Annotated in this window: 52 protein-coding genes, 2 tRNA genes and 2 pseudogenes; 20 read left to right on the top strand and 36 right to left on the bottom strand. The window is 62.6% G+C overall.

Translation table 11 applies throughout. The annotated features are described in order from the left end of the window. On the bottom strand, positions 1-935 hold a 935-nt coding region (locus Q0025_RS07790; protein ID WP_297297689.1), incomplete at its 3' end, for an IMP dehydrogenase. A 281-nt stretch (positions 936-1,216) separates the two neighbouring features. Here Q0025_RS07790 and Q0025_RS07785 point away from each other — a divergent pair. Beyond that, positions 1,217-2,644: an MFS transporter gene (locus Q0025_RS07785; protein ID WP_297297688.1), complete on the top strand. Its 1,428-nt coding sequence runs from the start codon at positions 1,217-1,219 to the stop codon at positions 2,642-2,644. Here the strand turns inward: Q0025_RS07785 and Q0025_RS07780 are convergent. Together Q0025_RS07780 and Q0025_RS07775 are read right to left on the bottom strand one after the other, a co-directional pair. Beyond that, entirely contained in the window at positions 2,641-3,336 is a 696-nt protein-coding gene (locus tag Q0025_RS07780) for an RlmE family RNA methyltransferase (RefSeq protein WP_297297687.1), read from the bottom strand. The two genes, Q0025_RS07785 and Q0025_RS07780, sit on opposite strands and share 4 nt — an antisense overlap. Then, positions 3,333-4,472 carry a Ppx/GppA phosphatase family protein gene (locus Q0025_RS07775; protein WP_297297686.1) on the bottom strand — a complete coding sequence of 380 codons (1,140 nt, stop codon included), beginning with the start codon at positions 4,470-4,472 and terminating at the stop codon, positions 3,333-3,335. The genes Q0025_RS07780 and Q0025_RS07775 overlap by 4 nt, the downstream gene beginning before the upstream one ends. Before the next feature lie 322 nt (positions 4,473-4,794). Here Q0025_RS07775 and Q0025_RS07770 point away from each other — a divergent pair, with 322 nt between their 5' ends. Further along, positions 4,795-5,256 carry a hypothetical protein gene (locus tag Q0025_RS07770; RefSeq protein WP_297297685.1) on the top strand — a complete coding sequence of 154 codons (462 nt, stop codon included), beginning with the start codon at positions 4,795-4,797 and terminating at the stop codon, positions 5,254-5,256. A 67-nt stretch (positions 5,257-5,323) separates the two neighbouring features. On the opposite strand, the gene Q0025_RS07765 is transcribed toward Q0025_RS07770, so the two are convergent. The 5 genes from Q0025_RS07765 to Q0025_RS07745 all read right to left on the bottom strand — a co-directional run bounded on the left by Q0025_RS07765 (position 5,324) and on the right by Q0025_RS07745 (position 11,367). Further along, a complete protein-coding gene (locus Q0025_RS07765; RefSeq protein WP_297297683.1) occupies positions 5,324-6,724 on the bottom strand; it encodes a cytochrome c peroxidase in 1,401 nt (466 codons plus the stop codon). Between the two features lie 103 nt (positions 6,725-6,827). Next, on the bottom strand, positions 6,828-8,549 hold the full coding sequence (locus Q0025_RS07760) for an alkaline phosphatase family protein (protein WP_297297681.1): 1,722 nt from the start codon (positions 8,547-8,549) through the stop codon (positions 6,828-6,830). A gap of 311 nt (positions 8,550-8,860) precedes the next feature. Further along, positions 8,861-9,412, bottom strand: coding sequence for a type II secretion system protein GspM (gene gspM / locus Q0025_RS07755; protein WP_297297679.1), 552 nt, complete (start codon positions 9,410-9,412; stop codon positions 8,861-8,863). Then, positions 9,409-10,449 carry a PilN domain-containing protein gene (locus Q0025_RS07750; RefSeq protein ID WP_297297677.1) on the bottom strand — a complete coding sequence of 347 codons (1,041 nt, stop codon included), beginning with the start codon at positions 10,447-10,449 and terminating at the stop codon, positions 9,409-9,411. Before Q0025_RS07750 ends, gspM begins: the two co-directional genes overlap by 4 nt. Positions 10,450-10,458: 9 nt before the next feature. Beyond that, positions 10,459-11,367 (bottom strand): type II secretion system protein GspK, encoded by a 909-nt coding sequence (locus Q0025_RS07745; protein WP_297297675.1) that lies wholly within the window; start codon positions 11,365-11,367, stop codon positions 10,459-10,461. A gap of 69 nt (positions 11,368-11,436) precedes the next feature. Here Q0025_RS07745 and Q0025_RS07740 point away from each other — a divergent pair. Next, positions 11,437-11,567 (top strand) — tRNA-OTHER (locus tag Q0025_RS07740). Positions 11,568-12,002: 435 nt separating this feature from the next. Here Q0025_RS07740 and Q0025_RS14935 read toward each other — a convergent pair. The 6 genes and pseudogenes from Q0025_RS14935 to Q0025_RS07715 all read right to left on the bottom strand — a co-directional run. After that, positions 12,003-12,083: pseudogene (locus Q0025_RS14935) on the bottom strand (prepilin-type N-terminal cleavage/methylation domain-containing protein); the annotation flags it as partial. Position 12,084: 1 nt separating this feature from the next. Further along, positions 12,085-12,495: a type II secretion system protein gene (locus Q0025_RS07735; protein WP_297297672.1), complete on the bottom strand. Its 411-nt coding sequence runs from the start codon at positions 12,493-12,495 to the stop codon at positions 12,085-12,087. Continuing rightward, a complete protein-coding gene (locus tag Q0025_RS07730; RefSeq protein ID WP_297297670.1) occupies positions 12,482-12,925 on the bottom strand; it encodes a prepilin-type N-terminal cleavage/methylation domain-containing protein in 444 nt (147 codons plus the stop codon). Before Q0025_RS07730 ends, Q0025_RS07735 begins: the two co-directional genes overlap by 14 nt. Then, positions 12,912-13,382, bottom strand: a complete 471-nt coding sequence (gspG, locus tag Q0025_RS07725) for a type II secretion system major pseudopilin GspG (RefSeq protein ID WP_297297668.1) — start codon at positions 13,380-13,382, stop codon at positions 12,912-12,914. Before gspG ends, Q0025_RS07730 begins: the two co-directional genes overlap by 14 nt. After that, positions 13,379-14,590, bottom strand: coding sequence for a type II secretion system F family protein (locus Q0025_RS07720; protein ID WP_297297666.1), 1,212 nt, complete (start codon positions 14,588-14,590; stop codon positions 13,379-13,381). Before Q0025_RS07720 ends, gspG begins: the two co-directional genes overlap by 4 nt. A 2-nt stretch (positions 14,591-14,592) precedes the next feature. Next, positions 14,593-16,287, bottom strand: coding sequence for a GspE/PulE family protein (locus Q0025_RS07715; protein WP_297297664.1), 1,695 nt, complete (start codon positions 16,285-16,287; stop codon positions 14,593-14,595). A 329-nt stretch (positions 16,288-16,616) separates the two neighbouring features. On the opposite strand from Q0025_RS07715, the gene gspD reads away from it, so the two are divergent. Together gspD and Q0025_RS07705 are read left to right on the top strand one after the other, a co-directional pair. After that, entirely contained in the window at positions 16,617-18,977 is a 2,361-nt protein-coding gene (gene gspD / locus Q0025_RS07710; protein WP_297297662.1) for a type II secretion system secretin GspD, read from the top strand. After that, positions 18,964-19,563 (top strand): A24 family peptidase, encoded by a 600-nt coding sequence (locus Q0025_RS07705; RefSeq protein WP_297297660.1) that lies wholly within the window; start codon positions 18,964-18,966, stop codon positions 19,561-19,563. The genes gspD and Q0025_RS07705 overlap by 14 nt, the downstream gene beginning before the upstream one ends. 13 nt (positions 19,564-19,576) lie before the next feature. Here Q0025_RS07705 and Q0025_RS07700 read toward each other — a convergent pair whose 3' ends face one another. Further along, complete coding sequence (locus Q0025_RS07700) at positions 19,577-21,205, bottom strand: caspase family protein (RefSeq protein WP_297297658.1); 1,629 nt, start codon at positions 21,203-21,205, stop codon at positions 19,577-19,579. Positions 21,206-21,377: 172 nt separating this feature from the next. On the opposite strand from Q0025_RS07700, the gene Q0025_RS07695 reads away from it, so the two are divergent. Both Q0025_RS07695 and Q0025_RS07690 read left to right on the top strand, forming a co-directional pair. Continuing rightward, entirely contained in the window at positions 21,378-23,111 is a 1,734-nt protein-coding gene (locus Q0025_RS07695; protein ID WP_297297656.1) for an ABC transporter permease subunit, read from the top strand. A gap of 7 nt (positions 23,112-23,118) precedes the next feature. Continuing rightward, positions 23,119-24,432: a nitrate/sulfonate/bicarbonate ABC transporter ATP-binding protein gene (locus tag Q0025_RS07690; protein WP_297297654.1), complete on the top strand. Its 1,314-nt coding sequence runs from the start codon at positions 23,119-23,121 to the stop codon at positions 24,430-24,432. Positions 24,433-24,477: 45 nt separating this feature from the next. Here Q0025_RS07690 and Q0025_RS07685 read toward each other — a convergent pair whose 3' ends face one another. From Q0025_RS07685 to Q0025_RS07675, 3 genes are read right to left on the bottom strand one after another with little or no spacing between them, the layout of a single operon-like run. Further along, a complete protein-coding gene (locus Q0025_RS07685; RefSeq protein WP_297297652.1) occupies positions 24,478-25,203 on the bottom strand; it encodes an Imm52 family immunity protein in 726 nt (241 codons plus the stop codon). Positions 25,204-25,238: 35 nt separating this feature from the next. Beyond that, positions 25,239-25,982 carry an Imm52 family immunity protein gene (locus tag Q0025_RS07680; protein ID WP_366939418.1) on the bottom strand — a complete coding sequence of 248 codons (744 nt, stop codon included), beginning with the start codon at positions 25,980-25,982 and terminating at the stop codon, positions 25,239-25,241. A gap of 2 nt (positions 25,983-25,984) precedes the next feature. After that, entirely contained in the window at positions 25,985-27,127 is a 1,143-nt protein-coding gene (locus Q0025_RS07675; protein ID WP_297297649.1) for a hypothetical protein, read from the bottom strand. A 138-nt stretch (positions 27,128-27,265) separates the two neighbouring features. Here Q0025_RS07675 and Q0025_RS07670 point away from each other — a divergent pair. Next, positions 27,266-27,520, top strand: a pseudogene (locus Q0025_RS07670) (transposase); the annotation flags it as partial. Between the two features lie 4 nt (positions 27,521-27,524). Here Q0025_RS07670 and Q0025_RS07665 read toward each other — a convergent pair. From Q0025_RS07665 to Q0025_RS07655, 3 genes are all read right to left on the bottom strand, one after another. Then, positions 27,525-28,184, bottom strand: a complete 660-nt coding sequence (locus Q0025_RS07665; RefSeq protein WP_297297647.1) for a hypothetical protein — start codon at positions 28,182-28,184, stop codon at positions 27,525-27,527. Beyond that, positions 28,177-28,545 (bottom strand): hypothetical protein, encoded by a 369-nt coding sequence (locus Q0025_RS07660; protein WP_297297645.1) that lies wholly within the window; start codon positions 28,543-28,545, stop codon positions 28,177-28,179. Before Q0025_RS07660 ends, Q0025_RS07665 begins: the two co-directional genes overlap by 8 nt. Positions 28,546-28,658: 113 nt before the next feature. After that, positions 28,659-29,102, bottom strand: coding sequence for a hypothetical protein (locus Q0025_RS07655; RefSeq protein ID WP_297297643.1), 444 nt, complete (start codon positions 29,100-29,102; stop codon positions 28,659-28,661). Between Q0025_RS07655 and Q0025_RS14930 the strand changes: the two genes are divergently transcribed. Further along, entirely contained in the window at positions 29,020-29,460 is a 441-nt protein-coding gene (locus Q0025_RS14930) for a DUF3892 domain-containing protein (RefSeq protein WP_366939416.1), read from the top strand. The genes Q0025_RS07655 and Q0025_RS14930 overlap by 83 nt on opposite strands. Here Q0025_RS14930 and Q0025_RS07645 read toward each other — a convergent pair. Next, on the bottom strand, positions 29,399-29,614 hold the full coding sequence (locus tag Q0025_RS07645; RefSeq protein ID WP_297297691.1) for a hypothetical protein: 216 nt from the start codon (positions 29,612-29,614) through the stop codon (positions 29,399-29,401). The two genes, Q0025_RS14930 and Q0025_RS07645, sit on opposite strands and share 62 nt — an antisense overlap. A 565-nt stretch (positions 29,615-30,179) precedes the next feature. On the opposite strand from Q0025_RS07645, the gene Q0025_RS07640 reads away from it, so the two are divergent. From Q0025_RS07640 to Q0025_RS07630, 3 genes are all read left to right on the top strand, one after another. After that, a complete protein-coding gene (locus Q0025_RS07640; RefSeq protein ID WP_297297639.1) occupies positions 30,180-31,106 on the top strand; it encodes a polysaccharide deacetylase family protein in 927 nt (308 codons plus the stop codon). A 173-nt stretch (positions 31,107-31,279) separates the two neighbouring features. Next, positions 31,280-32,509 (top strand): chromate efflux transporter, encoded by a 1,230-nt coding sequence (chrA, locus tag Q0025_RS07635; RefSeq protein WP_297297637.1) that lies wholly within the window; start codon positions 31,280-31,282, stop codon positions 32,507-32,509. 14 nt (positions 32,510-32,523) lie between these two features. After that, positions 32,524-33,729, top strand: coding sequence for an MFS transporter (locus Q0025_RS07630; RefSeq protein WP_297297636.1), 1,206 nt, complete (start codon positions 32,524-32,526; stop codon positions 33,727-33,729). Between the two features lie 82 nt (positions 33,730-33,811). On the opposite strand, the gene Q0025_RS07625 is transcribed toward Q0025_RS07630, so the two are convergent. Further along, positions 33,812-33,896 (bottom strand) — tRNA-Leu (locus tag Q0025_RS07625). A 136-nt stretch (positions 33,897-34,032) separates the two neighbouring features. Between Q0025_RS07625 and lipB the strand changes: the two genes are divergently transcribed. Next, positions 34,033-34,749 carry a lipoyl(octanoyl) transferase LipB gene (gene lipB, locus Q0025_RS07620; protein WP_297297634.1) on the top strand — a complete coding sequence of 239 codons (717 nt, stop codon included), beginning with the start codon at positions 34,033-34,035 and terminating at the stop codon, positions 34,747-34,749. A gap of 2 nt (positions 34,750-34,751) precedes the next feature. Here lipB and Q0025_RS07615 read toward each other — a convergent pair whose 3' ends face one another. Further along, entirely contained in the window at positions 34,752-35,372 is a 621-nt protein-coding gene (locus Q0025_RS07615) for an NAD(P)H-dependent oxidoreductase (protein WP_297297632.1), read from the bottom strand. Positions 35,373-35,461: 89 nt separating this feature from the next. Here Q0025_RS07615 and Q0025_RS07610 point away from each other — a divergent pair, with 89 nt between their 5' ends. Further along, positions 35,462-35,842 carry a helix-turn-helix domain-containing protein gene (locus Q0025_RS07610; RefSeq protein ID WP_297297629.1) on the top strand — a complete coding sequence of 127 codons (381 nt, stop codon included), beginning with the start codon at positions 35,462-35,464 and terminating at the stop codon, positions 35,840-35,842. Between the two features lie 3 nt (positions 35,843-35,845). On the opposite strand, the gene Q0025_RS07605 is transcribed toward Q0025_RS07610, so the two are convergent. The 5 genes from Q0025_RS07605 to Q0025_RS07585 form a co-directional block, all read right to left on the bottom strand. Further along, the gene (locus tag Q0025_RS07605) at positions 35,846-36,148 is read right to left on the bottom strand and encodes an acylphosphatase (protein WP_297297627.1); all 303 of its coding nucleotides are present in this window, start codon (positions 36,146-36,148) and stop codon (positions 35,846-35,848) included. A gap of 303 nt (positions 36,149-36,451) precedes the next feature. Then, positions 36,452-37,300, bottom strand: coding sequence for a tetratricopeptide repeat protein (locus tag Q0025_RS07600; RefSeq protein ID WP_297297625.1), 849 nt, complete (start codon positions 37,298-37,300; stop codon positions 36,452-36,454). Then, positions 37,287-39,017: a dihydroxy-acid dehydratase gene (gene ilvD, locus Q0025_RS07595; protein ID WP_297297690.1), complete on the bottom strand. Its 1,731-nt coding sequence runs from the start codon at positions 39,015-39,017 to the stop codon at positions 37,287-37,289. The genes Q0025_RS07600 and ilvD overlap by 14 nt, the downstream gene beginning before the upstream one ends. Positions 39,018-39,353: 336 nt before the next feature. Continuing rightward, positions 39,354-39,833 carry a manganese-binding transcriptional regulator MntR gene (gene mntR / locus Q0025_RS07590; protein ID WP_297297622.1) on the bottom strand — a complete coding sequence of 160 codons (480 nt, stop codon included), beginning with the start codon at positions 39,831-39,833 and terminating at the stop codon, positions 39,354-39,356. A 133-nt stretch (positions 39,834-39,966) separates the two neighbouring features. Beyond that, positions 39,967-40,107 carry a hypothetical protein gene (locus tag Q0025_RS07585; protein WP_297297620.1) on the bottom strand — a complete coding sequence of 47 codons (141 nt, stop codon included), beginning with the start codon at positions 40,105-40,107 and terminating at the stop codon, positions 39,967-39,969. A 171-nt stretch (positions 40,108-40,278) separates the two neighbouring features. On the opposite strand from Q0025_RS07585, the gene Q0025_RS07580 reads away from it, so the two are divergent. Further along, positions 40,279-40,683, top strand: coding sequence for a PilZ domain-containing protein (locus tag Q0025_RS07580; RefSeq protein ID WP_297297618.1), 405 nt, complete (start codon positions 40,279-40,281; stop codon positions 40,681-40,683). 9 nt (positions 40,684-40,692) lie between these two features. Here Q0025_RS07580 and Q0025_RS07575 read toward each other — a convergent pair whose 3' ends face one another. Genes Q0025_RS07575 through proS form a run of 3 tightly spaced genes read right to left on the bottom strand, consistent with a single transcriptional unit; the run spans position 40,693 to position 43,972 of the window. Further along, positions 40,693-41,376: an ABC transporter ATP-binding protein gene (locus Q0025_RS07575; RefSeq protein ID WP_297297616.1), complete on the bottom strand. Its 684-nt coding sequence runs from the start codon at positions 41,374-41,376 to the stop codon at positions 40,693-40,695. A gap of 1 nt (position 41,377) precedes the next feature. After that, the gene (locus Q0025_RS07570) at positions 41,378-42,634 is read right to left on the bottom strand and encodes a lipoprotein-releasing ABC transporter permease subunit (protein WP_297297614.1); all 1,257 of its coding nucleotides are present in this window, start codon (positions 42,632-42,634) and stop codon (positions 41,378-41,380) included. 18 nt (positions 42,635-42,652) lie between these two features. After that, positions 42,653-43,972 carry a proline--tRNA ligase gene (proS, locus tag Q0025_RS07565; RefSeq protein WP_297297612.1) on the bottom strand — a complete coding sequence of 440 codons (1,320 nt, stop codon included), beginning with the start codon at positions 43,970-43,972 and terminating at the stop codon, positions 42,653-42,655. Between the two features lie 215 nt (positions 43,973-44,187). Here proS and Q0025_RS07560 point away from each other — a divergent pair, with 215 nt between their 5' ends. Beyond that, positions 44,188-45,585 (top strand): FAD-dependent oxidoreductase, encoded by a 1,398-nt coding sequence (locus Q0025_RS07560; protein ID WP_297297610.1) that lies wholly within the window; start codon positions 44,188-44,190, stop codon positions 45,583-45,585. After that, entirely contained in the window at positions 45,582-46,109 is a 528-nt protein-coding gene (locus Q0025_RS07555; protein ID WP_297297608.1) for a putative molybdenum carrier protein, read from the top strand. Before Q0025_RS07560 ends, Q0025_RS07555 begins: the two co-directional genes overlap by 4 nt. Here Q0025_RS07555 and Q0025_RS07550 read toward each other — a convergent pair. Continuing rightward, positions 46,087-46,995, bottom strand: a complete 909-nt coding sequence (locus Q0025_RS07550) for a LysR substrate-binding domain-containing protein (protein WP_297297606.1) — start codon at positions 46,993-46,995, stop codon at positions 46,087-46,089. The genes Q0025_RS07555 and Q0025_RS07550 overlap by 23 nt on opposite strands. Positions 46,996-47,129: 134 nt before the next feature. On the opposite strand from Q0025_RS07550, the gene Q0025_RS07545 reads away from it, so the two are divergent. After that, positions 47,130-47,537: a hypothetical protein gene (locus Q0025_RS07545; RefSeq protein ID WP_297297604.1), complete on the top strand. Its 408-nt coding sequence runs from the start codon at positions 47,130-47,132 to the stop codon at positions 47,535-47,537. A 16-nt stretch (positions 47,538-47,553) separates the two neighbouring features. On the opposite strand, the gene shc is transcribed toward Q0025_RS07545, so the two are convergent. The 3 genes from shc to glmU form a co-directional block, all read right to left on the bottom strand. Beyond that, complete coding sequence (gene shc / locus Q0025_RS07540; protein WP_297297602.1) at positions 47,554-49,602, bottom strand: squalene--hopene cyclase; 2,049 nt, start codon at positions 49,600-49,602, stop codon at positions 47,554-47,556. Between the two features lie 182 nt (positions 49,603-49,784). Continuing rightward, positions 49,785-51,620, bottom strand: coding sequence for a glutamine--fructose-6-phosphate transaminase (isomerizing) (gene glmS / locus Q0025_RS07535; protein WP_297297600.1), 1,836 nt, complete (start codon positions 51,618-51,620; stop codon positions 49,785-49,787). A gap of 50 nt (positions 51,621-51,670) precedes the next feature. Further along, positions 51,671-53,020 carry a bifunctional UDP-N-acetylglucosamine diphosphorylase/glucosamine-1-phosphate N-acetyltransferase GlmU gene (gene glmU / locus Q0025_RS07530; protein WP_297297598.1) on the bottom strand — a complete coding sequence of 450 codons (1,350 nt, stop codon included), beginning with the start codon at positions 53,018-53,020 and terminating at the stop codon, positions 51,671-51,673. A gap of 296 nt (positions 53,021-53,316) precedes the next feature. On the opposite strand from glmU, the gene Q0025_RS07525 reads away from it, so the two are divergent. Together Q0025_RS07525 and Q0025_RS07520 are read left to right on the top strand one after the other, a co-directional pair. Then, positions 53,317-54,153 (top strand): FTR1 family protein, encoded by an 837-nt coding sequence (locus Q0025_RS07525; RefSeq protein WP_297297596.1) that lies wholly within the window; start codon positions 53,317-53,319, stop codon positions 54,151-54,153. A gap of 261 nt (positions 54,154-54,414) precedes the next feature. After that, on the top strand, positions 54,415-55,670 hold a 1,256-nt coding region (locus Q0025_RS07520), incomplete at its 3' end, for a DEAD/DEAH box helicase (protein ID WP_297297594.1).

Genomic DNA, 55,670 nt, shown 5'->3' with positions numbered 1-55,670 from the left:
GTGCAGATCGAGCCCGGACCGATGCCGACCTTCACCGCGTCGGCGCCGGCGTCGATCAGCGCCTTGGTGCCGTCGCTTGTCGCCACATTGCCGGCGATGATCGCCACTTTGTTCGAGACGCGCTTGATCCGTGCCACTTGGTCGAGCACCGATTGCGAATGGCCATGCGCAGTATCGACGACGACGGCGTCCGCTCCGGCATCGATGAGAGCCAAAGCGCGCTCATAGCCTTTGTCGCCGACGGTCGAAGCCGCCGCGACGCGCAGCCGGCCTTCGCTGTCCTTGCTGGCATTCGGATGCAGCGTCGCCTTCTCCATGTCCTTGACGGTGAGCAGGCCGACGCAGCGGCCTTCTTCGTCGACGACGACGAGCTTTTCGAGCCTGTGCTGATGCAACAGCCGCCGCGCCTCGTCCTGGCTGACGCCTTCGGTGACGGTGATGACCTTCTTGGTCATCAGTTCCGAGACCGGCTGGTGGGGATTGTCGGCAAAGCGCACGTCGCGATTGGTCAGGATACCGACGAGCCGCGCCGGCTTGCCCCGCGGCCCGTGCTCGACCACCGGGATGCCGGAGATGCCATGCTGGCGCATGACGGCGAGCGCATCGGCGAGCGTCGCGTCAGGCACGATGGTGATCGGATTGACCACCATGCCGCTTTCATAGCGCTTGACCTTGCGCACCTCCTCGGCCTGCGCCTCCGGATCCATATTGCGGTGGATGACGCCAATGCCGCCCGCCTGGGCAAGCGCGATGGCGAGCCGCGCCTCGGTCACCGTATCCATGGCGGCGGAGATGATAGGCAGGCTCAGGGTGATTTCGGGGGTGAGCCGCGTCCGCAGATCGGCGGCGCTCGGCAGAATTTCGGAATGCCCCGGCAAGAGCAGGACGTCGTCGAACGTCAGGGCTTCCTTGAATGCTGCGCGTTGTACCGCCATAGCCAACTCCCGACGGCGCCACAGGCGCCAGATGTAAAAATGGCCGCGACTCGGTTGAGCGATGCGCGGCAGACCCAAAGTTGGCAGCGGCTCTTAGCACGCCTGTGCCGCGGCGCAAAGAAAAGTGCAGCGCATAAGCCGCCGGCCCATTGCGCCGAGGCCTTGAGATAGGGGCAAGCTGTGGAAAACCCAAGCTTTCCCGGCCAAACCGGCTGTCCCGCGGGCCTATTAAATCGGTTCGGCAGCGTTTAGATGACGGGAACCCCGATTGCTATCCTTGGATGCCTGCCTTGCCGCGCTATGGCCTGACCGCGCTCATTGTCGCTTGCGCCCTGTTTATGGAGAGCCTTGACGGCACGGTGATCGCGACCTCCCTGCCGGCGATTGCCGCGGATCTGCATCAAGATCCGATCTCGCTGAAGCTGGCCCTGACCTCTTATTTGCTGTCGCTCGCGATCTTCATCCCGGCGAGCGGCTGGGCGGCAGATAAGTTCGGGGCGCGGACCATCTTCCGGTCGGCGATCGTCGTCTTCACGCTCGGTTCGATCCTGTGCGGTTTCTCCAGCACGCTCTGGCAATTTGTCATGGCGCGGATCGTCCAGGGCGCCGGCGGCGCGATGATGGTGCCGGTCGGCCGGCTCGTCCTGCTGAGAACCGTGCCCAAATCCGAGGTCGTCAGCGCCCTCGCCTATCTGACCATTCCCGCCTTGCTCGGGCCTCTGTTCGGACCGCTCGTCGGCGGCTTCATTACGACTTATTTCCACTGGCGCTGGATCTTCTTCGTCAATGTGCCGATCGGGCTTCTCGGCATCGTCCTCGTCAGCCTGCACATCCAGAACGTTCACGGCGAAGCCTGGCCGCTCGACGTGCCGGGCTTCCTGCTCTCCGGGGCGGGGCTCGCGGCGCTGATTTTCGGCATGACGCTGGCTGGGCGCGGCATCGTCGGCCTCGATGTCGTCCTTGCCCTGACGGGGATCGGCACGCTGCTGCTCGGCGCCTATTATCTGCACGCGCGCCAAGCGAAATTCCCGATCCTCGATCTGAACCTGATGAAAGTGCCGACGTTTCGCGCGGCGGTCATCGGCGGCTCCTTGTTTCGCGTCGGAGTCGGCGCGACGCCGCTGCTCTTGCCGCTGATGCTGCAAGTCGGCTTCGGCCTCAACGCTTTCCAGTCGGGCAGCATCACGTTCATCTCGTCGCTCGGCGCCATGGCCATGAAAACCACCGCTGCGCCGATCCTGCGCCTCGTCGGTTTTCGCCGCGTGCTCGTTTTCAATTCGCTGCTGAGCACGGCCATCCTGGCGAGCTATGGCTTCTTCACGCCGACAACGCCGCATCTCCTCATGATGGCGCTTCTGCTTTTCGGCGGTTTTTTCCGGTCGCTCGAATTCACCAGCATCAATGCCATCACTTATGCCGACATCGACCATGCTACGATGAGCCGGGCGACGAGTTTTTCGTCCGTCGCGCAGCAATTGTCGCTCAGTCTCGGCATTACCATCGGCGCCCTGCTCTTGCAGACGGCGCAAGCAATCCACGGCACGGCGCATATCACGACCGCGGATTTTCCCTGGGCTTTTGCCGGCGTGGCGCTGGTCTCGGCCTGCGCAGTCCTGCTCTTTTACGGCTTGCCGGACGATGCCGGCATTCATCTCGCCGGCGGCACGCCGCGCAAGAAAGCCGCGCAGGCTGAGCAGACCGAAGGCTAGTCTTGGCGGCCGCGAAAGCCTGCCGCCAGCACATAAAGCTCGGAGGAATCCGCCCGGCTCGCCCTGGGCTTCACATGTTTGACGTCGGCGAATTGGCGCTTGAGCGTCGCAAGCAGGCTCGTCTCCGTGCCGCCTTGCAGGACCTTGGCGAGGAACGTCCCGCCCGGCGCCAGAATCTCGGCAGCGAACTGCGCGGCAAGTTCGACGAGGCCGACGATGCGCAGATGATCCGTCTTGCGATGGCCGGTCGTATTTCCCGCCATGTCGGAGAGCACGACATCGGCCGGCCCGCCGAGCCATTCGGTGAGGATTTGCGGCGCCTCCGGCGCGAGGAAATCGAGCTGGCGGAAATCGACGCCGGGGATCGTCTCGACCGGCAGAAGATCGATGCCGAAGACTTTACCCGCCGCCTCCGTCGCGCCGACCTTTTGGGCGGCGACTTGCGACCAGCCGCCCGGTGCCGCGCCGAGATCGACGACCTTCTGGCCACGCTTCAGGATGTGATAGCGGGCATCGATTTCGAGGAGCTTAAAGGCGGCGCGGGATCGAAAACCTTCGGCTTTGGCACGCGCCACATAGGGATCGTTGAGCTGGCGTTCGAGCCAAAGCGTCGAAGCCAGAGAGCGCTTGCGCGCGGTCTTGACCCGCGCCTTCAGCGCGCGGCCGGTGCCGGACGATTCCTTGGCGCTCATCGCCCTGCCCGGGCGTGTTCGGCGTCCATCATTTGCAGCAGAATGCCTTCACGCAAGCCGCGGTCGGCAATGCGCACGCGCTTGGCCGGAAAGGCGCGGCGGATGGCTTCCAATATGGCGCAGCCCGCCAGCACCAGATCGGCGCGTTCGGTGCCGATGCAACCGTTGGCGACACGTTCCGGATAAGGCATGGACCGCAGTCGCGAGACAGTCGTGTCAATCTCCATGTCCGACATCCAAAGACCGTCGACGCGGCGGCGATCGTAGCGCGCGAGATTGAGGAATATGCCGCCGATCGTCGTGACTGTTCCGGATGTGCCGAGCAGATGAAAGCGCTCGCAGCGCGGCTGGTGCGCCGCCTTGGCAATGAATTCGTCGAGTTCGGCTGCCACATGCGCCACCATTGCCTCGAACAATTCGTCGGAGACGTCGACGCCACCGAATTTCTCCGCCAGCGTCACCACGCCGAGTTTCAGCGAGACCCAAAAGCGAATGCGCTCGCGCCCGGCCCCGAGTCCGCCACGGTCCGTCTGCGGTCCGAGCCAGATGACTTCCGAAGAGCCGCCGCCGATATCAAAGAGGATGACCGATTCCGCGGTCGGGTCCGCCAAGGCAGCACAGCCGGCCGCGGCGAGATGCGCCTCGGTCTGGCGGTCGATAATCTCAAGCTCGAGACCAAGCGCGTCGCGCGCGCGGGCGATGAACTCGGCGCCGTTTGCTGCCATCCGGCAGGCCTCGGTGGCGATGAGACGCGCATGCGTTACATGCCTTGCGCGCATTTTGGTGCGGCAGATTTCGAGCGCCTCGAGCGTCCGCTTGATGGCCGATTCAGCCAACCGTCCCGTCTGCGACACGCGCTCGCCGAGCCGGACGATGCGAGAAAACGAGTCAACAATCTTGAAGCCGGAGAAATCGCCCCCGGAATAGGCCGGCCGGGCGATCAGCAGGCGGCAATTGTTGGTGCCGAGATCGAGCGCCGCGAACGTCGGCGGGGCCGTGGGCCCGCGATCGATCCGGGGCTGCGGGGCCGCCGCCGGGTCGAGCGAAACGCCGCTGACGGCGCCGTTGAGGAAGCCGCCCGGTTCGGCTTGCCGCGTCGCCAGGGCGGTATCTTGTGCGTCGTTCAGACTCGACATCTCGCCCCAAACCGATTTGGCGCGGCAACGAGGAAGCGGATACGGCCCTCAGCCGCGCCATCTCCATCCCGGTCATTGGCCCCTTGGTCAATGACCGAAACCGCCTCTGCTCAAGCAGTTATATGCCAACCCCAATCTAGCATAAGAAAAGCGAGGCGACGGGTCTATGTCAATTGTGTTAGGAAAATTTACAGCTATTATAAGTAAAATAGTTCTCCGCATTCAGAGCTTGCCCCATGGCCTGTCATGGCCGTGTCGCCAAGCGGCGGTTATAAAATCCTGCCTGGCGCGTGCGGATCTTGGGCGTGATCGGAGTGATAAGATGGGTTTAGCTCGGGCGGCGCAGATGCTCGCGCTCGCGCCGGTTTTGGCGGCGCCGGCGGCGCACGCCGGCAATACCGTTCCGCCCGCCAGATTAGAAAATCCTTTGGCGGCGATTCCGCTCAGCCAGCTTGCGACGACGCGGGACCGGCCGCTTTTCGTGCCCGATCGCCGGCCGCCCCCGCCCGTCGCCGTGGCCCGTGATACATCGCCCCCGCCGCCCGCCGAACCGCCGAGCCTGTCGCTGCTCGCCATCATCCTCGACGGCCATCAACGCGCGATCGTCCGCGCCGAGGACACCGGGAAAATCTTACGACTGCAGATCGGCGACAATATCGACGGCTGGCGCATCGCGCGGATCGAGAAACAGCGCATCGAAATCGTGCATGATAGCCGCGCGATCGACATCACCATGTTCAAGAACGATCAACCGAAGCAGAAGCTGGCCGGCGGCGCGGACTAACGAATAAAAAAAGCGCAGATGCGGGTGATCGCATCTGCGCCTTTAACATCCGGCTCTCTTGTCGCCGTTATTTCTTGGCCGTTTGCGCTTCTTGCGGCCGGTAGCCATCGGTCAGCGTCTGAAGAAAAGCGATGACGTCGTCGATTTCGGCATCGTTCAGCGCCGGCTTGTCGCCGAATTTGCGATCGAACGGCGCGTCGATCACATCGAGATTCTTCTTATATTGCGGCGGGAAGTCATTATAGACGTCGATCTTGCCGTTCGGCAGCTTCGGATACCATTTGCCTGGATTGGTTTCGCGCTCGACATAGAAATGCAAAACATCCTTGAGCGAATGGAAATAACCATTGTGAAAGAACACATGGCGGGTCGCGACATTGCGCAAGGTCGGCGTCTTGAACAGGCCGCAATAAGCGCCGGCTTTGGCGTAATCCTTACGTAGCGGGCCGCATAACCCGAGATCGTAGTAATTCTGATCGTGGTTCGCCGGAATAGCCATGTTGCGCGGCGCGCCGAGTGCTTCGTACTGATAATCCGTGAACGCAGGTTTGATCAGGCCGTCGCGCGACGGCTTGTCGAGATGGCACGATGCGCAATCGCCCTTCTTCGGATCTTCGAACAGTTTAAGGCCGCGCATCTCGGCGGCGCTCAGTTTCGTCTTTCCAGAGAGATAGGCGTCATACTTGCTGTCGTAGCGATGGAAGCTCGAGTCTTCGAGCTGAAAGCGCACCAGTGCGTAGAGCGCTTCGTCCAAGGCGAGGCCGGGCTGTCCAAAAATATTGTCGCCGAACAACTTTTTGATGTCGTTGGCATAATAAGCCCTGCGCAGATGATCGACGATCTGCATTGGGCTGTGATTGTCCATTTCGTTTTCATTGAGCAAAGGAAACAGCGCCTGAGATTGAAACGTGTCGGCGCGGCCGTCCCAGTCGAGGCCGCCCTGCGGGACATTGGCTTCCGCGGCGACAGCAGCCGCACTCGTTTTGTCGGCTTTTTTTACGGAGGCGACTTTGACGCCTTCCGCTGGCTGCTGCGGCGCCGGCGGCGGTGCGTCATTATCCGGCGTTAACGGATCCGGCCCGATCGTAAAATGCGGCGTGTGCTCTTTGTAGGCCAATGACGGCACCGCGCGTAGGCCCGCCCGGGCGCGATTGGGGCCGCCGAGCTGCACCGGGAGGCTGTCTCCGGGCGCATAGGCGTGTTGCGGATCGTGGCACGAAGCGCAGGCAAGCTTGCCGGACCCGGATAGGCTCGGATCGAAAAACATATCGCGGCCGATCTGGGCAAGCGCGGAAATTTGGGAGCGGCCGGCCGATGTCGCACTGTCGGCGGCGGGGCTGAGCGTCGCGGCAGGCGCCAAATGCCGGGACGCGTCAAAGAGCAGAAACGAATACGTCGCCGGGACGAGCAGCGCCGTGATCAGCATCGCCGGCTGGAGGGCGGACCACACGAGACGGAAAGTGTGCATGGGCTTCTGTTTTTGCAGCATCGATCATCACAAGAGCAAACGGAAAAGAGAAAGACTTGGGGCGGTTGAACCGCCCCAAGTCTGTGTACGAAACAGGCGCGCTTTAGAAGCTGCGCTCGCCGGTCGTCGGGTCGAGGAACAATCTCGGATTGGACGGACCGAAGGCGAAGTTGAACATGTTGGCCAGCGATCCGGCGACGGCATCAGAACTGCCTTCTCCGACGCGCTGACCACGCAGCCAATTGTCTTCGACGAAGCGGATGACCGAGGATTGATCGGTCACGGTGTGATCGACGAAGTTATGCTTCGCCCAGGGCGAGATGAGGAGCAGAGGCTGACGCGTACCATAACCGCAACGGCCATTGACCGGCTTGCCGTTGAGACCGGGCAACGCATTTGTCGGGACAACGCCCGGCGTCAAGGTTTGGCCGCCGGTGAGCGGGCCGCATTCGCCAGGGGCAATGAGGACGTCGGCCGTGCTCGTCGAAGGATTGAACACATGGGTCGTATGATCATACCAGCCGTCGGAGTCGTCATAAGCGATGACGACGGCCGTGCTGTTCCAGAACGGGCTCTGCTCCAGCGTATTGATGACATTGGTCACGAATGTCTGCTCGTCGATCGGATCGGAATTGCCGGGGTGCGCATCCTGGAAGGCAGGCGCCTTGAGGAAACTGACCGCGGGAAGATTACCGACCTTGAGGGCATCGAAGAAGTCGTGCGTATCATATTGATGATTGGCGCCATCTTTCGATGTGCCGATCAGCGCGACTTTGCTCGGACGCGTGTGCGCAAGGTTTTGCGTCGATTTATAGTATTGGAACGGCTCGTGGTGCGGGACATAGTCCTTCTGGAAATTGGTCAGCCCGAGCGTGGCTGAACTTGTGGCGCGATTGCAGCCGCTCATGTTGTTGCCGTTCGGGCCCGAATTTGTGATTGTCAGGTCGAAGCCGCCTTCGAACCAACCCCAAGAGATGTTCTTGGCGTTCAAAAGATCGCCGATGTTCTTGCCGGTCATGGCAACGTTAGACGTTTTATTCGAGCAGACATCGCCGGTCGGATCGCTGTCGCTGATCAAGGTGAAGCCGCCTTGGCCGTCGGCGATGATCGGCCCGGTATTGCCGGGAGAGGCGATAACGCCGTTGGTCTGGCCGGCAACGAGGTTGATCGCACCGGGCGTCGAAGGACCAAACTGCGTGCTGTAGGAATTATCGTTCAGCGCGAAATTCTGAGCGTAGTTCCATATCGCGGTGACCGTGTTGCCGTCATAATAGCCCATGACAAGGCCGGTCGTATTGAACGCACCCGTACCGCCGGTTCCAGCGGTGCCGGTGTTCGCCGGGAAAAGATCGGCTTTCCCATCGTCATAGGCGGCCTGTTCCGCCTTATAGCCGTGATTCTGATCGGCCGTGTGCGCCTGCAGGCGATCGAGGCGGAACGGATTCGTCGCGCCGGCGCCATTGGCTGGATTCAGATTCGGGTTGTTCGTAAGCAGTTGGGGATTAACGTTGTAGGCATTCACGAGTGGCGTGAAGGGCGACGCATGGAACACCGGCTCGCCCGACGGATTCGTCGCCTTCGGATAGGTGCCGAAATAGTGATCGAACGAAATGTTCTCGCCGAAGATGACAACGAGATGCTTGATCGGCGTCGCCGTATCGCGGTCGTGACCAGGGAACGGGAAATTGATCGGTGTCGGGAAACCGATCGGATGACCGCCGGCCGGCGGAAAGAAGCCGAAGTCCTGGGCCGCTACCGGACTATTGGCGGCGATCAGCGTCGACAAGAATAAGGCGGATGCCGCCTTGGACGAATGCACTGGCATGGAAGTCTCTTGGGAAATGTTGAGGAGGGACGGAGCATCGCTTCCGTTTATGAAAGCGACTTCCGCGACGCGCGGCTGTTTAGAAGCGCGGCGTGACAAGCGAATGACGTAAGTCATGTCAGGTACAAGTATCCTCGACGATCGTGCGCGCGAGCGCTGCGTGTTTAATTTTCTTCACAGCGCATAGACGCATTGTCAGAAATGCGACGCACGAAAGAATGATCGATGACATCATGATGTCGATTCCGTTGAGATGCGCGACTTCGCTTCTTGGTCACTTGCACGGAAAGGAAAATGGTTCGCGGGCGCGATCACATATGATCGTGGCGCCAGAGCGCGCGCAGGCCAAAAGTGACTTGCATCGTCGCCGTATACGTCACCGGCTGCGTCTCGCCCGCCGGTTGCAAAGCGATCGATTCGACAAACACATAGGGCGTAGCCGTTTCGATTCGATAGAGAAGCGCCTGAAGCTTCTCGTAAGGAACGTTCAAAGTCGCTTGAATGCGGACCGCGTCTACGGGACCGGGCCGGTCATCCGGTTCGATACCGGAAGAGATCAGATTGGCGTTCTGCTGCGCCGCCAATTGCGCGATATAGCTTTCGAGTTGTGCGCCGGCGAGGCCGGACGTCGGGGCGCTCAGATAGGCCGCGGCCGGCGCAGCGATATCTTGTTTACGGATGCCGCTTCGCGCCTGATGCCGGCGTATGCGCTCGCGCCGATGCAAGCTATCGGTTGCATCGGCGAGCGCCGCCGCGGCGCCGGCACGCGCGTTCAGCGCCAGGAGCGGCGCGGTGAGGCAGGCGATTATGACGGCGGCGAGTGCCGCGATTGCGATCGCCTGGTCGCGCGTAAGTTTCATCATGGCGCGATGTCCGTGCGCGGAACGACATGGGCGGCGATGGAAAATTCGTAGAGATTGCCGTCTTCGCTGCGGACGGTCGGTGCAAAAAAGCGAACCTCGGAAAAGTCCCGGGATTTCGTCAAAGCGGCAATGAGCGACGGCGGATCGGCGGCGCGGCCGACGATATGCAGATCGGTCTTTTCGAGGCTCAATTGAGTCACATAGGCGTTATCGGGAATGGCGCGGGTCAGCGACTCGAGGATGAAGATCGTCGCTGGGGATTGCGCTTTCAGCGCCCAAGCGCGTTCGGCCGGATTGAGCGTGGCGAAATTTCGCGGCCGCCGCAAAAAGGCCTCCTCCTGGCGCAAAGCGTCCGTGCGCGCCGAGATATCGTCGGCCGCCGCCTGCAGGCCGTTGGCTGAATAGAGGCCCCAGAGCGTCATGACGGCGCTGAGACAGAGCGCCGCCGCAAGACCGGCGCCGATCACTTTCGCAAGGCTTTGGCTGCCCTGCTCCGCCGCGGCTGCGGGTGTCCATAGCACAATGCTCGACGATAAGTTTTTGCCTGAACTCACGCTGATTTGACCAGGCTCGAGGCCGCATGCCGCCAGCGCATGGCGGGCCGCATCGAGCTTCGCCCGCGACGTGATGAAGATTGTCACGTCCAATGCGGTGGCATCGTCCGGTTTCGGAGCGGCTTCGAAACCGTAGATCGTCTGCGCCGGCGGCCAGGGTGACAGGCGCTCGATCTGATTGCCGACAATGCCGGCGGCGAATTCGCGTGCCTGCGCCGGCACGTTGAGGTGTCGTATGACAACGTTGTCAGGTGCAAGTTCGAAGATCAGGAATAGATTGCGCAGCGTCGCGGCAGCCGCGGCCGGCGTGCCGATCCCTACCGTCGCGATCACCTCACCCGGCGCGCCGGAGCGACGGACCACGAAACATTCGCCCTCACGCGTGACGATGGCGGAGCGCCGCAAGCGCCAGGCGCGATGCAGGCCGAGGGCCAAAGATGCCAGAATGTCCAGCCAGCGGGAGAGGATGGCGTCGATCTGCATGGTTGCGGCCTAAATACGTGGTGAAGGCGAAACGGGTGTCCATTCCAAAACGCGATAGGGTTCTGTATCGCGCGGGAGAACGACGATGATGGCGCGCACTTGCTTGACGTAGCCGTCGGGGAGCCGAGCCGTCAGCAGAGCCCGGCCGATCGGGCGGCTCTTCGATTTCAGATAAGTCCCGGCCCCGCCGGTTATCTGGTGCAATTGCGCATCGGCAAGCGCGGGATGCGCGCGCATAGCGAGGACGGCCTGCACCAATGACGCATTCATGCCGGGCAGTGCGGCAAGCACGTCCGGCGGCGCCGTCAAGGCATTGACTTTATCGTCGCCAAACACCGTCGCGAGCGGTGCCAGTGCATGGATTTCGCCTTCAGTGATCCCCACGATCTGGGCCAACTGGCGGAGATCGGTGAAGGCTTGAACGCTTTCTGCCTTGCCGGCTGCCGCAGCGGGCGTCGCCGTAGAGGCAGGCTGGCTTGCGGGGATTGATTGCGCCAGGGCCGGCGCCGCATCCTTTGGCTTGCGTAACGCGTCGATTTCGCCCGCCGCAAGGTTTGCCGTCGCGCGTGACAGACCGACGGATCGAAAGAGCGACGTCAAAACCTCGCGGGGGGCCATATTGATGTCGATGCGGCCGCCTTCATCGCTGAGTTCGATGCGCAGCATGCCCTGCCCGATCACAGCCACGCGCGTCTGCGCGATGAGCGGCAGATTGCCCTGTTGGCGGATGATGTCGGCGGAAAGATCGAGTCCCGCCTGCAGGAGGGCATCGGCTTTGCCGGCGTCATGGTTCAGCGCGGTCATCGTCGCCAAAGCGCGAAAGCTCAGCGAGGTTGCGATCGCCAGCGCCGCAAGCAGAGCTATCGTCCAGAGAACCGCGACGAGAATAAAGCCGTGACTGGCGCCGGTCGGCTTCATGGATGAGCGCCCTGCGCGGCGGGATTTGCAGTGTCGGCATCTTTGGCGGCGAGGGAAAGGCATTTCGCCGCGGCGGTGGCGCAATTGGCCGGCGCATCGGCATAGAGCGGAAATTCCGGCGGCGCCGTCAGATCAGCGCCCGATTCCGCGTCACGGAGATTGAGCCGCACCGAATGCGGCAGCCCGGTTTCGCCGTTCCAATGTGTAACCCAAGCGAGCCGTCCATCCGGCATGCGCTGCGAGAAGCTGAAGGAAATTGCGAGCGTTCCCTTAAGCAGAACGACCGGGTCTTGCGGGCTCGCCTCGGCCAAGCGCAGCCGGGGCCCCGGCCAGGCCGCGCGCCGCCGGACGAGTTCAGTCGACCCGCCCTCGCCATTTTCGACCGTCAGCCTCACCACTTCACCGCCGGGAGACCGCGCCGCCCGCCCCCCGCCGCTGATGAAGAGGATGTCCGTTGGCGTCCCGGCGAAAGCGGCGCGGCGGCCCTGCCCGAGCTTTTCCGTCACAAAGCGCGCGGCCGCGAAATCGCCCGCCAAAGCGTCGATGCCGCGCGCGAGAGCGTCCGTCTGATCGACCGTGCGCATTCCGTGATCGAAGAAAAACACGCTTTGATGCACGAGCCCGGCGAGGGCAAGCATGATCGTCGAGGCGACGGCGAGCGCCGCAAGCGTCTCGACCAGGCTGAATCCGGCACGACGGGTCTTGACCTTGCTCATTCTATTCGACACGGCCAAGGCGCAAAGTTTCTGCGGCCATCGTGCGGCCGTTGCCGAGAGAGACGCTGGCCGTGACCTTGAAAAGCGCCCAGGCAGGCTCGCGCTGTTTTAGAGTTTCGGAAGGCAGCGCATGCGGCGTCCCATAGGGCTCGACGTCGACGCTCCAGGCCAGCGCACCGCGCTCTCCCGCATGCACGCCGGGCTCCGGCTTCTGGCGATCGAACGGTTCGGCCAATAGACTGCGCAGCAGGACTTGCGCGCCGATATCGTCGCCGCTTTGTGTGAGTATATGACGCGCTTGAAACAGGAGCGGGCTGACAGCTGTCACGAAGGCGAGCAGCAGCGACAGGGCGACAAGCGTTTCGATAAGAGTAAACCCCGCCTTACGGCGCGAAGCATCATTCCGCGTCAAGGGAGACCTTCCCAGAATACCAATTGACACGAACATCATACCCGGCCCCTTGCCGCGACAATCGAAGCACCGCACCCGACGATCCGCCATCCGGATGGAAAGCAACCACCAATACATGCCCATAGAGCGTTGCGGCCGCGCCAAGAACATCGATCGCGACATCGCGCGGAATTGCGACGGTGTTGCCGTTGTCGCCAATTAACCTTCGGTTTGCGCTGTCGAGAACGACACTGCGGTCGCTGCGCGTCAGGATGGCGGCAAGGCGCTCCTGGCGCAGTAGTGCTTCGGTTTCCATGACGACTGCTTTCAATCGGCTGCGCCCCGTTCCCGGGATAGCGGCGACAACGAGCGAGGCGACGAGTGCAATGATCGCCATCACCACCGTCATCTCGATCAGCGTGAATCCGGCGCTCGCCTCACTCTGACGCATTCTGCTCGCTGACCGATTTGATCATGCCGGCGCCGTGACCATCGGGGCCGAGCGAGATAATCTCATACGGCGGCAGATGATCGCTGAGCGTGTGATATTGGTAAGGATGACCCCAGGGGTCGAGCGGGATGCGGCCGTCCTTGATATAAGGGCCGTTCCAAATATCGGCGTTGGACGGCCGCGCGACGAGCACCGTGAGCCCCTCGCTATCGCTCGGATAGCGGCCGGCATCCATGTAGAACAGGTCGAGCGCCGAATTGAAGTTCTCGATCTGCAGCTTCGCCGTCTTCACCCGCGATTCAGCGAGGTAGCCGAGGACGCGCGGCCCGACCAGGCCGATGATGAGGCTGATGATCGTCAGCACCACCAGCATTTCGATTAAGGTGAAGCCTGCGCTCGCACGGCGCAGGATTTTGCCCTTCGAAGGAGCAGCGCATCGAGAAAGACTGATCATCATGTCGCGAGGTCCGTAATGCTGAGGAGAGCGCTCATGATCGAGACGATCAGGGCGCCGATGAGAAGACTTACGACGATGATCGTCGCCGGTCCGATCAGGCCCATGAGCCTGTTGAGGCCGATGCCGAGCTTGTGTTCGTAGAATTGCGCCGCATGGCGCGCGATCGAGGCGAGATCGCCGGTCTCGTCGCCGACCCGCAGCATGCGCGTCGCCAGCGGCGGCAAGAGATCGGATTGTGACAAAGCGTCGGAGAAGCGGCGGCCATTGCGGACCTGTTCATGCACCTGGTCGAGCGCCGCCACATAGCGCGGCTCGCGGATAACGCCGCGGAGAATCTTCAGTGTCGTCGGCAAGCCGACGCCGTTTTCGATCAGCAAGGCGAGCGTGCCGACAATGCGCGCCGTGCGCTGATCGCTCATCGTTCCGGAAATCCCCGGCACGACAGCCAAAGCGGCGAGAACGCGCGCGCGGGCAGCACGGCGCCCGAGCGCAAACCAGGCCAACAACGCCGCTGCAAGGCAGCCGCCCAGAAAGGCGCCGAGATTGGCGCGCAACCAGGCCGACGCCGTGATGACGAAGGCCGCGCCGCCATTGAGGCGGTTGCCAAGATCGCTGAAGACGGGTCCGAACTGCGGCACGACGAACAGCAGAAAGAAGAAAAGGATGAGCACGGCAGCGGCGATGAGAAACAGCGGATAGGCGATCGCCGAATTGAGCCGGTCGACGAACAATTCGCTTCGGGTCCGATCTTCGACGATAGCCAGCAGCACCGCTTCAAGCTTTCCCGATGCTTCACCGGCCCGCACCGTCGCCACATAAGCCGGAGTGATGATATTTGGATGACGCTCGAGCGCCTCGGCAAAGCCCTCGCCGGAGCCGATCGACGACCGCAGGCTCTCGGCAAACCAGGCTACGGCCTTGTTGGCGTCCTCGGCCAGCGTCTGCAATGCCGCTTCGAGGGTCAGACCGGCAGCGACGAGGAGCCCGAGCTGACGCAGGAACAGCGTGACATCGCGCGGCCGCGGCTTCTTTCGCGAGCCGGTAAGGTCTTTCACGGAGAATCCGGCGCCTGTCGCGGCCTCGGCCTCGATGACCAAATGGCCCAAATGCTCGATGCGATGCACGACCTCGGCGCGCGACGGCGCGTCAAGTTCTCCGACGACGATTTGTCCCGCCGATGTGATCGCGCGATAGCGAAACTGCGGCATATTCACAGGCTCATCGTCACGCGGAACACTTCATCGATCGTCGTCTGGCCAGCGCGGCATTTTGCGATACCGTCTTCGGCCATGGTCGTCATGCCTTCGCCGCGCGCGATCGCTTCGAGATCGGCGGCGTCGATCTTCGGCCCGATCGCGTGGCGCACCGCCGGCGAGATCTCGAGCACTTCAAAGACGCCTTTACGGCCGCGGTAGCCGCTATAGCTGCACCATTCGCAGCCTTTCGGCTGATGCACGACATCGCCTGCGCGGAAGCCGAGCGTTTCATAACGCTCGTCTTGCGCCATATCCTCGGCGCTCAACGCATGCGGCCGCTTGCAATCTTCGCAAAGGATCCGCACGAGGCGCTGCCCGACGATCACCTTGACGCAGGATGCGAGCAAAAAGCTCTCGATGCCCATATCGATCAGTCGCGTGACGGCGCCGGCGGCGGTGTTTGTGTGCAGCGTCGTAAGAACGAGATGGCCGGTCAGCGCCGCGTGGACGCCCATATGCGCGGTCTCGGCATCGCGCATTTCGCCGACCATGATCACGTCGGGGTCCTGGCGCAAAAAGGATCGCAGCGCTGCCGCGAAGGTCAAGCCGATTGCCGGATGCACTTGTGTCTGATTGACGCCGGAGATCTGATATTCCACCGGATCTTCGACAGTCAAAATCTTGCGGCTGGACTCGTTGAGCTCAGCGAGGGAGGCGGCCAACGTCGTGGTCTTGCCGGAGCCGGTCGGCCCGGTGACGATAAGCATGCCGAACGGCAGTTTGAGCGCGCCCCGCAATGTCCGATCGTCGCGCGGCAGAAGTCCGATCTGGTTGAGCGAAACGAGCCCGGCGCCCTTGCGCAGCAGGCGCACCACGGCGCTTTCGCCATGCGCGGTCGGCATGGTCGCGATACGCAAATCGATTTCGGCACCCCCGACCATGATGCGGGTGCGCCCATCCTGGGGGATGCGGCGCTCGGTGATGTTCAGCCCCGCCATAATCTTAAGCCGCGACAGAAGCCCCTTCGCCATGCTTGTCGGCGGCGGCGGCACCGGCTTCAAAAGCCCGTCAATGCGCAGCCGCACCTGCAAAGCCGCGGCAAACGGCTCGATGTGCAAATCCGTCGCCCGTTGCTCGACCGCCAAGCGCAGCAGATCGTCCAGGGCGCGCACAACCGGCGCGCCGCGCGCCAGATCGCGCAGATCGTCGAGATCATCGGACGTCGGCGCGGCGGTATCGGACGTGAGATCGACGCGATCCGCGGCGGCGGCACCCTGCGTTAATGCGAGGGCTGCATCGAGATCGTCGCCGGTCGTAACGGCAAGCGCCAGTTTGGTGCCGAGCGCGGTCTCGACGGCCTGCAGCATTTCCGTATCGATCGGCGCGGCAATCGCGAGCGTCAATTCGCCATGCGGGTCGATATAAGGGAAAAGCCGACCCTCTTTCAGAAAGCGTGGCGAGAGGTCGCCGCCGGCAAATCGGTCGCCGACCAGATCGCCTCGCTGAATCCGGCGGCAGGCATAAAAGGCCGCCAATTCATCGGCAAAGGCCGGCGCCGTCAGCTTGGTGAGGCTTGCCCAGTCAAACTCGCCGCTCATGCCGGGACGGCGGGCGCTGCGGCCATTTTCCAAGACTTGCGGATCGCGCAGAACGCCGCGGCGGGCAAGATGGTCGATGAAGTCGCTGTGCAACACAATAAAACCTGACACGCTGCGAAACCGAGCCCGGCATCGCGCCTCGCATCGCTGCGAGTGCATAAACGTGAGCATCTATTTGCGCGACATGTCAGCTTGATTACAGCGCGATGATACATTTCGGCGCGCGGGACATCGATCGCTTCGCGTCGTGCGCGCATCGCATCGCCGCGACATGCGAATGACGATGCAATCTCAATGATGTCGCCAAACTGTCATTTGAGCATGGCATAGCCGCCATGAAGGGGCGGTCCGGGCATCATCTTCAAAGTGTTCGCGGCGCGCGAGATGCGAATTGGCCGACAGGCCGATCGTGCCTGCGTTGGAGTGTGGGTGTGCATCGGATGGCGTTCGAACGTCTGCGTCAGCGTATCGTCGTTGCCGGCATCATATCCGCCCTCGTCGTTTCCGTTGCCGGATGCGCCTCGCGCTTTGAAATGGGCAACGTCGGCCCGCATGATGCTGTCGATCCCGTTCGCACCGCCGATTTTTCGGCGCGCTATCCGGTCGATGCCGGCGGCGGGTCGAGCGGCGGCCACGCCGCCGGCCGGCCTTGGCTCTTTCCCGGCCTTGGGGGCACGCCCGCGCCGCAAAATGCAACCGAAAGCAATAGCGCCGCCGCCCCGGCTTCCGGCGGACCTCAGGGCGAGGCCTCGCCGGCCGAAGCCGGCGTGACGGCGGAAGGCGATGGCGTTGTCGTCAATTTCGACAATGCCGATATCAGGGCCGTCGCCAAAAGCGTCCTGAGCGATACACTCGGCCTAAATGTCATCATCGATCCGCGCGTTCAAGGCAGCATCACGCTCGCCTCCTCGAACCCCATTCCGCGCAAAGATCTCATGGCTGCCTTCGAAGAAGCGATGCGAATGTCAAACGCCGCCGTCGTGCGGCAGGACAATTTCGTCAAGATCGTGCCGTTATCGGACGCCAGCGGCGCCGGCGCGATCGGCTCGCCGAGCCCAGAGTCCGGATTCGGCGTCACGATCGTACCATTGCGTTATACATCGGCGGAAACGGTCGCCCAGGCAGCCGAGAATTTTCTGACACGGCCCGGCGCGGTGCGGGCCGACCCGAGCCGCAACCTGCTGATGGTCCAGGGCACGGCGAGCGAGCGGCAAAACGTCCTCGATATGATTTCGAGCTTTGACGTCACCTGGATGCGCAATCAATCGGTCGGCATTTTCCCGTTGAGCTCCGCCTCGCCCGACACCATGATTCAGGAGTTGCAGCGCGTCTTCCAGACGACCGACGGCGGCGAGGGCCGCGGAATGATCAGCTTTCAGCCGATCAATCGCATGAATGCGATCATGGCCGTGACGCGTGACCGCAGCTATCTCCGACAGGCGGCAGTCTGGATCGCGCGGCTCGACCGCGACGATATGGGCGGCACGACGGCGCGCGTCTATCATCTGCAATATGGAAATGCCGAGACGATTGCGAAAATATTGAATGCGATCTTTGTCAGCCAGGGCGGCGCGCCGCATGAAACGGCGGCTGAACAATTGGCGCCGGGAACCAATCCTGCACTCGCGCATATGGATGCCGCCGCCGGCGGCAGCCAGAACAATTCGGCATTTGGGGCGCTGAGCAGCAATTCGGCGGCGGCGACGCAGGCTGGCGGCGGCCTTGTCGCGAATGACAGCAATGTGAGCGAAGCCGCGTCCTTCGACAGCTTCTCCACCAACAAAAAAGCCGGCGGACCGACGATCGAGCCGAGCGGCGATCTGCCCAAGGGCGTGTTCCAGAATGTTCGCATCGTCCCCGACACGAGCGACAATTCAATCATCATCTATTCCAACCAAGATGATTATCAGGCGATCGAGCGCTCCATCCGTTCGCTCGACCGGCCGCAATTGCAGGTCGCTATCGAGGCGACCATTGCCGAGGTGACGCTCAACGACGCCTTGCAATATGGCGTGCAATATTATTTCGGCAGCTCCGACGTCGGCGCCGGCGTCAATCACGGCGCGATTTCGTTGAGCACTTCGGCCGCATCGACGCTGATCAATCCGGCGATACCGGGTCTGAACGTGCTGATCGGTTCCCAGGCCGCGCCCAAGGTCATACTCAGCGCTCTCTCGTCTTTGACGACGGTGAAGGTTTTGTCTTCGCCGTCGCTCGTCGTCTCGAACAATCAGCCGGCGTTCCTGCAGGTTGGCGATTCGGTTCCGATCTCGACCGGTTCGGCGACCGTACTTTCGACCTCGAATACGGTGGTCAATACCGTGACCATGCAGGACATCGGCATCATCCTGAAAGTGTGGCCGCATATCCACGCCAACGGATCGGTCGAACTCGAAATCGAGCAGGAAGTCTCGAACGTCGTTGGCGGCATTCCGCCGAACGGGACGACCAATCTCAACCCGACCATCTCGCAGCGACGCATTCACACATCGGTCGGCGTGGCGAGCGGACAGACCGTCCTGCTCGGCGGTCTGATGAGCGAGGACGACAACAAAAGCCAATCCGGCATCCCGATCCTGCAGCAGATCCGCGGCCTTGGCGATTTGTTCAGCACGACGAACGACACCAAGGACCGGACCGAGATCATCGTTTTCGTCAAGCCGCGCATCATCCGCAGCGGTTATGACGCGGAAGACGTGGCAGAGGAATTCCGCGCCGGTTTAAGCACGATGCATACCGCGCCGACGATCGTCAGCGGCATCGGCGTGAGGAAGGGGCCGAGCTATCTTGTCGTCAAATGACGAGACTGCCGCGGCTTCAACGGACGACGAAGCGCCATGCTCGGTTGATCTCACGCCGAATTGGGCGGTGCTTCTCGTGGGAACAAGCGCCGTGGCGCTCGCTTCTTTTGCCTTCCTGCCGTGGCGCTCCGGCTTATTGTCCTCGGTGCTGGGGCTTTTGATGATTGCCGGCGCGGACGTCGATGCACGCACCTTCTTCTTGCCCGATCTTGTCACCTATGGCGCGACAGCCGGCGGAATCGCCGCACCGCTTCTGACGGACGCAGATCGTTGGTCGAGCCTCGAAGCCGCGACTCTGCGCGCTGCCGGAGTTGGGTTGTTTTTTATCTGCCTGCGCATCGCACATTTGCGGTTGCGCGGCCGCGAAGGCCTTGGTTTTGGCGACGTCAAGCTCGCTGCCGCCGTCGGGGCCTGGCTGCCTTTGGCCGCAATCCCCTATTGCTTCGGCCTCGCTTCCGCGGCGGCGCTTATCGCGGTCGGCTTCCTGCGTCGCGGCGAAGCCCTCGAAAAGGTGAGATTGCCGTTCGGCGCTTTTCTTTGCCCGGCCCTCTGGCTGGTCTTCTTCGTCGACCGTGTTTCTAACTGAGTTTAAGGCCGCCTTATGAGCGATGCTTCTTCTTGTGCGGCTTGGCTTTTGCCGGCGCCGGATGCGCGTGGCCATGTTTCGCGCGCGGCTTGGCTTGCGCGCCGTGTTTCGGATGCGGCGGGCTCTTCTTGGGCTTTTGATGTTTTGGCGCAGCTTCCGCTTTGTTCGGACGTTTCGGCGGCAACGGGGCTGCAGTCTTTTGTTGTAGCGGCGGTGTAACCGCCGGCTGCGGCAAGGGCGGCACGCCGATGACTTTGGGCGGCGTCACTGGCTCTAGCGGCGGCTGGGCCGCAGCCGCGGGCGCCGCGCTGACCGCCGCGGGTGGCAGCACAGGCTTTGACAGCGAAAGAGTCAGCGGCGCCGGATTGGGCAGGAGGCCCGCCCCGCCGGGGCTCGGCGGCAGCAGGTGTTCGAATTCGACCGGCCGTTCCGGCAGGAGGCCTGCGACCGAAGGCGGCGGCGGAAATGCCGGATCGTCGAAGGTCAAGACCGGCTGGTCGAGGTTGTCGAGCTCGGCTTCGCTCGGCGCCGGCAGGCCCTTGAAATCGTAGGGATCGAAACGCGGCGGCGGTTCGAGCGGTGCGGCGAGCCCGGCGAGCCGCCGGCGCGCATCCGGAAAATGCGGCCCGCGCGGATAGCGCCGCATATAGGTCCAAATGGCCTGCGGCGTGCCGGCTGCAAGCGCTTCTTGCCAGGTCAACGCCTCGCGCCGGGCGGCAGCCAGCGCGCGCACCCGCAAGGCCAGCGGATCGTTCGCGAATGCCGAACAAAAATCCGCATAGGCTGCGAGCGTATCGGCTTCGATCGCGGCGAGATAGGCCTTGGCCGCGGGCAGGCTGCGGATGGACGCGGTCTCGTCGAGCCGCGGCAACGGCGGCGCGGCCGTGTTGCGCGCGAAAAGCACCACGGGCGCGGCAAGCTGCGCCGCATCCCAAGGCACGATGATGCCGTCGCTGAGGTCGTTGGCGCGCAACCGCGCCGCAGTGAAGGCCTGCGGAAGCGCGAAGCCCTGGCGCAGCATTTCGACCAGCGCCTGGGCATAGATACCATAGGGGCCTGGCTCGTCCGGCGAAACGGCGCCCGGCGCCTCATTGAAGGCATAGACGGTATTCGGCCCGGCGGTCTCAAGCCCGAAGCCACTGGCAAAAGGCGCGCCTTCGGTCGCGAAATGCAGGATCCGCGCGCCGTCGAGGACGAAAATGCGCGCTTTCGCCGGCGCCGCGGCGAGCCGGTCGAACGTGTCGGCAAGCCGCACCGCGGCGATCGGCACATCGGCCTCACGCTCGACCCGCGCATCGATCGGTACGAAATAATTTTGCCCGGCGAACTGCATCCCGCGGCCGGCAAGGTAGATGAAGACGACGGCATCGGGGCCCGCCTGCTCCGCCTTGGCGGCGAAATCGTGTAAAGCTTTACGCAGATCGACCCCGTCGAGATCGGCGCCTTCCGTCACCGCAAAGCCCGCCTCTTTGAGGGTCGCGGCAATAAGGCCCGCATCGTTCACCGGCGTCGCCAGCGGCGCGACCTTGTAACGGGCTTCGCCGATGACGAGCGCGAGGCGCACTTCGGCTGCCTCCGCAGCCGCGGCGCCGGCCAGCGTCAGGGCAAGGAAAAGGCCGAGAAAGATGCCGAATCGACGCATAGGGTGACCAAGACCAGCCGCTGAAGTAGCCTATTCCTTTATGGCTGAAGCGAGGCTAGGCGCTCCCAAAAGCCACACCTTGCGCGTCCCAATCAAAAGTCGCCCGGCGTCACTTGAATGTCGTGTGGCTTGGTGACAAGAGAACGCTAGACGCCCTCCAGCCTAAGTCTCCATGTCGCGATTTGTTGCTCTTGCCGCGCGCGGCCGCAGTGCGCTGCCGAATATTTTCGACCTGATCGCTTTTGCGCTCATTTTTGGCGCCTTCGTTGCGATTGTCCACGGCTCGCGCGGCATGACGCTGCCGCTGCATGCGCCGCAAGCGACGGCCATTTCGCTCGATTATTCCAACCTTCCCTATTACGCCTTGCGCACGACGCTGCGGATGTTCGCAGCGATGATCGCCTCGCTCGTCTTCACGTTCATCTATGCAACCTGGGCGGCAAAGAGCCGGCGCGCGGAAAAATTTCTCATTCCGATGCTCGATGTGCTGCAATCGGTGCCGATCCTCGGGTTCCTGTCATTTACGGTGACCTTCTTCTTGGGGCTGTTTCCCGGCTCGACGCTCGGCGCCGAATGCGCGGCGATCTTCGCGATCTTTACCAGCCAGGCCTGGAACATGGCGTTCTCGTTCTACCAGTCGCTGCACACCGTGCCGAAGGAACTGGACGAAGTCGCAGACAGCTTTCTGCTCTCGCCCTGGCAAAAATTCTGGCAGCTCGAGACGCCTTATGCGATGCCCGGCCTCATCTGGAACATGATGGTCTCGATGTCGGGCGGCTGGTTCTTCGTCGTCGCGTCGGAAGCGATCTCGGTCGGCAATACGACAGTCAGCCTGCCCGGCGTCGGTTCTTATCTTGCCATGGCCATCGACCAGAAGCGCATCGATGCTGTCATTGCCGCGATCGTCATGATGCTCGTCGTCATCATCGCCTATGATCAATTGCTGTTCCGTCCGCTGGTTGCCTTCGGCTCGCGGTTCCGCTTCGAACTTTCAGCCTCGCAAGAGGAGGAACGGTCCTGGGTGATCCTGCTTTTCCGCCGTACCAAATGGCTGCGCGCCGTCACCGGCGTGCCGGCACGGCTTTTCCAGAACGTCGCGCTCTGGCGGCTCGATCTGCCGATCCACGCCAATCTCAGCCCCGCGGCGAATGAATGGAAAGAGCGGGTGCTCGACCTCGTCGCGGTGATGATTGGCGGCACGATCGGTATCTACGCGCTCTGGCTTCTCTCGCATTTCGTGGTGAAAAGCCTGACGTTCGGCGACATCGAGCAGGCGCTAGGGCTGACCTTCCTGACGCTGCTGCGCGTGCTGGCGCTGATCCTGCTCGCCTCGCTCGTCTGGGTGCCGGTCGGCATTCTCGTCGGCCTCAACCCGCGGCTTGCCGAGCGCGTCCAACCCTTGACGCAATTCCTTGCCGCCTTCCCGGCCAATGTTCTGTTTCCGATTGCGGTTGTGCTGATCGTGCGGTGGGCGCTCAATCCCGATATCTGGCTGAGCTTTCTCATCATCTTCGGCACGCAATGGTACATTCTGTTCAATGTCATCGGCGGTGCCAGCACATTCCCCAATGATCTGCGCGAGGCGGCAGCAACCTTCCACGTCCGCGGCTGGGACTGGTGGACGAAGGTCATGTTGCCCGCCGTCTTCCCCTATTATGTTACCGGCGCCCTGACGGCCTCGGGCGGCTCGTGGAACGCCGCGATCGTCGCCGAATATGTCAAATGGGGTAAGGACACGGTGACGGCGCACGGCATCGGCTCTTATATTGCCAAAGCGACGGAGGCCGGCGATTACCCGCGCATTGTGCTCGGCGTCGCGATGATGTCGATTTTCGTCATCCTCCTGAACCGCACATTCTGGCGGCCGCTGGCGCGGTTCGCAGAACGCCGCCTGCAGCTTACGTGAGGCCCCGATGCTCGACACGCGGACGAAGCCCATTCTCGAGGTCAAGAACGTCAGCCAGAGCTATCGCACCGGCTCCGGCGAGGCTGGGGCGCAGGTTCTCGACAATGTCTCGCTGCGCCTGACCGAAGGCGAAATCGTCGGCCTTCTTGGCCGCTCCGGCTCCGGCAAGTCATCGCTTTTGCGCATCATTTCGGGGCTGGCCAAGCCGACGGAGGGCGAAGTCCTGTTCCGCGAGGAAGCAGTGACGGGGCCCTATGACTCGATCTCGATGGTCTTCCAGAGCGCGGCGCTGTTTCCCTGGCTCTCTGTGCTCGCCAATGTGGAACTCGGCCTGCGCGCCAAGAAAGTGCCCGAGGCCGAGGCGCGTCCGCGCGCGCTGAAGGCGATCGACGTCATCGGCCTCGACGGTTTCGAATCGGCTTTTCCGAAAGAGCTTTCGGGCGGCATGCGCCAGCGCGTCGGCTTTGCCCGCGCGCTGGTCGTCGATCCGACGATCCTTTTGATGGACGAGCCCTTCTCGGCGCTCGACGTGCTGACGGCGGAAACGCTGCGCACCGACCTGCTTGATCTCTGGGTCGAAGGCCGGATCCCGATCAAGTCGATCCTGATGGTGACGCATAACATCGAGGAGGCGGTGCTGATGTGCAATCGCATTCTCGTTCTGTCGTCGAACCCCGGCCGCATTGCCGAGGAAATCCACGTCACCCTGCCCTATCCGCGCAATCGCCTGGCGCCGGAATTTCGCCAATTGGTCGATCGGATCTATGCGCTCATGACGCGCCGGCAGGCCCCCGCGGCGCCCGGCCGGGAAGGCACGTTCCCCGGCCTCGGCCTTGGCATGGCACTGCCGGAAGTCTCGACCAATACGATGGCCGGTCTCATGGAAACGCTCGCCGCGCCGCCCTACAACGGCCATGCCGACCTGCCGCCGCTGGCCGACTCCTTGCAGATGGCGATCGATGATCTTTTCCCGGTCGGCGAAACCTTGCAGCTTCTGCGCTTCGCCGAATTCGCCGAAGGCGACATCAAGCTGACGCCGGCGGGCATGCGCTTCGCCGAAATGGATGTCGATGCGCGCAAGAAACTGTTCGGCGATCATCTGCTCGCTTATGTGCCGCTCGCGGCGCGCATCCGCAACGTGCTCGACGAGCGTCCGACGCATTGGGCGCGGGCGGCGCGCTTCCTCGAGGAACTCGAGGACTATTTGTCCGAGGACTATGCCGAGCGGACATTGAAGAGCATCATCACCTGGGGCCGCTACGGCGAAATCTTCGCCTATGACGAGACCTCGGAGACGTTCTCGCTCGAAAATCCGGCGTAAGAGGTCCGCGCCCCTTTGCCCGGCGCGAACGTCGGGCGGCCTTGTTCAATCAGCTTTTCGGCCCGACGGCCATGGAAGCTCGTTAAGCGGCGCCATGGCCGCGCCGATCGCGCGCGCTGCGGCGAGATGCCCCGGATTTGCAACATCGAAAGTCTCATTCGTCGCGGACATCACAAGGCCACCATCTGGCAAGTGCTCGACCCGTGCGCTTGAAGGCGGCGTGATCAGCCGCGCGAGCCAGGGGCAGAGATATTGAATCCAGGGATCGGTAAAATAGGAGTCTCCGTTGATTTCAATGAGCGCATAAGAATACGCAGCAACTCGGACCGGCTCCCATGCATCGACGATAACAGCCAAAATTGCACGAAAGAGCCGATAGCTGATGAAGTTCATATCGGGATTCGTCATAGAGCTCGTCGTGAACGTCATGAAATTGACGAAGGGGCGCTCGACCGTCGAACCGGCACGAATTCGTACAGCGAACGAACGATCCTCGGGCACTCCTCGGGTCATCGCGCCGAACCAATAGCCGTCGAACGGCATGGCCTCGCCCCAATCATCTCTGGTCACGCCCGCAGCGATTTCGCTTGCATAGCGGTCGCGGACCGTTTCGAATTTTCTGGGCCCGCGGGCGCCGCATGTCCAGAGGTCGAATGCGGGATCGACCTTCTTCAGGGCATCGACCATGCCCAGGAAACGTACAGCCAGTTCGTCAGGCGTCTCCGCTCGTTCTTCCCAACTGGCATTGATGAAAAAGCTAATGTCGGCCATCAGGACTCCAGGGCTGGGTTAACGCGAGGTCTCGCTTAATCTGCTTTGTGTCCCGATGGCCATGGCAGTTCGTTGAGCGGCGCCATGGCCGCGCCGATGTCGCGCGCGACCGCTAGATGCGCAGGATTTGCTATATCGAAGGTGTCGGTTGTTGCGGACATCAAGAGGCTGCCATCTGGAAAGCGGTCGATCACAGCCGTTTGCGGCGGCGTGATACGCGCAGCGAGCGGCGCACTCAAATATTGCATCCAGGCTTCTCGGAAATGATCACCGGTATCGGGTGAAAGATCGATCAATCCGGTCGGTCGCGCGAAACAATCGGTCGGTTGCCACGCTTCGACTATCGCGAGAAGAGCCGCCTGGAAGATGCGATAGCTGATCGCGGCGGGATCTGGGATGCAGGTCGAATTCGTGGCGAATTCGGCAGCGTTCTGAAAATCATCTCCTTCAATATAACCGCCCGCGTGGATTCTTAGCGCATAGGACAAGGGACACGGATGACCGCCCGTGATTGCGCCAAAAGAATAACCGTAGATGGGCTCGGGTTCGCCCCAATCATCTTTTGAAATCCGCGCGGCGACAATCTGAGCATAACGATCGCGGATCGCCTCGAGCTTTTTCGGACCGTTAACGCCGCTGAGCCACAGCGCCAGAAGCGGATCGATCGCGCTCAAGAGATCGATGTTCTTGAGAAAACGCGCAGCAAGCGCCTCCGGCGTCTCAGGGCGCGCGCCCCAGGAAGCACGGATGAAATAATAGTGTCCAAAAACAAATTCCATATTCACGGCTCTTCCGGTGCGAGGAAGCGAACGCGAATTCTTCTAAGATTTTCGTTTTCCTTGAACCATTTTCCCGCCCATTGTGCAGCCTCCGGTTCTGCGAAAAACCATTCGATCTTGCGCGCGCCAGCGGCGCTGACTTGACGCGCTGCCTGATTTCGCCACCGATCGGGTAAAATCTCCTGGGAAAAATAAGCGTATCGCAACAGGCGCGCAAAACCAGGGCCTTTGGCCTCGATCATCACGCCATCGCTCTCGCGGCAATCATCGAAGACGACGCGTTTTCCAGTCTTCAGGTCAATCAAGCTGACCGCAAGGCCGGGCGGCAGCGGACGCTGCGGATTGTTCACGGCGCTGACATGCGCCTGATAGGCAATGGACCGCGGCGAAGCGCCATGCGGCACATCGGGACCAGGGTCGGGGCAAAGCTGCGGTGTGTTGCTGCTTGTATCCGCACTCGTCTTCGCACCGCTTTGGGCGCGCGAATCCTCCGCCTCGTTCGCCAACACAGCAGGATCGAAGACAACGCTTCCGCCGACCATGCGGGCGACGGGAATGCCCGTCTCGGTCTCGAAGAAAATTCCATCGCGGCCGCGCCGCGCGGCAGCAACCTCTGCGCCGCTATGCGCATCAAGGAAACGCAACACGCCTTCATCATTGTCGAGCGAATAGCGCAGGCCGGTATCGCCCGGAATCGACCCTTCGATAAGGGGATTGTCCTGAACAGGGACGAAGATTGTCCCTAATACCGTTGCGGCTGCGGCTACTGGCGTTGCAGCCGCGACTGCTGGCGCTGCCTCTGCGACAAGGCTTGCGAGACGCGCAAGCCCCGCCAGAAACCGTAGGTTGTCCGGCTTCGCGAACAGTCCCTCGGCGAGCGTGCCGAGCTCGGCCGCGGCGCTGGCAAAACCCGCAGCGGCCGGCGTGGCGATTGGCTCTGGCCGCGGACCGATAGTAGGTTTGAAATTCGGAGGCCGCGAAACGGCGACAGGTTCGGAAGCGCCCGTGCCCGCATCGCCCGATGTCCATTGGCCGCTGGGGCGCCCGCTCCCCGCCGGGATACGCGACTGATCGGGATCATATTTGACAAGGCCGGACTCTTCGGACTCAAAGCCCATGGCGCGCAGCAGAAGGCGCGGCGGCACGCCTTGTTCGAGCAGATCTTCGGCGCACAGCAGCCGGTAGAGGCTCGCGCGATCGTCAAGACGCGGCAGCCGCGCGAAGGCAAGGCGAATATTGGCGAGCGCCTTGTCGCCATCCCGCCAATGCTCGGAGGCGCGCCGATCAATCATCAAGAAGCGTATTCGACCGACGAAGCTTGCACCAATCAGGCCGAAAGCTTTTTCTCGCGTCTTCGCCGCGCGGAGTTTGGCATTCATCATCATATCAGCGGGCGCTATCTCGCGGCCTACGCTTCAGAAATGGCTTGGCGAGAAAACAACCGCCGCATCAGCAATGGCGAGCAATATTTGATGACTGCTGATTTAGCGTTGGCGCATCCGGTATCGCGTGAGTGGAAAGGTTACTGGCAGCGCTGACGAATTACTTAACTTTGCCGCTAAAAAATCCGACCAAAAGCCCCGTCACTAACTTTAGTGTGTCTCTCGCAATTTCAAGTTTTTGCTGAGCCTGAGAGAAAGTTATCATCGCTAAACTCCAGGCCAGAATCGCGCCAAACGCAGCCAAGAACCAAGGCCCATACTGAAACTCAGTTTGTTGAACCGCCGCTGCCGCAGTGGAAGCAAATGCAGACGTAATGAAAGCGACTTGTGCGATAGCGGAGCCGCCGAAGTAGCTCAGAACACTTAAAACAAACGCAAGAACTGCGCCGCACACGAATATAAAACTTACCGTGTCATGGCGCGCCAAATATTTCCATCGCGAGACCGGTGACAATTTAATGAGATGAGCATTGATATCGTCGGCGCCCTTTGTCTGACTTGTTTCGACTGTCGCCCCACCGAGCGTGCCGGAGAAAGCCAACGAAGTCGGTAGCCTGTATGTTGTGCTGCCAAAAATGAATTGCGACTGAAAAATCGGAGGGATTACGCGATCTGTCTTAGCGGCAGAGTCTTCTACCGGCGTGGGTATCAATCCCATGACGGAATACCCTCCCGCGGGCGCATTTAAGCCGCCGGGAGGAAGAAGAGTAGGGGGTTGCTGAGAAGGGCTTGGTAACGCCTGAAGAATGTTGTCAGCCATTTTGGTTCTGCATTTTTTGCCAAACTTCGTCGCTGATGTTCATCGCCGTTCTTGCGTCTTCAATTTGCCTACCGAGCCAATGATGAAATCCTATGGCCGCAGTCAGGCTCATGACAATCTCTGATTCAATCTCTCGAACGATTCCGGCCTTGGTCTCCAAAACGGTTTCTTGAAGTGGCGAGCCTAGCGTACCAGAGACAAGCGTTTTACGAGGCAAGGCACCTCGCTCGCTATAGAAACTGCAGTTCAAAAGGCCATAACCATTTATGCCGCCGTAGACACCATCAACATGGATGACTCTAAAATAGTTGCTCTTGATGTAATGAGCTTCAACTGAAATGCTTGTTTGCTGATCTGCCATCGCTGCCCCCAATCGGGAATCTCTCCGAATGCGTTCGCGATTGTCCAATGATATTTTGGATAGATTACTCAAGAAGTGGGTTTTGAGCTATAGCGTGGCTTTATTGCGACATTTTAACACGCTTTGCAATGCGAAACGCTCCAAACTGCCGCCCCGCTCTTGTCCCTTTCGCCGGAGACGCTTCCTTGCGCCCGCATCTTCCGTAGGGCGCATCCGACACGTCGCGTAACGTCCGCCAGAAGCCGCCTATCAGCCGCGTCTTTGCCCTCGCATTGGCAAACGCGGCAGGCGAGGTCCCGACTGGAAAGCGGCTTGTCGGCCTTGCGAAGCTCCGCCAGCAGATATTCCGGAAGCTCGTTCCGGTAGAACAGGACGATACGGGCTTGGCGTGGGGTTGAGCCAATAAGCTCGCCCCGATAGCCGCAGGACGCCAGTACGCGGTCCAGCGCATCAAGGTCGTTCACCAAGATCGCCATGCGCTCGCGCAACTCCGCATTCTCGCGCTGCAATTCTTCGCGTTTGGCGAGAAGCCCGTTCACGAGACTTTCATCGCGCATTGCAGAAATCCGAAGGATTCTTGAGCTTGGCCGTTATAGCCTCTCCGGGCAATACTTGCAGGGAGGACATAAAATGGCAGCGCGCTATCAAGTGACGTGCATAAACAAAGGTCCGACGCACCATGATCCACATACGCGGATTCAGGCGATTGGCGGTGTCCATAATGGGCAACACTGGAAACTGACGGAAGCACAGGCCATCGCGCAAATCGAGAGTAGGACTTACGAATTTTACGTCAGTGTAAAAGGTCATACAGTTGACGTTATAGTCGCCATTCACCTCGGCCGAAAATATCTCAAGACTCGGGCGGACGATTATTCGCCCGATAATCTTCTTTCGCTTCCTGAGTGCCCATAACTGACTCAAATGGCGAGCGGAAACCGGCTGGCTCCAACGCCCACGCAAGCGCCTGCTGCGCGGCGTAAAGCTCGGAATATTTCGGATTAGTCCGCTCGTCACCAAGCGCATTGTGAATGCGGTCCAGTTCTCTTTGAAGAAAACTCGTAATCATTGCATTTCCGCTCCTTTTAATCGCCCACCCTCAAGGTGAGCTTGCTACATAAGTCCGGACATCAGATCGAACCGGCCGACCATAGGCCGCGGCAAGGAGCGCAAAAACGCGCGCCCCATCTGCATCAAGATCAAGTCGCGCCGCGCCGTAATCATCGCGCCGCATCGGTGCAAGAACAGTCCCCGCGCCGAAGACAAGCCCCGTCTCGTCGAGCTCGACTATTGGGTTTAGCGGCCCATCTCGGAGCCGTTTGTCGAGTCGTTTTTCAATTGTGTCCTCAAGCACGAAAATGCTCCGCGGGCCGCAGAAAGGATTGCGGGATAGGATAATCGGCTCCGCGTCGGCGGTCGAGAACAAAAATAGAACACTAAACGGACAAAATCCGCTCCCGAGGGCGGTAGAAATCCAACTTTTCGCGCCAGGGTCGTCCGATGCCCGGCGGCAAGATCGAAATCGGCCATAGGCCGATCCTTGACTCGCGCTTCATCGCTTCGCGGTCCATAACGAGCGCCTTCCGAGAAGGCAGGCTATTTTGATGCGGCGCAATTTCAGGGGGCGCAATTTCGTGAGGCAATGGCGCGTCGGCGCGCTGGCCCTCGCGCTGGCGAGCGGAACGTGGACGACATGCGCCGTCGCCGCGCCAACCTGCGGGCCGGACAAGCTCGGCACCGAGCGCACGCTTGCGCTTTCGACCGCAGGCGGCTTTGCCGTCGGCCTGCAGACCTATCCGCGCACCCTGGCGCTTGGCGATCACGAAGTCGTCCTGACCTTCGACGACGGTCCCTGGCCGACGACGACGCCGAAAGTGCTCGATGCCCTCGCCAAGGAATGCGTGAAGGCGACCTTCTTCCTCATCGGCCGCAACGCGCAAGCCTATCCGGCGCTGGCGCGGCGCGAAATCGCCGGAGGCCATTCGATCGGCAATCATACGTTTTCGCATCCGGGCAAAACCCTGCGGCTGATGCGCGATGCCGCCGCCCGCGCCGATATCGACCGCGGCTTCGCTGCCGACGAAAAGGCCGCCTACGGCAGCGCCAACGGACAGATCACGTTCTTCCGCTTTCCAGGCTTCGCCGATACGCCGGCGCTCGTCACCTGGCTTGAGAGCCGCAACATCGGCATCTTCGGGTCGGATCTCTGGGCCTCCGACTGGCTGTTGCTGACGCCGCAAGCCGAACTCGACCTCGTCCTGAAGCGGCTCGATCGGGCGAAGCGCGGCATCCTGCTTCTGCACGACAGCCGCGCCTCGACCGCGGCAATGCTGCCGGCCCTGCTGCGGGCGCTGAAGCAGCGCGGCTACAAGATCGTCCACATCGCGCCGGGGCCGGATAAGCCGCCGCTGCGTCCGGCGCCGCCCGGCTGGAAGTCCGAAACCGAAGAGATTCTCGCGAAAATCATTCCCCAGCTCGCCGGCCATAAAACGCACGGCGGCAAACATCCGGGCGGTCACCCGGCGTCTCTGCCTGAGCCGCAAGCCTTGCCGCCGCATTGAGCCTGCGCCGGCCGCCTGCCTTGATCATTGCGATGATCGCTTCTCAAATTCCCCGGCGCGAACCGGCGCACAATCGGGAGAATGAGATATGCGCACTTGTCCCGTGGTAGAGCTTGTCGCCGGCGCCATTATCGGGCTTGTCGCAAAACCCAATCGGGCGCGAGGAACACGCAATGACCTTTGCCGCGCAACCGGCCAAGACAGTGGAGAGACGGCCGGGCTCGCCGCTTGAAGTTTTGTTCATTTTTCTGAGGCTGGGCGTGAGCTGCTTCGGCGGCCCGATTGCCCATATCGGCTACTTCCGCGATGAATTCGTGGTCCGCCGGCGATGGCTCGATGAACATTCCTATGCGGACCTCGTCGGATTGTGCCAGTTCCTGCCCGGTCCGGCGAGCAGCCAGGTCGGATTCTCGCTCGGCTTGATGCGTGCCGGCTACCTTGGCGGCCTTGCCGCCTGGATCGGCTTCACGCTCCCGTCCGCAGCCGCGCTCGTTGGCTTCGCTTATGGCGCAAGTGCGCTTGCCGGTCCGATCGGGAGCGGCCTTCTGCACGGGCTGAAGCTCGTCGCCGTGGCGATTGTCGCGCAAGCCGTGTGGGGCATGGCCCGCACGCTCTGCCCCGATCGGCAGCGCGCCTCAATCGCTGTCGTCGCGGCATTGATCATCCTGTTCAGCACCGCCTCCGTTGCTCAGATCGCGGCGATCGCGCTGGGCGGGGCCTTGGGCCTTTTGCTCTGCCGGGCTGCTCCGGCAAACCTGAGCGGACATGTGGCCGTGCCCGTATCGCGCCGCGCAGGACTGGCGGCGCTTGCCGTTTTCTTTCTCCTGCTTATCGGCCTTCCCCTCCTGCGTGGTCATGGGGCGCAGCAGGGCTTTGCGCTCTTCGACGCTTTCTATCGCTCGGGCGCTCTCGTGTTCGGCGGCGGCCACGTGGTTCTGCCGCTGCTGCGCGAGGCTTTCGTCACGCCGGGCTGGATCAGTGACGATTCTTTCCTCGCCGGCTATGGCGCCGCGCAGGCTGTGCCGGGTCCACTCTTCACCTTCGCCGCCTATCTCGGCAGCGTCGTGAACGTGTCGCCGCACGGGATTCCCGGCGCGGCACTGGGCCTGATCGGCATCTTTCTCCCCGGTATCCTGGTCTTGCTCGGATCTCTGCCGTTTTGGGATGCCCTCCGGACCCGTCCCGCCGCACAGGCCGCGATGCGCGGCGTCAACGCAGCTGTCGTCGGCCTGCTTGGGGCTGCACTCTACAATCCCGTCTGGACGACATCGGTCAAAGCCCCAGGCGATTTTGGGATCGCGCTCACAGGCTTCATACTTCTCACCGTCTGGCGCACGCCGCCGCTGGTCGTCGTCATCCTCAGCGCGGCCGGCGGAATGCTTCTCGCCCACATGGCATTGTGACAAAGGGAGGCGCGATGACCGCACCGGCAACAAAGCGAGGATATTTAGCGGGGCTTTCGAGAAATATCTTTCTGATCGCTCTCGCCAGCCTCTTCGCCGACATCTCGACGGAGATGCTCTATCCGGTCATCCCGACGTTTCTGACCCAAACCTTGCACGCGACGGGGAGCATTGTCGGTCTTGTGGACGGGGCCGCACAAGCGACGCAAAACATTATTCAGGGCTTTTCCGGGGCGATCTCGGACAAGCTGCAAAGGCGCAAGGGCATTGCGCTGGTCGGGTACTTTCTGGCCGCCATTGCGAAACCGCTGACCGGACTTTCGACGGTTTGGCAAGGCGTTCTCGGCGCGCGGCTGTTGGACAGGTTCGGCGCGGGCACGCGCTCGGCGCCGCGCGACGCGCTCATCGCGTCGTCCGTGGACGAGCAGGACAGAGGCAGAGCCTTTGGACTTGAGGGTGTCGGCGACAACGCGGGCGCATTTCTTGGTCCGCTCCTCGCCGTCCTCCTCCTTTATGCCCTGCAGGTCGACATGCGCGGCATTTTCTATCTCGCGGTGATACCCGGTCTCTTGGCGTTCCTGATGGTGGCGATGGTGACGGAACGACCGCTCGCCATAGCGGCCAAGGCCAAAATCGATGTCGGTCTGCGGCAATTCCCGAATCCCTATTGGCGATACCTGTTGGTGACCGCGCTGTTCGGGATTGGTAATTCCACCAACGCATTTCTGATCTTGCGCACGCAGGATATCGGCGCCTCGCTTGAGCTGACGATCCTGATCTATGCGGCCTTCAATCTTGTTGCGGCTCTGGTCTCCTATCCGGCCGGCTCGCTCTCCGACCGATGGGGCCGCAAGATCGTGCTGCTTGGCAGCTTCGGCGTCTTCGGCTTGGCCTATCTCGGCTTCGCCCTAACGCGACAGGTGCTTCTGATCGCCGGACTCTTTGTCTTCTACGGCGTCTATCAAGGAACCTTCCGCGCCGTCGGCCGGGCCTTTGCCGCCGATTTCGTGCCGGACCACCTGCGGGCCAGCGGCATCGGCTGGTACAACACCACCGTCGGGCTGTTGCAGCTCGTTGCGAGCCTCATCGCCGGCCAACTTTGGGACCACGTCAGCCAGGAAAGCGTCTTTCTCTTCGGCGCCATTTTCGCAGTCGCTGGCAGTCTCGCATTGATCGTCCTGATTCCGCCGGCCGCAAGACCCGATGCGGCGCCACAATAATGGCGATGGCTCCCATCGCTCGTCGCAGTGCGAGCCGGCCCGATCCGCCGAAGACATATCAAAATCAAGGCGAAGAAGCGGCTGGTGCGGCCAAGAGGACTCGAACCTCCACGGGTCTCCCCACTAGCACCTCAAGCTAGCGCGTCTACCAATTCCGCCATGGCCGCGGAGGCGCGTCGTCTAACAAAAACCCCCTGCCCTGACAAGGCTGGCCGGCCGATATTCGCATCTTAGGCGTGCTCGACTTGGAGACGCTTGATTTCGTCGCCTGTCCGCGCACATTCGGCCTATCGAGCCAAAGGCATGAGCAGTCCGATGCAGCGCCAGGACATCGTCCGCAGCCTCAATGCCGCGCCCGGCGCGGCCGAATGGCGCGTCCTTGGCGGCGTCACGGCCTATGATGCGGCGCTGGCGATGATGGACGCGCGCGTGGCCGCCATCGCGGCGGGCGCTGCCCCCGAGCAGGTGCTGCTGCTCGAACATCCGCCGCTTTTCACCGCCGGGACCTCCGCGCCGCCAATGCCGGACGACAAGCTGGCGTTTCCGCTGCATCGGACCGGCCGCGGCGGCCAGATCACCTATCATGGGCCGGGCCAACGCATCGCCTATGTGATGCTCGATCTCGGCCGCCGCGGGCCGGACCTGCGCGCCTTCGTCGCGGCGCTCGAAGATTGGATCATCGCGACGCTCGCCGAGTTCGACATCGAAGGCGAGCGGCGCGAGGACCGCGTCGGTGTCTGGGTGGCGCGGCCCGGCAAGCCCAGCGGCCCCAATGGCGAGCCGGCCGAAGACAAGATCGCCGCCATCGGCATCCGAGTGCGGCGCTGGGTGTCGTTCCACGGCATTTCGCTGAATGTCGCGCCGGATCTCGCGCATTATGCCGGGATCACGCCCTGCGGCATTGCCGCGCCGCATCTCGGCATTACAAGCCTATCCGATCTCGGCGTCACCGCGACCATGGCGGAGGTCGATGCCGCCCTGCGCCGCGCCTTCGAGGCGATCTTCGGCGCGACCTGTTGAGCTCAGGCGGCTTCCAGTGCGGCGGTCTGCTCCAGCGCCTTGTCGAGCGCGGCCTGGCGCGCATCGGGGCCGAGCGAGACGCCTTCGGCGACGATGATCTGCGGATCGCTCACGCCGATGAAGGCAAAGACCGAGCGCAGATAGGTTTCGAGATGTTCGAAGGAAGCCACCGGCTGCCCCGGCCCGTAAAGATTGCCGCGTGAAATGGCGATGATGACGCGCTTGCCGGCGGCGAGACCTTTGAGGCCTTCGGGACCGTACGCGAAGGTCTTGCCAGGCACCAGAATGCGGTCGATCCAAGCCTTAAGCTGGCTTGGGATCGTGAAATTATACATTGGCGCGCCGATCACGACGATGTCGGCAGCGAGGAATTCGTCGAGGATCGCATCGCTTGCCGCCCGGCCGGGCGCAAATTCCGCTGCGTCGCCGGCGGCGGCCGAAATCGGATGCGCCGAGGGAAAATTCGCCGGCGTTGCGTGGTCGGGCGCCGCGGCGGCGAGGTCGCGTCGGACAATTTCAAGGCCAGAATTGATTTCGCGCAGCCGCTCGACAATGGCAGCGGTCAGCGTCCGGCTCACCGAATTGGGGCCTGTAATGCTCGAATCGATCTGCAGCAGAATCATCGTCCACCTTGGTATTTGTTTGTAACCTGGACTAATTACGGTACTGCTGTTAAGAACCGCAAGACGGCACATTTTTGGGTTTTAGGAACATGGACGTGACCATCGAGGCGCCGCGTGTCGATCACGCCGACTGCCGCAAGGTGAGCCGGGTGCTCGCCCGCATCGGCGACAAATGGAGCGTGTTGATCGTCATGCAGCTCGCCGAAGGGCCGCTGCGCTTCAGCGAGATCAAACGGCGCGTCAACGGCATTTCTCAACGGATGCTGACGTTGACCCTGCGCGGCCTCGAGCGCGATGGGCTCGCCATTCGCACGATCTTTCCGACCGTTCCGCCGCGCGTCGAATACCGCTTGAGTGACCTCGGCTGCTCGCTGTGCGAGCCGGTGAAGGCGCTTGGCCAATGGGCGCTGACCCATATGGCCGAGATCGATGCCGCGCGCGAGCGATTCGACCGCGAGAACGTGACCTAAGAATCAGATCGTCGGAAGCAGAAGGAAACCGCCATGCGGTACTTCGAGCAGTTCATCCGCTTCCGGCAAGCGCACCATCAGATTGACGACACGCGCATGATGCGGGCCGCGCCGGCAGGTTTCGATGAGGGCGTCGACGCCCTGTATGCTGCCGGCGAAAAGTGCCTCGACGTCGCCGTTCTGACGATTGCGCGCCCAGCCTCTGATGCTGAGACGGTCCGCTTCGCGTTCGATGAAGGCGCGGAAGCCGACGCCCTGCACATGGCCTTCGATCCATATGATCACGATCTTTTCGGCTTCGGCCATTGCCAACGAAACCCCTGACTCAAAACGAAACACAAATCTTAATTCGGTTGGCGTGCGAGGCTGCGGTCGGCGCTGACGTCCCGCCGCACTTGTGAGCTTGGCGCGGAGAGCGCGCAAAATCTAGCCCCGAACAAAAGGCCAATTTTTGCCGATCCGTGATTCGTCGCCGCTCTGTTCGCGCTTTCGCCGTTGTGTTAACGGTGCAAAGCCTCTGGCTCAAAGCGGCTGATCGGCGCGCAAAAAACAAAGCCGCGGGGATCACCCAGCGGCATTAGATATTTAAGTTTGCGAAAGATGCGCGGCTCAGTCGCGCTGGCGCTTCTTGTAATCGGCAATATAGAGCGCAGCGATTTGCTTGTCGGTGTCGCTCGCCGCGGCATTGGCCTTTTGATAAAGGTCGATGATCCACTGGTTCTTCTTGTCCGGCCCGGCGAGTTGCTCGGCGAGCGTCAGCCACATCAACCCGAGGCCGCGTTGACGCGCCACGCCTTCGCCGGTGAACAGCAATTGGCCGAGCAGCGCCTGCGCCTCGGCATGGTTTTTCTCGGCGGCCAGATGCAGCCAGCGCGCAGCCTGAGCCGGATCTTTCGCAACACCGACACCATCGAGATACATGCGCGCGAGATCATATTGCGCATCGGCATTGCCGAAATTGGTCGCGGCATATTGAAACATTTCGAGCGCCCGCATCGGATCCGGGGCGACGCGGCTATTGGGAATGCCGTTCAAGCTATAGGCGCCGACGGCCACGAAGGCGCTCGACACGACCGCCTGCTCGCGCGGACTTGAATTGTCCTCGTCGTAATTGTCGACGATCTGCGCGAAATAATCGTAGGCCTTTTCGTCGTCCTGCGGGACGCCGTCGCCATCGGCATACATTTTGGCGAGCTTCCAGCGGGCAAGCGACTCGCCGCCGGCCGCAGCATATTTCAGCGCCTGGAGGCCCGAGCGCGAATCCCCGGTTTTGAAATCCTCAAGGCCGGCGCGCAAAGCCGCTTCCGGATTCTTGAAAATCTGCAACGGAATCTTGTCGCCGGCCGTCGCCGACTGCGGCGTGCCGTCGAAAGCCACCGTCACGTGCGGCGACACGACCATCGCCGCGGCGAGCGCGAAAGTCCCAACAAGGAGGCGATGCGGCTTAGCTATCTGCATAGCTCACAACCTCGCCTGCCCCACCCGGCTGCGTCACCGCGCCGTAACGCGCGGGGCCGACCTGCTGGGCATATTTCCAGATCGCGCCCGAGCCGAATTGCGTCGTGCGCGGCTTCCAGGCCTTCTTGCGCTCCGCCAGTTCTTCGTCCGAAAGCTTGACCTCGATCGTGTGATTGATCGCGTCGAGGCGGATGATGTCGCCGTCGCGGATGAGCGCGATCGGGCCGCCGACCGCCGCCTCCGGCCCGACATGGCCGATGCAGAAGCCGCGCGTCGCGCCGGAAAAGCGCCCGTCGGTGATCAGCGCGACCTTGTTGCCCATGCCCTGGCCGTAAAGCGCCGCTGTCGTTGCCAGCATCTCGCGCATGCCGGGGCCGCCGCGCGGACCCTCATAGCGGATGACGAGGACGCAGCCCGGCTCGTAGCGCCGGTTCTCGACCGCATCGAAACATTCTTCCTCGCTGTCGAAGCAGCGTGCCGGCCCCTCGAAGACGAGCTTGTCTTTGTCCATGCCGGCGACCTTCACGATCGCCCCATCCGGCGCCAGATTGCCCTTGAGGCCGACGACACCGCCAGTCGGGCTCAGCGGCTTGTCGGCCGGATAGACCACGTCCTGATGCGGGTTCCATTTCACGCCGGCGAGATTCTCGGCGATCGTGCGGCCCGTGACAGTCAGGCAGTCGCCGTGCAGATAGCCGTGATCGAGCAAGGTCTTCATCAGCAGCGGAATGCCGCCGGCTTCGAACATGTCCTTGGCGACATATTTACCGCCCGGCTTCAAGTCGGCGATGTAAGGCGTGCGCTGAAAGATCTCGGCCACCTCAAAGAGGTCGAAGTCGATCCCGGCTTCATGCGCGATGGCCGGCAGGTGCAAGGCGGCATTGGTCGACCCGCCGGATGCGGCGACCACGGCGGCGGCATTCTCCAGCGCCTTGCGGGTGACGATATCGCGCGGGCGAATCTTGCGCGCCAAGAGCTCCATCACCATCTCGCCGGCGGTCATGCAGAAGCTGTCACGGATCTCGTAAGGCGCCGGCGCGCCGGCCGAATACGGCAACGCAAGGCCGATCGCCTCGGAGACCGTGGCCATCGTATTGGCGGTGAATTGTGCCCCGCACGCGCCAGCGGACGGGCATGCGACCGTCTCGAGTTCGTCGAGATCGGCGGCGGACATCGCGCCGACGGAATATTTGCCGACCGCTTCGAACAGGTCCTGCACCGTCACCTGCTGGCCGCGGAAATTGCCGGGCAGGATCGAGCCACCGTAGATGAAGACCGAGGGCACGTTGAGGCGCAGCATTGCCATCATCATGCCGGGCAGCGACTTGTCGCAGCCGGCGAGGCCGACGAGCGCATCATAGCAATGGCCGCGCATGGTGAGCTCGACGGAATCGGCGATCACTTCGCGCGACACCAGCGAGGCCTTCATGCCCTGATGGCCCATGGCGATGCCGTCGGTGACGGTGATCGTGCAGAATTCGCGCGGCGTGCCATTGGCGGCAGCGACGCCTTTCTTCACCGCCTGCGCTTGGCGCATCAGAGCGATGTTACAGGGCGCGGCCTCGTTCCAGCAGGAGGCGACACCGACGAGCGGCTGATGAATTTGCTCGCGAGTCAGTCCCATGGCATAGAGATACGACCGATGCGGTGCCCGCTCCGGCCCCTCCGTGACATGACGGCTGGGAAGGTCTTTCTTATCGACGACGCGCGCTTCCAACTCTATCAACCCCGCTGGTTCGAAAAGTGAGCGACAGCCCTAAAGAGGGACACCCAATGCCACGCGGGGGGCGCGGGCGATGACTCCTGATGACGAACTCCGCCTAGAACAGCTTCTGCAAGAGTGACTCGGCACCAAACTTCGCTTCCTTCGAGTAACTTCAACTAGCCGCCGGTTTATGGCTGAAAAGCGGCTTTCTTCTTCACTGCATCGCATCTGCAGAAGATGCTCCCGAGCTGTTGCCCTAATGCAACGACTCTTGAAACGCGCTTAAGGGCCGACGCGCCAAAGCGCGGGCCCCCTGCAATTCAAGACTTATGGTAACCGAAGTGCCGGTTAGTCCGGCTTGCCGCGCCGGGTCCCGGTTTCGTCGCGGCCCAGGAAGCGGGCGAACGCGGCGAGCGCAGCATCCGACACATGGTGTTCTATACCCTCGGCATCAAGCTCCGCGCAGTGCTTTGGCACACCAACCGCAACGAGCAAGTCAACGACGAGCCGGTGCCTGGCACGGACCTTGGCGGCCAGCGACAGCCCCTCCGGCGTCAGGAAGACGCCGCGATAGAGTTTTGAGGTGGCGAGGCCTTCGCGTTTCAGCCGGGCGATGCTTTTGATGGCCGTGGCGTGCGAGACGCCGAGGCGGCGGGCGATGTCGGTCGGCCGCGCCTCGCCTTCCGACTTCAGGAGATCGTCGATGAGTTCGACATAATCCTCGAGCACCGCCGTCGCCTGCGCAGAGCGCGCCTTGCCGAAGCGCTCCGCCTGATCGGCCTCGGACGGCAGGCCATCCTGCGTTACGCTGACGGTTTTCACGGCCATTCCGAATCTTTGCCCAGATGTCCCTTTTCGGCGCGGCGAGATTGCACCTTCCGCTGGGGAACATCAATCCGGGAGGAATTTGAAAGCAAAGACCGATTTGCTGCGCTGCCGGCACGCCCCGGCAACCGAGCGGTTAGCCGGGCGGGCTATCGGCGTGGCAAAGCTTGGGCATGTTCGGCGCGTTGAATTTATCGAGCGTGCCGCAGGAGGTGCAGCCGCTGACCACGAGCGACAATATGAAAATCCCGACAAGACCAAGAACACGCGTCAGCACTTGAGCCCCCTATCGCGACGCCGGCTTAGCATAAATTGTCACCCGCGCGCAAAACGCGAAAGCCCGCTGAGATCACATAGGTTTTGGCAGCTGAATTGAGCAAGTATTAACCCCGTTCGCTTAGATTAAGCTCAAATGGCAAACGCTCGCAGCGACCCGACGGAGCCTGGCATGCAACCAAACGAGCAAAGAGCGGCTGAGCGCATCAGAAGCTTTCTGCGGGCACAGATCATATTCAACAACCGCCTGACGACGATCGAATGTATCATCAAGAATTATTCCGCGTCCGGCGCAAAAATCGCCATCAACGACACGCTGACGGTGCCCAACGAATTCGACCTCTATATCCCCGCCAAGCAGCGTGGCCATCATGCGCGGCTGGTGTGGCGGGATAAAGACTCGATCGGGGTGAATTTCATCGAGGCGGCTGCCGAAAAGCCGCCGATGCCGGTGCTTGACCCCACCGCGGCGCGCCTGCGCGAGCTCGAGCTGCAGAACGCCGAACTCAAACAGCGCGTTCGCGCGTTGAGCAAACGGCTGGAAGACCTTGGCCAGGACCCGACCCTCGCCGCTTGAGCCGGGCGTTCAGTCCATCTCCCGCACCGCACCGTCGTCGAGGGTGACGCGGCGCGTCATTTTTGCCGCCAGCGCCTGGCTATGCGTCGCAACCAGGGTCGCAAGCCCGGTGGCCTCGACAAGCGTTTCGAGCGCCGCAAAGACGTGATCGGCGGTGTGCGGGTCGAGATTTCCCGTCGGCTCGTCGGCTAGAAGAATACCTGGTGCGTTAGCGACCGCGCGCGCGATGGCGACGCGCTGCTGCTCGCCGCCGGAAAGTTCGGCCGGCCGATGCTTTTCCCGCGCGCCGAGGCCGAGATAATCGAGCAGTTCGTGTGCCCGGGCGCGCGCCTGGTGCCGCGACAGGCCACCGATCATCTGCGGCAGCATGACGTTCTCGATCGCGGAGAATTCCGGCAGCAGGTGGTGAAACTGATAGACAAAGCCAATTGCATTGCGGCGCAGCGCCGTGCGCGCATCATCGGAGAGGCGGCTCGTCGCCACCCCGTTGATGAGGACTTCGCCGGCGTCCGGCCGCTCGAGCAGACCGGCAACGTGCAGCAAGGTCGATTTGCCGGCGCCCGAGGGCGCGACCAGTGCCACCGACTGGCCGGGAAACAGCACGAAATCGGCCTCGCTGAGCACGGCGAGCGCCGATTCGCCCTGGCGATAAGTGCGGGTGATGCCTTTGAGCTGAAGGACGGGCTCGCTCATGTCACTCGTAACGCAAAGCCTCGACCGGATCGAGCTTGGCGGCTCGCCAGGAGGGGTAAAGCGTCGCGAGCACCGACAAGGCGAGCGTCATGCCGACGACGGTTGCGACATCGCGCGGATCGACGACCGATGGCAGCCGCGACAAAAAGTAGAGCTCTGCCGGAAACAGATTGGCGTGCAGCAGCCGGTTGAGGAACTGCCGGATCGGCTCGACATTCTCGGCGACCAAAAGCCCCAGCAGAAAGCCGGCGAGCGTTCCCATGATGCCGATCGAGGCGCCGGTGATGAGGAAGATGCGCATGATGGCGCCGCGGGTGGCTCCCATCGTGCGCAGGATCGCCACATCATGGCTCTTGTCCTTCACCAGCATGATGAGGCCGGAGATGATGTTGAGCGCGGCGACGAGAACGATCAAGGTCAGGATGATGAACATCACATTGCGTTCGACTTTAAGCGCATCGAAGAAGGTTTTGTTGCGCTCGCGCCAGTCGGTCATGATGATCGGCCGCGTCACCGTCGCCTCGATCGCGCTGCGCACCGCGTCGATGTTTTCGGGATCGCGCAGGAACAGTTCGACGACGCTCACCTGCTTGTCGAGGTTGAAGAACGCCTGCGCTTCAGGGAGCGGCATGTAGACGAAAATGCCGTCGAACTCGGCCATGCCGATCTCGAAGATCGCGATGACCTTATAGGCTTTCACCCGCGGCGCCACTCCGAAGGGCGTGCGCGCGCCGTTTGCGGTCATGATCTTGATCTTGTCGCCGACGCGGATGTTGAGATTTTCCGCGAGCCTTTGGCCGATGGCGACGCCACCGGCTACATCGAACCCGTTCAGCGTCCCGGCGCGCACATTGCCGGCGATGCCCGGCAGGCGCTTGATGTCGGATTCCTGAATGCCGCGCACGAGGACGCCGGAGCCGTTCTGCGCGAATTCCGAAGAGGAGAAGGCGGCGCCCTCGACCATCGGAATGGCAAGATCGACGCCCGGCACTTTCTCCACCTGCCGCGCGACTTGATTATAGTCGGTGAGCGGTGCGTCCGCGGCCTGCAAAAAGATGTGGCCGTTGATGCCGACGATCTTGTTGAGCAGATCGCGATGGAACCCGTTCATCACCGACATTACGACGATGAGCGTCGCGACGCCGAGCATGATGCCAAGGAAGGAAAATCCGGCGATGACCGAGACGAAGCCGGACGAACGCCGCGACCGCAGGTAGCGCGTCGCAATCGTCCATTCAAACGGCGCGAAGATGGCCATCGCTCGTCGCCCCCCGGCTCAGCCGGCGAAGCGGGCAATGGCGGCGTCGAGCGCGAGGTTCTCGCGGGCGCCGGTGCTGCGGCTCTTCACTTCGACTTGTCCCTCGGCAAGGCCTTTCGGCCCGATGATGATCTGATACGGCAGGCCGATCAGGTCGAGACGGGCGAATTTCGCCCCCGGCCGCTCGTCCGTATCGTCATAAAGCACGTCAATCCCGGCTTTTTGGAGGGCATCGTAGATTTTTAGCGAGGCCGCATCGGTCGCTGCGTCTCCGGCCTTGAGATTGGCGATGCCGACGCGGAACGGCGCGACCGATTCGGGCCAGATGATGCCGGCCTCGTCGTGCCCCGCCTCGATCAGCGCCCCGACGAGGCGCGAGACGCCGACGCCATAGGAGCCGCCCAGGACCGGCCGCTCGACCCCGTCCGGCCCGGTCACCAAAGCCTTCATCGGCTTCGAATATTTGTCGCCGAAGTAGAACACTTGGCCGACCTCGATGCCGCGCCGCTGCAAGCGCTTCTCCGGCGGTGTCTCGCGATCGAACCGGGCCGCATCGTGGACGTCGTCGGTGGCCGCATAAAGCGAGGTCCATTGCTCGATGATTGGCGCGAGATCCGAATCATAGTCGACGTCGGCCGGCGGAATCGGCAGATCGAGCACGTCGGAATTGATATAGACGCCCGATTCGCCGGTGTCGGCGAGGATGATGAATTCGTGACTCTGGTCGCCGCCGATGGGCCCTGTCTCGGCCCGCATCGGGATCGCCTTCAGGCCCATGCGGGCGAAGATGCGCAGATAGGCGACGAACATGCGCTGATAAGACCGCCGCGCCGCCGCCTCGTCGATGTCGAAGGAATAAGCGTCCTTCATCAGGAATTCGCGCCCGCGCATGACGCCGAAGCGCGGCCGCTGCTCGTCGCGGAATTTCCATTGGATGTGGTAGAGGTTCTTGGGCAGATCGCGATACGAGCGCACCGAGGCGCGGAAAATCTCGGTGATCATGTCCTCGTTGGTCGGGCCGTAGAGCAATTCGCGCTCGTGCCGGTCCTTGATGCGCAACATCTCCGGGCCGTAAGCGTCGTAGCGGCCCGTCTCACGCCAGAGATCGGCGAGCTGCAGCGTCGGCATGAGGAGTTCGATGGCCCCGGCCCGGTCCATCTCTTCGCGGACGATCTGCGTGACTTTTTGCAGGACACGAAAACCGAGCGGCAGCCAGGCATAGATGCCCGCGGCCTCCTGCCGGATCATGCCGGCGCGCAGCATCAGCCGGTGCGAGACGATCTCCGCCTCTTTGGGATTTTCGCGAAGAATGGGCAGAAAATAACGGGAGAGGCGCATTCAGACGGCACTTGCGTGGCTTGAGGGACCTGCCGCAATAGCTTGTGGCGGCAGCCGAAACAATCGCAAAGGGCGACAAAACACAACAATGCCGCGGCCAAGCTCGGCTTGGCCCGGTCCGGACGGCTTCACACCGGTTAGGATAGCTTGTCGCGCGCGGTGACGACGGCTAGGCATCGGCCTGTGCCGACATACGCTGCGGAAAGGAGCCGATGATGGCCGAACCGGAACATCTCGACGTGCTCGTTCTCGGCAGCGGACAGGCCGGCAATCTGATCGCCTGGCATATGGCGAAATCCGGATCGCGGACCGCCCTGGTCGAGCGCCGGTGGATCGGCGGCTCCTGTCCCAACATCGCCTGCATGCCGAGCAAGAATGAAGTCTGGAGCGCCCGGATCGCCCATCTCGTGCATCATGCGGGGCAGTTCGGAACCCTGACGACGCCGGGCAAAACCGATATGGCGCAGGTCCGCCAACGCAAGCGCGACATGGTGGCCGGCGAGGTTGCCGCCTTTCGCGCCGGATTCAAATCGAGCGGCGCCGAACTGATAGAGGGGAGCGGCCGCTTCATCGCTCCCAAGGCGTTGGAAGTACAGCTCAACGCAGGAGGCACGCGCATCCTGACGGGTGACACGGTTTTCCTCAACATCGGCACGCATAGCGCCATGCCGCCGATTGCCGGCCTCGAAGCGGCAAAGCCGCTCACCCACATCGACATTCTCGAGATTGATTACGTGCCGTCGCACCTCATCGTCCTCGGCGGTGGCTATGTCGGTCTTGAATTTGCGCAAGCCTATCGGCGATTCGGCAGCCGTGTCACGGTGATCGAATCCGCGCCCCAGATTATCGGCCGCGAAGACGCCGACAGCGCCGAAGCCATCACGCAGATCCTGAGCGACGAAGGCATTCGCATTTTGACCTCGGCAAATGTCGTCAAGGTCGAGGGCCAATCCGGCCGGACGATCACGCTCACGCTCCGCGGTGCGGCCGGCGAAGAAAGGCTCGAAGCCAGCGACATCCTCGTCGCGACGGGCCGTGTTCCGAATACGGCCGGGATCGGGCTTGAGACGGCGGGCGTTGCGCTCGACAGCCGCGGCTATATTCAGGTCAACGACCGGTTGGAAACAACTGCGCCCGACGTATGGGCTTTGGGAGAATGCGCCGGCAGTCCGCAGTTCACGCATGTGTCGGTCGATGATTTTCGCATCGTCAGGGACAATCTCGCGGGCGGCCACCGCAGCACGACAGATCGGCTGACTCCCTCTTGCGTTTTCACCGATCCGCCTCTGGCGCATGTCGGATTGCGCGAGCGCGACGCGCAACGCCAGGGCATCCCCGTACGCGTCGCGAAAATGCCGACCGGTGCGGTGGTGCGCACGCATACGACCGGTGAAAAGCTGGGATTTATGAAAGCACTCGTCGGCGAGGACGATCGCATTCTCGGCTTCACGATGATCGGCGCGGAGGCCGGCGAGGTGATGGCGGCGGTGCAAACGGCCATGCTGGCCGGCCTGCCCTATCGCAAGCTCCGCGATGCGGTGATTGCGCATCTGACCATGGCGGAAGGACTTGGCCCGCTTCTCGAAAACGTGCCGCCGCGGGCTGCGGTTTGAGCGTCCACGCGCACGGAATCGAAGTCGTCCGCATCGTATCGGGTGGCCAGACCGGGGCCGACCAGGGCGCGCTGGCGGCGGCGCATGAACTCGGGCTTTCAACCGGCGGCGCCATGCCCCTCGGCTTCATGACCGAGGCCGGGCCGCGCCCCGACTTTGCCGCGCTTTACGGACTGCACGCATTGGCCGAGGCCGATCCTTTGGGGCGGACCGAGGCAAACGTCCGCACTTCGGACGCGACCTTGATCGTCGGCGACGCCGATCTCGGCGGCAGCCGCGCCACGCAGGAATTCTGCGTGAGGTTTGGAAAGCCCGTTTATCTCATTCCTTGGCGTCCCGGCGAGTCCGCGCCGCTTTCGTCGCTGCCGGACATCCGTCGCTGGCTCGCGGTCAACGCGATCCGCACCTTGAATGTCGCCGGCAATCGGGAAAGCGAAGCGCCGGGGATTTTTGCGGCAACGCGTGAAGTCCTCTTGGCCGTGCTCAAGGCGCGCAAGGCGCCTACGTCAGTTCTGCCGCCCTGACCTCTGGGCGCAGTGCGGCGGAAAGCTGGAAGAAATTGGCGATCATCTCGGCCAGATGGTCGACCGCGGCGTTGCGCGTCTGGCTGCGGCGCAGGACAAATTCAAAATCCGGCAGCACCGGAAGCGCCTCGGCGCGGCCAAGCGGTTTCAGCATGCCCGGCAGGCTGCTCTGCGGAAAGATGGTGATGGCGAGGCCGCTGTCCAACGCCGCCAGAATCCCGGCAATGCCCGAACTCTGCACTACAACGGTCCATGGCCGTCCGGCGTGATCGAGTTCGTCGAGCACGACCTGGCGCCAGCGGCACGTCGAGGGATAGAGGGCCAGCGGCGCCGCTTCTTCGGGGCCGAGGCGCATTGCCCGGCCTGCCGCCCAGACGCGCTTCTCGCGCGAGAGCGCAATGCCGTCGCCTTCGCCGATCTCGCGGCTCAGGATGGCGAGATCGAGCTCGCCTACCTCAAGCAGCGCGGCAATGTCAGGACCGATGCCCAATTCGATCTGCAGCCGCAAGGCCGGATATTGTGCCGAAAATTGCCGCAACAGCGACGACAGTGCGTGCAGATCGAAATATTCCGGCGCGCCGATGCGGATAAGCTCCGTACCGTCGCCGCTGAGCCGGCGCTCGGCTTCCTTATGCAAAGCGAGAATGCGCCGCGCATAAGAGAGCAGAATCTCGCCCTGGCCCGTCGGGCTGACGCCTTGAGTGCCGCGGCGGAGCAATTGCGCGCCGACCTGATCTTCGAGCCGCTTGACATGCAGGCTCACCGCCGACTGGGTGAGGTTCACGCTGCGCGCCGCCTTGGTGAAGCTCGCCGCGTCGCAGACGGCGGCAAAAGTCCGCAAAAGGATCGTGTCGTAAAGCATCGGCCAATCGGCGCTCCGGCCCATAAGCAGGGCTCATCGCGCGCATGAGGCATCTTCAATGCCCGGTGCGCCGCGCGAGTGTATAATCGCGCCAGACCGGCGCCAATGGGCGCGAGGGAGGCCAAATGATCGGGCGCGGCGGACTTCGGATGATTTTGATGTTGGGCGTGCTGTGCGCCGCGTTTTGCGCCGCGCAGGCGCAGACGCTTCAGCCGGATCGCCCGCCGGATCCCGAAACGGACTCGCAAGCGGCGATGAAATTCACTGTGCATGACCCGCGCATCGACAAATCACAAAAGGGCGGCAGCGATTGGGGCATGTGGGACATCGGCCGGCCGCACCCGATGCAGGGCAAGGGCGAATTCGGCGATCACGATGCAATCGGCATTGCTGCGGGCAAGCTCATCCCGACCGATTGCTCGGTCTATTGGGACGATCCCGACACGCACAAAATCCTGTGCTTCTCGACCCAGGCTTCGCTCGTCTATTTTCTCGCGGCGCCGAAGACGAACGAGGCGCGAGCGTCAAAGCGCTGGCGCGAAATGGGCAAGAAGCCGGCGAGCTGATCCGCCCGCCAGTGGCTCAGCCCGCGATGTGCGAGCGCATGGTGCGCCCCAGCGCCATCAGCGGAAAACACTGCCGATAAAGATCATAACGCAACATGAAGGCGCGGGAGAGTTCCGGCCCCTGCATCAGCCGTTCGCGCAGCAGCGGCGAATCGAGCTTGATCGTCTGGCCGACGCCGTAGCCCGGAAATCCAGTGCCGGTATAGTCGCTCTCGTTCCAGGTTCCGTTCACCTGGTTGCGGATGAGATAGAGGCAACCGCGCTCGATCGTGTCGCGATCCTGTGGGCGATGGGCGGCCAGAAGCGCCATCAGCGCCCAGGCCGTCTGCGACGCGGTCGCGGGGCCCCGCCCGGCCATGTCACGATCCATGTAGGAGCCGCAGCTTTCGCCCCAGCCGCCATTGTCCTGCTGCCGGGCGACGAGCCAGTCGCAAGCCCGGCCGATCGACGGCTGGCTCATCTCTTCGCCGATCGCTTCGAGCGCCGGCAGCACCGCGGCGGTGCCGTAGATGTAATTGACGCCCCAGCGGCCGAACCAGGCGCCATCCGGCTCCTGCTCGCGCTTCAGGTAGTCGAGGGCGCGGACCATCGTCGGATGGGTGCGCGAAAACCCGAGCTTACCGAACGCTTCGACGACATGCGCCGTGACGTCGGCGGAGGGCGGGTCGAGTGCTTCGCCGAAATCGCAGAAGGGGATTTTGGTCAGAATCGCCTTGTTATTGTCCTTGTCGAAGGCGCCCCAGCCGCCGCCCTCGCTCTGCATGCCGATCAGCCAGTCTATGCCGCGCTGGATCGCCTCCTCGATGCCGCGCGCGCGCCATTTCGGATCGTGGCGGAACGGCGCCAAAGCGATCAGCGCAACGGCGGTGTCGTCGACGTCGGGGTAGAAATTATTGGCATATTCGAACGCCCAGCCGCCCGGCTTGACGTGCGGCAGCTTGATCGACCAATCGCCGGGCACGCGTACCTGCCGGTCGAGCACCCATTGCACCGCCTTGTCGATCGCATCGGGATGCGCCGCCGTCATGCCGGCATCGTTGAAGGCGAGGATGGTCAGCATCGTGTCCCAGACGGGGCTATTGGTCGCCTGGATCCAACTCGCCTCGCCGCGGTCGACGCGCCATGCCGGATCGTCGAGCGCCGCCAATCCCTTGGCGATCACGGGATGATCGACCCCGTAGCCTTCGTTATAGAGCGCCATGAGGCTGTAGATCCACGGCGGCTGGATGCCGCCCCAGACGCCGTCTGAGTCCTGATGCCGGATGATCCATTCGAGGACGTGGCCGACCGCCGCCTCGCGGACCGCGCCGAAGCCGAGCCGGTGCCCCAGATTCTGCAAAGCGTGCAGCGCCCGATCGGTGTTCCGGAAAAATTTGTCCCACAGCCCTGCTCCGGCCTTGGACGGCAGGTCGTAATCGAACCTGTCGCGGCCCTCGGGGAACAGGGCATCGAGCCGGTTCTCGGGCGGCAGCGGCCGGCTCGGCCGGCGCGCCGAGAGCAAGGCGATGGGCATGAAGGTCGCCCGCGCCCATTGCGCGAAATTATAGATCGAGAAGGCAAACCATTTCGGCAGCCAGATGACTTCCGGCGGCACGTTGGGCGTCTTCTCCCACGGCCATTCGCCGATCAGCGCCAGCCAATAGCGGGTGAAAACCCGGACGTTGCGCAGGCCACCTTTGCTCGCGATCCATTGCTGCGCCCGCAGCATCGCCGGCTCGTCGTCGCGATGGCCCATCGAGCGCAGCGCGGCATAGGCCTCGACCGTCGTATTGATGTCGCCGTTCGGCGCATTGCGATAGATTTCCCAGGCGCCGTCGGGGCGCTGCGTCGCCAGGATCGCCTGCGCCAGGCGTTGGCGCAGCGGATGATCTTCGAGTCCGAGGAACCATAGCATCAGGCACCATTGCGCCTCCATGCAGGCGTTGGACTCGACAAGGCCGACCCAATGCCCGTCGGGCTTTTGATGCTGAACCATCCAATCGGCCGCCGCCTGGAGGGCGGCGTGCAGGGCCGGCCCGTTGTCGCGGGTGCTCAACTCATCGACGCTGTTGACCGCAATGTTCATGGTTTGCTGTGCGCTCGTTATGGGACGGAACGTTCGGCAAGGCGAAGTGGATTGAAATAGGCCATTTTTCCTTGCCGTGCAAAATTTCGCAACGCAACGTAAATTACCGAAGCCTCAATGATTTGATCGGGTTGAAGGGCCGTCCCGCCGCCAATACCCGCCGCGGGGTGCGACATTCGCGCCTATTCCACCGTCACGCTCTTGGCCAGGTTGCGCGGCTGGTCGGCGTCTTTGCCCATGAAGACGGCCGTGTGATAGGCCAGCAATTGCACCGGCACGGCATAGACCAGCGCGGAAAAATCCGGCGCCATTTTCGGCATGGCGATCACCTCTGCCGGCACGCCAAGTTCATGCGCCGCCTCGGCTTCGGACACAAGAATGATCCGGCCCTTGCGCGCCGCCACCTCCTGCACATTGGAGAGCGTCTTCTCGAAAACGCGGTCGCGCGGCGCCAGCACGATGACCGGCAGATCGGAATCGACCAGCGCGATCGGCCCATGCTTCAATTCGCCGGCAGCATAGCCCTCGGCATGAATGTACGAGATTTCCTTGAGTTTCAGCGCCCCTTCGAGCGCCAGCGGATAGGAGGTGCCGCGCCCAAGGTAGAGCACGTCGCGGGCCTTGCCGAGATCGCGCGCCAGAAGCTCGACCTGCGCCTCGTGCTTCAACGCTTCAGCGATGAGACCCGGCACGGCGATGAGTTCGGCGACGAGGCGGGCTTCTTCCTTTGCATCGATCGTCCGGCGGGCTTTGGCGAAGGCCAGAACCAGACAGGCGAGCAGCGCCAATTGACAGGTGAAGGCCTTGGTCGAGGCGACGCCAATCTCAGGCCCGGCCAGGGTCTGAGCGGCGACATCGCTCTCGCGCGCCATGGTCGAGGTCGCGACATTGACGACGCTCAGGATTTTCTGACCTTGCGCCTTCGCATAGCGCAGGCTCGCAAGCGTATCCGCCGTCTCGCCCGATTGCGAGATGAGCAGCATCAGGCCGCCCTTCTGCATCGGCGCCTCGCGATAGCGGAATTCCGAAGCGACCTCGATCTCGACCGGCAGCTTGGCAATGCGCTCGAACCAATAGGACGCGACGAGGCCCGCCATATAGGCCGTGCCGCAGGCGGCGATCGTCAGCCGCGGCAGCGTCGCCGCATCGACCGGCAAGTCGAACGGCAGCGATACGGTGCCGGCGGAGAGATCGAGGAAATGCGACAAGGTGCGGCCGACGACCTCCGGCTGCTCATGGATTTCCTTGGCCATGAAATGCCGGTAATTGCCCTTGTCGACCAGAAAGGCCGAGGCCGGCGCGCTCACCCGTTTGCGCTCGACGGGCAGATTGGCCGCATCGAAGAATTTGACGCCATGCCGGGTCAGCACGGCATAATCGCCCTCTTCGAGATAGGCGAGCTGATCGGTCAGCGGCCCCAGCGCAATAGCATCCGAGCCGAGATAGACCTCCCCCTCCCGCTCTCCCGTCCCAAAACCGACGGCGAGCGGCGCACCTTCGCGCGCGGCGATCAGCAGATCGTCTTCGCCTTCGAAGAGAAAGGCGAGCGCGAAGGCGCCTTTCAGCTTCGGCAAGCTCTCGGCCACGGCCTGAACCGGCGAAAGCCCCTGCTCCAAGGCCTCGCCCACAAGGTGCGCGACGACTTCCGTGTCGGTTTCTGATTCGAAGACGTGACCCTTGGCTTTCAACTCTTCCCGCAGAGCACGGAAATTCTCGATGATGCCGTTGTGGACGACGGCAACTTTGCCATTGCGATGCGGATGTGCGTTGTCGGCGGTCGGCTTGCCATGCGTCGCCCAGCGTGTGTGGCCGATGCCGGAATGGCCGCGGAGCGGCTCCTTGGCGAGCAGGGCTTCGAGATTCTTGAGCTTTCCGGCGGCACGCCGGCGGGTCAGTTTGCCGTTCTCAAGAGTCGCGAGACCGGCGGAATCATAGCCGCGATATTCGAGCCGGCCCAAAGCCTCGACCAGGGCGCCAGCAACGGGGCTGCGTCCGAGAATCCCGACAATTCCGCACATTCGCTTGCTTTCCGGCTCGGGTGATAAAGCGGGTGAACGAAGAGGAAACCCTATGTCTTTTGATGCTTGGCGCGAAAGTCTTTCGCCCAGGATGGTTTCTCAACCTGGCGCGAGCGGGCGAGCGCCAAGGCGTCCGGCGCGACATCCTGGGTGATGACCGAGCCGGTTCCAATATAGGCGCCGTCGCCGATTTTGACCGGCGCGACCAGCGCCGAATTGACGCCGATGAAGACGCCCTCGCCGACATCCGTGCGGAATTTGGCAAACCCATCATAATTGCAGGTGATCACGCCGGCACCGACATTGGTCTTCGCGCCGATCGACGCATCGCCGATATAGGCGAGATGATTGGCCTTGACGCCGGGACCCAAGGTCGAGGCCTTCACCTCGACGAAATTGCCGATATGCACCTCTTCGGCGAGCGATGCGCCGGGGCGCAGCCGCGCGAATGGCCCGATGATGCTGCGCGGCCCGACCGCGGCGCCGACAAGATGCGAAAAGGCGCGGATCGTCACGCCGTCGCCGATCGTGACGCCGGGACCGAAGAAAACATCCGGCTCGACCAGCACGTCGCGGCCGAATTGCGTGTCGTAGGAAAGCGTGACGCGCGACGGATCGACGAAGGTGACGCCATTCCGCATGGCGGCCGCCTTCAAACGCGTTTGCAGCACGGCTTCGGCGGCGGCGAGTTGCAGACGGTCATTGATGCCGAGCACTTCCTCTTCCGGCGCATCAATGGCGACGGCCGAGAGTTGGCGGCGGCGCGCGGCAGCGACAATATCAGTCAGGTAATATTCGCCCTGGGCATTGGCGCGGTCGATCGATTCGAGCAGCGGCAGAGCCGTCGCGCCGGCAATCGCCATCAACCCGGCATTGCAGAAGAAAATGTCCGCCTCGCCGTCGCGCAGATCGCGGTCCTCGCGGATCGCGACCAGCGTCTCGCCCTCCTGGATCAGGCGCCCGTAACCGCGCGGATCGCTGGCGAGGAATCCGAGCGCCGCCACCGCCCGGCCGGGGCTTTCAAGGCCGGTGCGCAGCCGCGCAAAGGTCTCCGGCCGCACCAGCGGCGTATCGGCGAAAGCGACGAGAATATCGTCATAGCCCCCGGCGATCGCCGCTTTCGCGGCCAGTACGGCATGCGCCGTGCCGAGCGCCGGCGATTGCACGAAGATCTCGACGTCGGGCGCGAGTGCCTTCGCCTCTTTCACCACGGCTTCGTGGCCCGGCGCAACGACGAGGGCGACGCGTTCGGCCCCCGCCGCGGCGACCGCGGTCAGCACATGCGCGAGCAGAGAACGTCCGGCAAGCTCATGCAGCACTTTCGGCCGCGCCGAGCGCATCCGCTTGCCCTCGCCGGCCGCGAGCACGATTGCCAGGCAGGTGCGCTTCTGCGCCTTCATCGGTTCACTCGCTGCAAGCAAGACATCGTCCGCACATGCTCCTGCCGGGCCGGACCCCACGCGCTATACATGAGACCAGACGCTAAATCCAAATTTCGAAATGTCCGCGATCGGCGCAAAACACATCTCGCTGATTCTCAAACGCTTTTGAAGGGTTCTAAATGGAGCAGGCGGTCCTTGCCGTCTTAAGAACCGCTCATATAGTAGAGGGCAACGCCGGCAGGCCGTGAGGACTTGCCTTTCGCAAATATCGTTGGTGCGGCCTTCTTTGAGAGCGCGCCGGAAAAAGGTCCGCCTTGGTCGCTGCACTCATCATCGTCTTCCGCGAAGTCGTCGAAGCCGGCCTTGTCGTCGGCGTTGTCTTGGCCGTAACCCAAACCGTGCCGCACCGGTTACGTTATGTCTTCGGCGGCATCGCCGCGGGGATCGCCGGCGCCGGCATCGTCGCCCTCTTCACCGGCTTCATCGCCGAGGCGCTCGCCGGGACCGGTCAGGAAGTCCTCAACGCGTCGGTTCTCTCGATCGCCGTCGTCATGCTGACCTGGCACAATGTCTGGATGGCACGCCATGGCCGCGAGATGACGCAGGAATTGAGCGAATTCGGCGAGCAGGTGAGCCGCGGCTCGAAGTCGCTGATGGCGCTCGCCATCGTCGTCGCCGTCGCGGTGCTGCGCGAGGGCTCGGAGATCGTGCTTTTCCTCTATGGCGTTTTGGTCTCGGCCGGCACGACGGTGCTCAGCGTCTTCATCGGCGGTCTGCTCGGACTGCTCGGCGGCGGGGCTGTGGCTTATCTCACCTTCCGCGGCCTGATCACCATTCCGATGCGCTATCTTTTCCGCGTGACGACGCTGCTGATCTCCTTCATCGCCGCCGGCATGGCCTGTCAGGCGGTGGGCTTTCTCGATCAGGCCGACATCGTCACGGCACTCGACCGCACGGTCTGGGACACGTCCTGGCTCCTTGCCGACAATTCCTGGCTTGGCCGTATCGCCCATACTTTGCTTGGCTATACGGATCAGCCGACGCAATTGCAGCTCATCGTTTATGTGGCCGTGCTGGCAGCGATCTTCATCCTGATGAAGGTCTTTGCCCCGCCGCGGCGGCCACAGGTCCAGCAATTGGCGACGAATTAACCTTTTAATCCTCGGGGATTCGCCGGCTGCGGCCATTTGCATGGCGGCAAAGGCTTGTAATCCGTTTGCATCCTGCCGATATCGAGGCTAAAGAGCGGTTAGGACCGACAGATTCGCTCCGTGGAGCGGGTTCCCGATTTCTCCCTCAGGCGCCAGATTTGCCGCTCGGTCCACTCCGGAAGGCCGGAATGCGCCTCGGGTATCGCGCAATGCTCACCTCCCCCAACAAGCTGAGCCATATGCGCCGTTTTCAGGATCGATATGACTTTTAGAGAACTGGGTCTCAGCGAGAAGGTTCTACAGGCCGTAGAAGCTTCCGGTTACACCAAACCTACACCCATCCAAGCCAAGGCCATTCCCGAAGCGCTCGCCGGTCGCGACGTGCTCGGCATTGCCCAGACCGGCACCGGCAAGACCGCCGCGTTCACCTTGCCGATGCTCTCGCGCCTCGAACAGGGCCGCGCCCGGGCCCGCATGCCGCGCACCCTGATCCTTGAGCCGACGCGCGAATTGGCCGCGCAGGTCGAAGAAAGCTTCGGCCGCTACGGCGTCAATCACAAGCTCAACGTTGCGCTGCTGATCGGCGGCGTCTCCTTTGGCGACCAGGAAGCGAAGATCATGCGCGGCGCCGATGTGCTGATCGCGACGCCTGGCCGCCTGCTCGACTTCGCCGAGCGCGGCAAGCTGCTTCTGACCGGCATCGAGATCCTGGTGATCGATGAAGCCGACCGGATGCTCGACATGGGCTTCATTCCGGATATCGAGCGCATCTGCAAACTGGTGCCCTTCACCCGTCAGACGCTTTTCTTCTCGGCGACCATGCCGGCCGAAATCGTCCGCCTCACCGAAGCCTTCCTGCACAATCCGGTCCGCATCGAGGTCGCGCCGCCGGCGTCGACCTCGACCACGATCGCGCAGGCGCTGGTCGCCTCCCTGCCGGGCCCCGCCAAGCGCGAGACGCTGCGCCGGCTCATCGGCGCGGCGGATAATTTCAAGAACGCAATCATCTTCTGCAACCGCAAGCGCGATGTGGCGATCCTGCATAAGTCGTTGCAGAAGCACGGCTTCCGTGCCGGCGCGCTGCACGGCGACATGGACCAGCGGGCGCGCATGGCGTCGCTCGAAGCCTTCAAAAACGGCGACGTCGATCTGATCGTCTGCTCGGATGTCGCGGCGCGCGGCCTCGATATTCCCGACGTCAGCCACGTCTTCAATTTCGACGTCCCGGTCCATGCCGAGGATTATGTCCACCGCATCGGCCGCACCGGCCGTGCCGGCAAGCAGGGCATTGCGATCTCGATCGTCACCCGCGCCGACCAGAAGCATCTCGCCGAAATCGAAAAGCTCATCGGCCGCGCCATCGGCTGGCAGAACGGCGCAGCGCTCGACTCGCTTTCGGCCGACGATGAAGCCGCGCAGGAATCGCACGCGCCGCGGCAGCGCGAGCATCGGGGTCAGCGGCGCTCAGAAGCCGGCGGTCGGCAACACGCGCCGCGTGAGCGCGGGCAGCGCGATCA

Origin of the sequence: uncultured Methylovirgula sp., from assembly GCF_947646745.1 — a bacterium.
In the GTDB taxonomy this organism is placed as follows: Bacteria; Pseudomonadota; Alphaproteobacteria; order Rhizobiales; family Beijerinckiaceae; genus Methylovirgula.
This window is presented reverse-complemented; position numbering and strand designations above follow the sequence as displayed.

What these genes read in the sequence shown, in the direction of transcription:
- Q0025_RS07785 (WP_297297688.1), top strand. Translation starts at nt 1,217, where the DNA reads ATGCCTGCCTTGCCGCGCTATGGCCTGACCGCGCTCATTGTCGCTTGC.
- Q0025_RS07780 (WP_297297687.1), bottom strand. Translation starts at nt 3,336, where the DNA reads ATGAGCGCCAAGGAATCGTCCGGCACCGGCCGCGCGCTGAAGGCGCGG.
- Q0025_RS07775 (WP_297297686.1), bottom strand. Translation starts at nt 4,472, where the DNA reads ATGTCGAGTCTGAACGACGCACAAGATACCGCCCTGGCGACGCGGCAA.
- Q0025_RS07770 (WP_297297685.1), top strand. Translation starts at nt 4,795, where the DNA reads ATGGGTTTAGCTCGGGCGGCGCAGATGCTCGCGCTCGCGCCGGTTTTG.
- Q0025_RS07765 (WP_297297683.1), bottom strand. Translation starts at nt 6,724, where the DNA reads ATGCACACTTTCCGTCTCGTGTGGTCCGCCCTCCAGCCGGCGATGCTG.
- Q0025_RS07760 (WP_297297681.1), bottom strand. Translation starts at nt 8,549, where the DNA reads ATGCCAGTGCATTCGTCCAAGGCGGCATCCGCCTTATTCTTGTCGACG.
- gspM (WP_297297679.1), bottom strand. Translation starts at nt 9,412, where the DNA reads ATGATGAAACTTACGCGCGACCAGGCGATCGCAATCGCGGCACTCGCC.
- Q0025_RS07750 (WP_297297677.1), bottom strand. Translation starts at nt 10,449, where the DNA reads ATGCAGATCGACGCCATCCTCTCCCGCTGGCTGGACATTCTGGCATCT.
- Q0025_RS07745 (WP_297297675.1), bottom strand. Translation starts at nt 11,367, where the DNA reads ATGAAGCCGACCGGCGCCAGTCACGGCTTTATTCTCGTCGCGGTTCTC.
- Q0025_RS07730 (WP_297297670.1), bottom strand. Translation starts at nt 12,925, where the DNA reads ATGCGTCAGAGTGAGGCGAGCGCCGGATTCACGCTGATCGAGATGACG.
- gspG (WP_297297668.1), bottom strand. Translation starts at nt 13,382, where the DNA reads ATGATGATCAGTCTTTCTCGATGCGCTGCTCCTTCGAAGGGCAAAATC.
- Q0025_RS07720 (WP_297297666.1), bottom strand. Translation starts at nt 14,590, where the DNA reads ATGCCGCAGTTTCGCTATCGCGCGATCACATCGGCGGGACAAATCGTC.
- gspD (WP_297297662.1), top strand. Translation starts at nt 16,617, where the DNA reads ATGGCGTTCGAACGTCTGCGTCAGCGTATCGTCGTTGCCGGCATCATA.
- Q0025_RS07700 (WP_297297658.1), bottom strand. Translation starts at nt 21,205, where the DNA reads ATGCGTCGATTCGGCATCTTTCTCGGCCTTTTCCTTGCCCTGACGCTG.
- Q0025_RS07695 (WP_297297656.1), top strand. Translation starts at nt 21,378, where the DNA reads ATGTCGCGATTTGTTGCTCTTGCCGCGCGCGGCCGCAGTGCGCTGCCG.
- Q0025_RS07690 (WP_297297654.1), top strand. Translation starts at nt 23,119, where the DNA reads ATGCTCGACACGCGGACGAAGCCCATTCTCGAGGTCAAGAACGTCAGC.
- Q0025_RS07685 (WP_297297652.1), bottom strand. Translation starts at nt 25,203, where the DNA reads ATGGCCGACATTAGCTTTTTCATCAATGCCAGTTGGGAAGAACGAGCG.
- Q0025_RS07680 (WP_366939418.1), bottom strand. Translation starts at nt 25,982, where the DNA reads ATGGAATTTGTTTTTGGACACTATTATTTCATCCGTGCTTCCTGGGGC.
- Q0025_RS07665 (WP_297297647.1), bottom strand. Translation starts at nt 28,184, where the DNA reads ATGGCTGACAACATTCTTCAGGCGTTACCAAGCCCTTCTCAGCAACCC.
- Q0025_RS07660 (WP_297297645.1), bottom strand. Translation starts at nt 28,545, where the DNA reads ATGGCAGATCAGCAAACAAGCATTTCAGTTGAAGCTCATTACATCAAG.
- Q0025_RS14930 (WP_366939416.1), top strand. Translation starts at nt 29,020, where the DNA reads ATGCGCTCGCGCAACTCCGCATTCTCGCGCTGCAATTCTTCGCGTTTG.
- Q0025_RS07655 (WP_297297643.1), bottom strand. Translation starts at nt 29,102, where the DNA reads ATGCGCGATGAAAGTCTCGTGAACGGGCTTCTCGCCAAACGCGAAGAA.
- Q0025_RS07645 (WP_297297691.1), bottom strand. Translation starts at nt 29,614, where the DNA reads ATGATTACGAGTTTTCTTCAAAGAGAACTGGACCGCATTCACAATGCG.
- chrA (WP_297297637.1), top strand. Translation starts at nt 31,280, where the DNA reads ATGACCTTTGCCGCGCAACCGGCCAAGACAGTGGAGAGACGGCCGGGC.
- Q0025_RS07630 (WP_297297636.1), top strand. Translation starts at nt 32,524, where the DNA reads ATGACCGCACCGGCAACAAAGCGAGGATATTTAGCGGGGCTTTCGAGA.
- lipB (WP_297297634.1), top strand. Translation starts at nt 34,033, where the DNA reads ATGAGCAGTCCGATGCAGCGCCAGGACATCGTCCGCAGCCTCAATGCC.
- Q0025_RS07615 (WP_297297632.1), bottom strand. Translation starts at nt 35,372, where the DNA reads ATGATTCTGCTGCAGATCGATTCGAGCATTACAGGCCCCAATTCGGTG.
- Q0025_RS07610 (WP_297297629.1), top strand. Translation starts at nt 35,462, where the DNA reads ATGGACGTGACCATCGAGGCGCCGCGTGTCGATCACGCCGACTGCCGC.
- Q0025_RS07605 (WP_297297627.1), bottom strand. Translation starts at nt 36,148, where the DNA reads ATGGCCGAAGCCGAAAAGATCGTGATCATATGGATCGAAGGCCATGTG.
- Q0025_RS07600 (WP_297297625.1), bottom strand. Translation starts at nt 37,300, where the DNA reads ATGCAGATAGCTAAGCCGCATCGCCTCCTTGTTGGGACTTTCGCGCTC.
- mntR (WP_297297622.1), bottom strand. Translation starts at nt 39,833, where the DNA reads ATGGCCGTGAAAACCGTCAGCGTAACGCAGGATGGCCTGCCGTCCGAG.
- Q0025_RS07580 (WP_297297618.1), top strand. Translation starts at nt 40,279, where the DNA reads ATGCAACCAAACGAGCAAAGAGCGGCTGAGCGCATCAGAAGCTTTCTG.
- Q0025_RS07575 (WP_297297616.1), bottom strand. Translation starts at nt 41,376, where the DNA reads ATGAGCGAGCCCGTCCTTCAGCTCAAAGGCATCACCCGCACTTATCGC.
- Q0025_RS07570 (WP_297297614.1), bottom strand. Translation starts at nt 42,634, where the DNA reads ATGGCCATCTTCGCGCCGTTTGAATGGACGATTGCGACGCGCTACCTG.
- proS (WP_297297612.1), bottom strand. Translation starts at nt 43,972, where the DNA reads ATGCGCCTCTCCCGTTATTTTCTGCCCATTCTTCGCGAAAATCCCAAA.
- Q0025_RS07560 (WP_297297610.1), top strand. Translation starts at nt 44,188, where the DNA reads ATGGCCGAACCGGAACATCTCGACGTGCTCGTTCTCGGCAGCGGACAG.
- Q0025_RS07550 (WP_297297606.1), bottom strand. Translation starts at nt 46,995, where the DNA reads ATGGGCCGGAGCGCCGATTGGCCGATGCTTTACGACACGATCCTTTTG.
- Q0025_RS07545 (WP_297297604.1), top strand. Translation starts at nt 47,130, where the DNA reads ATGTTGGGCGTGCTGTGCGCCGCGTTTTGCGCCGCGCAGGCGCAGACG.
- shc (WP_297297602.1), bottom strand. Translation starts at nt 49,602, where the DNA reads ATGAACATTGCGGTCAACAGCGTCGATGAGTTGAGCACCCGCGACAAC.
- glmS (WP_297297600.1), bottom strand. Translation starts at nt 51,620, where the DNA reads ATGTGCGGAATTGTCGGGATTCTCGGACGCAGCCCCGTTGCTGGCGCC.
- glmU (WP_297297598.1), bottom strand. Translation starts at nt 53,020, where the DNA reads ATGAAGGCGCAGAAGCGCACCTGCCTGGCAATCGTGCTCGCGGCCGGC.